This is a genomic window from Plantactinospora sp. A48 (genome assembly GCF_055793945.1).
This window is the reverse complement of the sequence record NZ_JBTIXF010000039.1, coordinates 1-57,671: the sequence shown is the minus strand read 5'-3', so window position 1 is coordinate 57,671 and position 57,671 is coordinate 1. Positions and strand designations below refer to the sequence as shown.

General features: G+C 73.3%; 34 protein-coding genes and 2 pseudogenes (1 of these 36 running past the window's edge). 19 read left to right on the top strand and 17 right to left on the bottom strand.

From position 1 onward, the window contains the following. The 4 genes from ACXN5W_RS19850 to ACXN5W_RS19835 form a co-directional block, all read right to left on the bottom strand. Positions 1-242, bottom strand: partial view of a pyruvate, phosphate dikinase gene (locus ACXN5W_RS19850; RefSeq protein ID WP_473159828.1) — the beginning only. It extends 1,249 nt beyond the left edge of the window; only the first 242 of its 1,491 coding nucleotides appear in the window; its start codon is at positions 240-242; its stop codon lies beyond the left edge, outside the window. 11 nt (positions 243-253) lie between these two features. Next, entirely contained in the window at positions 254-865 is a 612-nt protein-coding gene (locus tag ACXN5W_RS19845; RefSeq protein WP_473159827.1) for a transcriptional regulator, read from the bottom strand. Continuing rightward, the gene (locus ACXN5W_RS19840) at positions 862-2,034 is read right to left on the bottom strand and encodes a TetR/AcrR family transcriptional regulator (protein WP_473159826.1); all 1,173 of its coding nucleotides are present in this window, start codon (positions 2,032-2,034) and stop codon (positions 862-864) included. Before ACXN5W_RS19840 ends, ACXN5W_RS19845 begins: the two co-directional genes overlap by 4 nt. A gap of 97 nt (positions 2,035-2,131) precedes the next feature. Then, the gene (locus ACXN5W_RS19835; RefSeq protein ID WP_473159825.1) at positions 2,132-2,503 is read right to left on the bottom strand and encodes a YciI family protein; all 372 of its coding nucleotides are present in this window, start codon (positions 2,501-2,503) and stop codon (positions 2,132-2,134) included. Positions 2,504-2,925: 422 nt separating this feature from the next. Between ACXN5W_RS19835 and katG the strand changes: the two genes are divergently transcribed. Beyond that, positions 2,926-5,109, top strand: coding sequence for a catalase/peroxidase HPI (gene katG, locus ACXN5W_RS19830; RefSeq protein WP_473159824.1), 2,184 nt, complete (start codon positions 2,926-2,928; stop codon positions 5,107-5,109). A gap of 80 nt (positions 5,110-5,189) precedes the next feature. Here katG and ACXN5W_RS19825 read toward each other — a convergent pair whose 3' ends face one another. Beyond that, positions 5,190-6,191: an anti-sigma-D factor RsdA gene (locus ACXN5W_RS19825; RefSeq protein ID WP_473159823.1), complete on the bottom strand. Its 1,002-nt coding sequence runs from the start codon at positions 6,189-6,191 to the stop codon at positions 5,190-5,192. Next, entirely contained in the window at positions 6,188-6,766 is a 579-nt protein-coding gene (shbA, locus tag ACXN5W_RS19820) for an RNA polymerase sigma factor ShbA (protein ID WP_473159822.1), read from the bottom strand. Before shbA ends, ACXN5W_RS19825 begins: the two co-directional genes overlap by 4 nt. Before the next feature lie 171 nt (positions 6,767-6,937). On the opposite strand from shbA, the gene ACXN5W_RS19815 reads away from it, so the two are divergent. The 11 genes from ACXN5W_RS19815 (at position 6,938) to ACXN5W_RS19765 (ending at position 18,532) form a co-directional block, all read left to right on the top strand. Further along, positions 6,938-7,936 (top strand): ABC transporter ATP-binding protein, encoded by a 999-nt coding sequence (locus ACXN5W_RS19815; protein ID WP_473159821.1) that lies wholly within the window; start codon positions 6,938-6,940, stop codon positions 7,934-7,936. Beyond that, positions 7,933-8,706, top strand: a complete 774-nt coding sequence (locus tag ACXN5W_RS19810) for an MlaE family ABC transporter permease (protein WP_473159820.1) — start codon at positions 7,933-7,935, stop codon at positions 8,704-8,706. Before ACXN5W_RS19815 ends, ACXN5W_RS19810 begins: the two co-directional genes overlap by 4 nt. A gap of 1 nt (position 8,707) precedes the next feature. Further along, positions 8,708-9,511, top strand: a complete 804-nt coding sequence (locus ACXN5W_RS19805) for an MlaE family ABC transporter permease (protein ID WP_473159819.1) — start codon at positions 8,708-8,710, stop codon at positions 9,509-9,511. Between the two features lie 2 nt (positions 9,512-9,513). Beyond that, positions 9,514-10,869: an MCE family protein gene (locus ACXN5W_RS19800; protein WP_473159830.1), complete on the top strand. Its 1,356-nt coding sequence runs from the start codon at positions 9,514-9,516 to the stop codon at positions 10,867-10,869. Further along, the gene (locus ACXN5W_RS19795) at positions 10,866-11,897 is read left to right on the top strand and encodes an MCE family protein (protein WP_473159818.1); all 1,032 of its coding nucleotides are present in this window, start codon (positions 10,866-10,868) and stop codon (positions 11,895-11,897) included. Before ACXN5W_RS19800 ends, ACXN5W_RS19795 begins: the two co-directional genes overlap by 4 nt. Before the next feature lie 65 nt (positions 11,898-11,962). Then, the gene (locus ACXN5W_RS19790) at positions 11,963-12,946 is read left to right on the top strand and encodes an MCE family protein (RefSeq protein WP_473159817.1); all 984 of its coding nucleotides are present in this window, start codon (positions 11,963-11,965) and stop codon (positions 12,944-12,946) included. 23 nt (positions 12,947-12,969) lie between these two features. Continuing rightward, positions 12,970-14,235 (top strand): MCE family protein, encoded by a 1,266-nt coding sequence (locus tag ACXN5W_RS19785; RefSeq protein ID WP_473159816.1) that lies wholly within the window; start codon positions 12,970-12,972, stop codon positions 14,233-14,235. Then, positions 14,232-15,647, top strand: coding sequence for an MCE family protein (locus ACXN5W_RS19780; protein ID WP_473159815.1), 1,416 nt, complete (start codon positions 14,232-14,234; stop codon positions 15,645-15,647). Before ACXN5W_RS19785 ends, ACXN5W_RS19780 begins: the two co-directional genes overlap by 4 nt. Beyond that, a complete protein-coding gene (locus ACXN5W_RS19775) occupies positions 15,644-16,891 on the top strand; it encodes an MCE family protein (RefSeq protein WP_473159814.1) in 1,248 nt (415 codons plus the stop codon). Before ACXN5W_RS19780 ends, ACXN5W_RS19775 begins: the two co-directional genes overlap by 4 nt. A gap of 23 nt (positions 16,892-16,914) precedes the next feature. Further along, positions 16,915-17,991: a hypothetical protein gene (locus ACXN5W_RS19770; protein ID WP_473159813.1), complete on the top strand. Its 1,077-nt coding sequence runs from the start codon at positions 16,915-16,917 to the stop codon at positions 17,989-17,991. Positions 17,992-18,010: 19 nt separating this feature from the next. Further along, positions 18,011-18,532 (top strand): hypothetical protein, encoded by a 522-nt coding sequence (locus ACXN5W_RS19765; RefSeq protein ID WP_473159812.1) that lies wholly within the window; start codon positions 18,011-18,013, stop codon positions 18,530-18,532. A gap of 56 nt (positions 18,533-18,588) precedes the next feature. On the opposite strand, the gene ACXN5W_RS19760 is transcribed toward ACXN5W_RS19765, so the two are convergent. From ACXN5W_RS19760 to ACXN5W_RS19730, 7 genes and pseudogenes are all read right to left on the bottom strand, one after another. Continuing rightward, the gene (locus ACXN5W_RS19760) at positions 18,589-19,530 is read right to left on the bottom strand and encodes an NADP-dependent oxidoreductase (RefSeq protein WP_473159811.1); all 942 of its coding nucleotides are present in this window, start codon (positions 19,528-19,530) and stop codon (positions 18,589-18,591) included. Positions 19,531-19,748: 218 nt separating this feature from the next. Beyond that, on the bottom strand, positions 19,749-20,255 hold the full coding sequence (locus ACXN5W_RS19755; RefSeq protein WP_473159810.1) for a MarR family winged helix-turn-helix transcriptional regulator: 507 nt from the start codon (positions 20,253-20,255) through the stop codon (positions 19,749-19,751). Between the two features lie 34 nt (positions 20,256-20,289). Then, positions 20,290-22,947, bottom strand: coding sequence for a helix-turn-helix transcriptional regulator (locus tag ACXN5W_RS19750; RefSeq protein WP_473159809.1), 2,658 nt, complete (start codon positions 22,945-22,947; stop codon positions 20,290-20,292). 32 nt (positions 22,948-22,979) lie between these two features. Further along, positions 22,980-24,494, bottom strand: a complete 1,515-nt coding sequence (locus ACXN5W_RS19745) for an FAD-dependent oxidoreductase (RefSeq protein ID WP_473159808.1) — start codon at positions 24,492-24,494, stop codon at positions 22,980-22,982. A gap of 35 nt (positions 24,495-24,529) precedes the next feature. Next, a pseudogene (locus tag ACXN5W_RS19740) lies at positions 24,530-28,663 on the bottom strand (type I polyketide synthase); the annotation flags it as partial. A 349-nt stretch (positions 28,664-29,012) separates the two neighbouring features. Further along, positions 29,013-37,556: pseudogene (locus ACXN5W_RS19735) on the bottom strand (type I polyketide synthase); the annotation flags it as partial. Between the two features lie 128 nt (positions 37,557-37,684). Then, on the bottom strand, positions 37,685-45,616 hold the full coding sequence (locus tag ACXN5W_RS19730; protein WP_473159807.1) for a type I polyketide synthase: 7,932 nt from the start codon (positions 45,614-45,616) through the stop codon (positions 37,685-37,687). Between the two features lie 323 nt (positions 45,617-45,939). Between ACXN5W_RS19730 and ccrA the strand changes: the two genes are divergently transcribed. From ccrA to ACXN5W_RS19705, 5 genes are read left to right on the top strand one after another with little or no spacing between them, the layout of a single operon-like run. Then, the gene (gene ccrA, locus ACXN5W_RS19725; protein WP_473159806.1) at positions 45,940-47,307 is read left to right on the top strand and encodes a crotonyl-CoA carboxylase/reductase; all 1,368 of its coding nucleotides are present in this window, start codon (positions 45,940-45,942) and stop codon (positions 47,305-47,307) included. A 39-nt stretch (positions 47,308-47,346) separates the two neighbouring features. Then, entirely contained in the window at positions 47,347-48,345 is a 999-nt protein-coding gene (locus ACXN5W_RS19720; protein ID WP_473159805.1) for a 3-oxoacyl-ACP synthase III family protein, read from the top strand. After that, positions 48,342-49,286 (top strand): 3-hydroxybutyryl-CoA dehydrogenase, encoded by a 945-nt coding sequence (locus ACXN5W_RS19715; protein WP_473159804.1) that lies wholly within the window; start codon positions 48,342-48,344, stop codon positions 49,284-49,286. Before ACXN5W_RS19720 ends, ACXN5W_RS19715 begins: the two co-directional genes overlap by 4 nt. Then, positions 49,283-50,971 (top strand): acyl-CoA dehydrogenase family protein, encoded by a 1,689-nt coding sequence (locus tag ACXN5W_RS19710; RefSeq protein WP_473159803.1) that lies wholly within the window; start codon positions 49,283-49,285, stop codon positions 50,969-50,971. Before ACXN5W_RS19715 ends, ACXN5W_RS19710 begins: the two co-directional genes overlap by 4 nt. Further along, positions 50,968-52,242, top strand: a complete 1,275-nt coding sequence (locus tag ACXN5W_RS19705) for a cytochrome P450 (protein WP_473159802.1) — start codon at positions 50,968-50,970, stop codon at positions 52,240-52,242. Before ACXN5W_RS19710 ends, ACXN5W_RS19705 begins: the two co-directional genes overlap by 4 nt. A gap of 70 nt (positions 52,243-52,312) precedes the next feature. On the opposite strand, the gene tsaA is transcribed toward ACXN5W_RS19705, so the two are convergent. After that, on the bottom strand, positions 52,313-52,750 hold the full coding sequence (gene tsaA / locus ACXN5W_RS19700; protein ID WP_473159801.1) for a tRNA (N6-threonylcarbamoyladenosine(37)-N6)-methyltransferase TrmO: 438 nt from the start codon (positions 52,748-52,750) through the stop codon (positions 52,313-52,315). Between the two features lie 177 nt (positions 52,751-52,927). Here tsaA and ACXN5W_RS19695 point away from each other — a divergent pair, with 177 nt between their 5' ends. Next, positions 52,928-54,001 (top strand): Gfo/Idh/MocA family protein, encoded by a 1,074-nt coding sequence (locus ACXN5W_RS19695; RefSeq protein ID WP_473159800.1) that lies wholly within the window; start codon positions 52,928-52,930, stop codon positions 53,999-54,001. 81 nt (positions 54,002-54,082) lie between these two features. On the opposite strand, the gene ACXN5W_RS19690 is transcribed toward ACXN5W_RS19695, so the two are convergent. The 3 genes from ACXN5W_RS19690 to ACXN5W_RS19680 all read right to left on the bottom strand — a co-directional run bounded on the left by ACXN5W_RS19690 (position 54,083) and on the right by ACXN5W_RS19680 (position 56,053). Next, positions 54,083-54,841, bottom strand: a complete 759-nt coding sequence (locus ACXN5W_RS19690) for an SRPBCC family protein (protein ID WP_473159799.1) — start codon at positions 54,839-54,841, stop codon at positions 54,083-54,085. A 110-nt stretch (positions 54,842-54,951) separates the two neighbouring features. Continuing rightward, positions 54,952-55,407: a DUF6069 family protein gene (locus tag ACXN5W_RS19685; protein ID WP_473159798.1), complete on the bottom strand. Its 456-nt coding sequence runs from the start codon at positions 55,405-55,407 to the stop codon at positions 54,952-54,954. A 1-nt stretch (position 55,408) separates the two neighbouring features. Beyond that, positions 55,409-56,053, bottom strand: a complete 645-nt coding sequence (locus tag ACXN5W_RS19680) for an ArsR/SmtB family transcription factor (RefSeq protein ID WP_473159797.1) — start codon at positions 56,051-56,053, stop codon at positions 55,409-55,411. Positions 56,054-56,217: 164 nt separating this feature from the next. On the opposite strand from ACXN5W_RS19680, the gene ACXN5W_RS19675 reads away from it, so the two are divergent. Continuing rightward, a complete protein-coding gene (locus ACXN5W_RS19675; protein ID WP_473159796.1) occupies positions 56,218-57,492 on the top strand; it encodes an ABC transporter substrate-binding protein in 1,275 nt (424 codons plus the stop codon). The last annotated feature ends 179 nt before the right edge of the window (positions 57,493-57,671 follow it).

Genomic DNA, 57,671 nt, shown 5'->3' with positions numbered 1-57,671 from the left:
GGCCGTTCGCGGCCGCCGAACCGTCGTCCGGTGACCGCTTCGAGACTCCGGACGGCGGCGGCCAGTTCGGCGTCGAACCCCGCCGGGAACCGCCCGCCCGGGAGAAGGGCGCGGGTGTCGATGACGAATCCCGGAGGTACCGGCAGGCCCAGACGACACAGTACGAGCAGGCCGTACGCCTTCGCGCCGATCAGCTCCGGGGATCCGTCGACACCGACCGCGATGGGATGGATGTGGGTCATCGCGGTCGACCTCACTGGCGGGGGATGCCGAGGGTGGTGAGCAGGTCTTCGTGCAGTTGGAACCACACCGTGTGGTACGAGGTCATGCTGTCCGTCAGATGCTCGAGCGCCCCGGACCGGGCACGATCGAGCGCCGCGGTGAGTCGGACCCGATAACGCCGGAACCGGGGTAACGCCGCCGACAGGTCCGCGCAGACAAGGTCGGCACGCCGGTCGAGGTCGACGAATCGGTCCAGGACCCGGGCGTCGTACGCGCTGTCGGAGTGGTCGTTCGGCGCCACGATCCCGTTCACGGTACGCAGATGCCACGCGGAACAGAGATCCAGCAGCTCCGGGTTCAGCACCATGAACGCCTGGTACGCCCCGGACACCGCGTACCGGGCGTCGGCGGCGGCGAGTTCCTCGGCGGTCAACCGGGCGTCTTCGACGCGGCCGGCCTCGGTGAGCCCCCACGCGCCGAACTCTCCGCTGGTCCGGGTCACCAGCCCGGACACGGCAAGATCGATCAGGTGGGATTCCGTGTCCGCCTCGGGAAGTCCGGCCGTGTCGGCCACCCGGGACAGTTCCGCGAAGCCGATGCAGCGGAGCGCGTGCAGCACGAGCGTTCCGGTGGGGTCCGTCATCGGCTCTCCGTCCCGGACCGCCGGGCCGGGGCAGGGACGGTCGCCGCCGCGTAGCCAGCCCCCCGGCCGTGGGCCCGGGCCACGATGTGCCCGGCGCCCAGGCGTACCGCGGCTTCGGTGTCCTCGGCGGCCTGGACGCCGAGGACGGCCGCGAGTGTGGCCCGGTCGTCGAGGACGAGGCGCAGGGCCGGGACGAACGCCGGCCCGAACGCCCGTCGCAGGCAGGCGACGAGATCGACGATCCGCAGCCGGACGAGTGCTCCGCTCTCGGCCGGGTCCGTCGTCACCACCGCCACGGTCACGACCTCGCCGGGGCGGGCGGCCCGAACCGCTTCCTCGGCCGCGCTGAGCCGGCCGGTGCCGAGGGCCACGACCAGACCGTCACGGTCCAGCTCCGCCGGCCGGCCGGTGATCTCGTCGATCAGGCCGACGGGCGGCGTCCAGGCTTCGCGGCACGGTTGGGCGGCGGCGACATGGGGCAGGTGCGGTGGATCCCAGGTGTCGTCCGCGTCGAGGCTGGCCAGCTGCCGGCAGGCGCGGGCCACGTCGAACGGATCACCGAAGCCGGGCGCCGTCTGGGCGAGGTGGCTGGCGCCGTTCAGCAGCGTCAGGATCAGCTCGGCCAGGCGTACCCGTCGACGGGCGCCCCTGACCCGGCAGGACTCCAGCGCGAGGGCCAGCAGCAGACCCTCCAGCCTCGTGACCTCAGCCAGGGCGGTACGCCCGGGCTCGTCGTCGAACACTCCGGTCAGGGACCGGGATCTCAGTCTGCCGGCGGACGGCGCGTCGACGGACAGCGGCAGCCGTTCGAGCCAGACCCTCGCGAACGCCTCCGCGCCGCCAGCCACGTCGACCGGCTCGGTCGCGGCGGCGTCGGGCGCCGGGTCGACGGGCTCGGTCGCGACGGCGCCGCCAGCCGGGTCGGCGGGCTCGGTCGCTGCGGCGTCGGGCGCCGCCGGCCCGGGCAGCGAGTCGAGCAGGACAGCCAGGAAGAGCGCTCGCTTGCCCGGGAAGTTCGAGTAAACGGCGCCCCGGGTGAGTTCGGCGCGGGCGGCGATGCGGTCGATCTTCGCATCGGCGTAGCCGTGCCGGGTGAACTCCTCGACCGCCGCCGCGAGCACCGACGCGCGGGTGCGTTCCTGCTGTTGCGCACGGGTCAGCCGAACCATCGGGCCTTCTCAACCGGAAGCATCGCAACAACATACACTCATCATCCGGATGTTGTGAACATCTGGAATCCGATGCCGGCCATACCCGGGAAGATCGTCATCCCCTGCCAGCGCGACGAAGCAGCTCCGCTGTCTCGGGATCGGGCCCGAGCTCCCGGACCTCCTGCGCACAGCGGCAGGCGGCGGCGACCTTGGCAGCCCACCGCAGCGCCTCCTCGCGGGAGGCCACGTCGAGGACCACGAACCCGCCGATGACCTCCCTGGTCTCCGGGAAAGGGCCGTCGGTCACCGTTCCGTCAGTGGCCACGACACTCGCCTGCTGACGTTCGACACCAATGCCGAACACGAACACCCCGGCGTCCACCGCCGCCTTAACCACCGCGTGCGCGGCCCTACCCACCTCGGGCAGGTCCTCGCCCGGGATGTGGTCCATCGCGCCGTCATTGAACGAGATCAGATACCGCGCCATTCCAACGACTCCCTCGCCCCGGCAGCCTCGACCAGCCGCCTCTCGACAGTGCTACGAACGACCCACCCCCGATCCGACACGCCGCCAGGCCCGGAACCGTCACGCCGGGTCCACGGCCCGCGGCGGTGGCCCGCTGCTCTCGGCCGTGTGCGGTGGCCCGCCGCTCTCGGCCGTGTGCGGTGGGCCGCTGCTCTCGGGCCGCTCTGGTGGCGGGGTGGGCCGCCGAGATCGGTAAGTGCGGTGCAGAACCTTGGCAAGCACGGTCGCGTCGTGACCGGATGCCCGCACCCGTACACCCGGCCGTGCGAACGTGGTCGCGCGATGCCGGCCGGTACGGGGATCCCGGTCGACGGATGGCGGCCCGGTAGGCGGCGCGAGCACGGCGAGCACGCGAAGGGTTCGCCAGACAGGAGAAGGACCAGGTGTCCGAGAGCGAGAACCCAGCGATACCCTCCCCCACGCCGGAAACCGCCCGGCCCAGGACCAACAGGGACTGGTGGCCGAACCAACTGGATCTGCGGGTTCTGCGCCAGCACTGCGTCCGGTCCAATCCGCTGGGCGAGGACTTCGACTACCCGGTGGAATTCAAGGGCCTCGACCTGGACGCCCTGAAGCGGGACATCTTCGAGGTCATGACCGCCTCCCAGGACTGGTGGCCGGCCGACCACGGTCACTACGGGCCACTGTTCATCCGGCTGAGCTGGCACTCGGCGGGCACGTACCGGATCACCGACGGCCGGGGTGGCGGCGGCTCCGGCGCCCAGCGTTTCGCCCCGCTCAACAGTTGGCCGGACAACGCGAACCTGGACAAGGCCCGCCGGCTGCTCTGGCCGGTCAAGCGGAAGTACGGTCGCAGCATCTCCTGGGCCGACCTGCTGGTCTTCGCCGGCAACTGCGCCATGGAGTCGATGGGATTCAAGACCTTCGGCTTCGGGTTCGGCCGCGAGGACATCTGGGAGCCGGAGGAGATCTTCTGGGGACCGGAGGACACCTGGCTCGGCGACGAGCGGTACAGCGGAGACCGGGAACTGGCCGGCCCGCTCGGGGCCGTACAGATGGGTCTCATCTACGTGAACCCGGAGGGGCCGAACGGCGAACCGGACCCCTTGATGGCGGCGCGGGACATCCGCGAGACCTTCAGCCGGATGGCGATGAACGACGAGGAGACGGTGGCGCTCATCGCCGGCGGCCACACGTTCGGCAAGACCCACGGCGCCGCCTCCGCCAGCCACGTCGGGCCGGAACCGGAGGCCGCGTCGCTGACGGAGCAGGGCCTCGGCTGGCGGAACAGCTACGGTACGGGCAGCGGCGCCGACACCATCACCAGCGGTCTCGAGGTCACCTGGACGGCCACCCCCACCTGGTGGTCGAACATGTTCTTCGAGAACCTGTTCGGCTACGAGTGGGAACTGACCCGGAGTCCCGCCGGGGCGTGGCAGTGGCACCCGAAGGACGGTGCCGGGGCCGGCACCATCCCCGGTCCCCGGGACGCGTCGGACACCCGGCCGCCGCGGATGCTGACCACCGATCTCGCGCTCCGGTTCGACCCGGGCTACGGACCGATCTCGCGGCGCTTCCTGGACGACCCGGCGGCGTTCGCGGCGGCGTTCGCCCGGGCCTGGTACAAGCTGCTGCACCGGGACATGGGTCCGGTCTCGCGCTACCTCGGCCCCTGGGTGCCGGAGCCGCAGTTGTGGCAGGACCCGGTGCCGGCGGTCGAGCACGAGCTGATCGGCGCGGCGGACATCGCCGTCCTGAAGGCCAGGATCCTCGACTCGGGGCTGTCCGGCGCACGGCTGGTCGCCACCGCCTGGGCGGCGGCGGCGAGCTTCCGGGGTACCGACAAGCGGGGCGGGGCCAACGGCGCGCGGATCCGCCTCGACCCGCAGCGGAACTGGGCGGCGAACGAGCCGGCCGAACTGGCCACCGCGCTGGAGCGGCTTGAGCTGGTCCGGCGGGACTTCAACGACGCCCGGTCCGACAACGTGCGGGTGTCACTCGCCGACCTCATCGTCCTCGGCGGTTGCGCCGCCGTCGAGCAGGCGGCGCGGAACGCCGGATTCGAGCTGACCGTGCCGTTCGCGCCGGGTCGTACCGACGCCGCGCAGGACCAGACCGACGTGGCGGCGTTCGCGCCACTCGAACCCGTCGCGGACGGGTTCCGCAACTACCTGCGCGCCGGCGACAAGCTGCCACCGGAGGTACGGCTGGTGGACCGGGCGTACCTGCTGAATCTGACCGCTCCCGAGATGGCCGTGCTGGTCGCCGGCATGCGGGCCCTGGACGCCAACGTCGGCCAGTCCCGGCACGGCGTCCTCACCGACCGTCCCGGCACCCTGACCAACGACTTCTTCGTCAACCTGCTCGGCATGGACACCACGTGGGCGGCGTCCGCCGCCATGGAGAACGTGTTCGAGGGACGTGATCGGGCGACCGGGGAGGTGCGGTGGACCGCCACCGCCGTCGACCTGGTGTTCGGGTCGAACTCCCAGCTCCGGGCCATCGCCGAGGTCTACGCGACCGACGACGCGACGGAAATGTTCGTCCGGCACTTCGTGGCCGCCTGGAACAGGGTCATGAACCTCGACCGCTTCGACCTGACCTGACCTGGCCTGATCCCCGGCCGGATGAAAGGGGTTAACAAGGGGCCCCTGCTATACAAAAAGCGATAACAAGGTGCCCTTCCTTACGAGCGGAGCGGCAGGCCGGGCAGCTGGGTCGGCAGCAGCGACGGGAGTGGCAGCGACGGGAGTGGCAGCGACGGCAGGCTGGGCAGCGGCAGCAGGGGGCCCCGGGACGGGGCACCGGCGCCGCCGGGTCCAGCGGGTCCGGGCGTCGGCGTGGCCGGCGCCGACGGGCCGGCCGAGGCTGGTGGGGCACCGCCGGGCGACGCCCCCGGAGACGGGCGGCCGGACGGCGCCAGCGACGGCGCCGGGGGCAGCGGTGCCACCGGCAGTTGCCCGCGCAGTTCGTCGAGTTCGGCGGCCAACCGGGTGGCGGCGTCGGTGTCGGTGACCCGGGGCAGCCGGGCGCTCGCGTCGTCGATCAGCGTCCTGGCCTCGTCGAACCGTCCGGCCGCCAGGGCCGCGCGGGCACTGTCGATCGCCTGCTCGATGTCGCGGATCTCGGCCTGCTCCGGGTAGAGCACCTTGGTCAGCGACCACAGCGGGTTCGTCGGCCCCGCGTGCTGACTGCCGATCGCCAGGCCGAACCCGGCCACCAGGATGACGGCCGCCGCCACCGCCGGGGTCCAGCGCCGGGTCCACCACGACCGTCGGGCCCGGTCCGCGCCGGCCCGCCGGCGCCGGGCGGCCGGGCCGGGCTCGGGAGCGCCGCCGGACGTACCGGATCCGATCGCCACCGTCGCGGCGACGGGCGCGCCGGCCAAGCCACTCGCGGTAGCCAAGCCGGTCGGGGTAGCCAAGCCGGTCGGGGTAGCCAAGCCGGTCGGGGTCGCCACGCCGGTCGGGGTCGCCACGCCGGTCGGGGTCGCCGCCGTCGTGGCGACGGTCGGGGCGGACAGGTCGACCGGGTCCAGATCCGCGCGCCAGGCGCTCAACATCGCGGCGAGCCCGTCACCGGCCGGTGGCTCGGTGCCGCTGGCGAGCGCGTCGAGGAGCAGGTCGTCGTCGGCGATCGTCCCGAGGTCCACCGCCGGATCACCGCCGTCGGGCAGGCGCTCGTTCATGCCGCCACCTCGCCTAGTACGTCGCCGGCCAGCGTACGGAGCCGGGCCAGGGCGCGGGACTGGGCCACCCGGACCGCCGGCGCGGACATCCCGACGATGGTCGCCACCTCGTCGGCGGAGAGCCCGACCGCGACCCGGAGCAGGATGATCTCCCGCTGCACGTCGGTGAGGTGCCCGAGTAGCTCGGCGAGCCGCCGGGCCAGGTCGGCCGCGACGGCCTGCTGCTCGGGACCGGGTGCGGCGTCCGCCCGGTCCAGCGGGATGTCGGTGGGGGTCACGGTGGCGCCGCGTACCGCGGCGCGCTGCGCGTCGGCCACCTTGTTGGCCGCGATCCGGTAGACGAACGCGGCGAACGGCAACCCCCGCTCCTGGTACGTGGGAAGGGCGCGCAGCACCGCGAGGCAGACCTCCTGGGCCACGTCGTCGGCGGTCGTGTACGCGCCGCCGATCCGGCCGAGCCGTCCCCGGCAGTAGCGGACCAGCCCCGGGCGCAGGTCGGTGAGCACGGACTCGGTCGCCACCGGGTCACCCTCGGCGGCCCGCCGCACCACGTCTGGCTCGATCACTGCGGTCATGACAGGGGAAGTACACCTTCGTTGCCGGCCGGTCGACCCCGCACGCTATCGGCGCGGCGCCGATTTGCCTAGCTCACCCAGCGTCAACCGACGCATCGCCGAAAGTAGCCTGTTTCATTCCCACGTACCCCAGCGATGTGAGGACAACAACATCGGCGACGGGAGCAGCGGGTGGGTGTCGAGGTGGCCGTGCAGGGGCTGACCAAGTCCTTCGGGGGCCAGCCCGTGTGGTCGGACATCACCCTGACGTTGCCGGCGGGCGAGATATCCGTCCTGCTCGGACCGTCCGGCACCGGAAAGTCGGTGTTCCTCAAGACCCTGGTGGGGCTGCTCCGACCCGACCGGGGGGCCATCTGGATCCAGGGCCAGGATCTGCCCCGGCTGTCCGAACGCGCCCTCTACGAGATACGCAAGCTGTTCGGGGTGCTGTTCCAGGACGGCGCCCTGTTCGGGTCCATGAACATCTACGACAACGTGGCGTTCCCGCTGCGCGAGCACACCCGTAAGTCCGAGTCCCAGATCCGCGCCATCGTCGCCGAGAAGCTGGACATGGTGGGGCTGGGCGGCGCCGAGCGGAAGCTGCCCGGTGAGATCTCCGGCGGCATGCGCAAGCGGGCCGGCCTGGCCCGGGCGCTGGTCCTGGACCCGCAGATCATCCTGTTCGACGAGCCCGACTCGGGGCTGGACCCGGTGCGTACCGCCTATCTCAACCAGCTCATCATCGACCTCAACCAGCAGACCGACGCGACGTTCCTGATCGTCACGCACGACATCAACACCGCCCGCACGGTGCCGGACAACATCGGCCTGATCTACCACGGCCGGCTGGCCATGTTCGGCCCCCGGGAGATGCTGCTGTCCAGCACCGAGGCGGTGGTGCGGCAGTTCCTGAACGCGCAGCGGATCGGTCCGATCGGGATGGCCGAGGAGAAGGACGCCGAGGAACTTCAGGCCGAGGCCGAGGCCGGCGTCGAGCTGCCGCCCCTGCCGCCGATCCCGCCGCAGCTCCGGCCGTCCAACGGCCTGACCCGGCGCGCCGAACGGCCACCGGGCCAGTGGTGCGAGCAGAACGGGGTCAGCCCGCCACCCGGGTCGTTCGGGGAGCCGAACCGGGAACTGCGCCTCGAACCGATGCGGACGGCCTGGTACCGGCGGGGGGTGGTCGAATGAGCGTCCCCGGCGCCGCCGCCGTACGGGAGTCCGGCCGGTTCTTCGCGTTCTGCCTGGACGCGCTGCGCGGCCTGGCCCGCCGCCCCTTCCAGGTCCGCGAGTTCGTCCAGCAGGCGTGGTTCATCAGCTCCGTGTCGATCCTGCCGGCCGCGCTCGTGTCGATCCCGTTCGGCGCGGTCATCGCCCTCCAGCTCGGTTCCCTGGTCCGCCAGCTCGGCGCGCAGTCGTTCACCGGCGCGGCGTCGGTGCTCGCGGTCGTCCGGGAGGCCGGGCCGATCGTCACCGCGCTGATCATCGCCGGTGCCGGCGGCTCGGCGATCTGCGCCGACCTCGGTTCCCGGAAGATCCGCGAGGAGCTGGACGCCATGGAGGTGCTCGGCATCGACCCGATCCAGCGCCTCGTCGCGCCCCGGGTGGTGGCCTCGATGCTGGTCGCCGTCCTGCTCAACGGGCTGGTCAGCGTCGTCGGCGTCACCGGCGGCTACCTGTTCAACGTGGTCCTCCAGGGCGGCACGCCGGGGGCGTACCTGGCCAGCTTCCAGGCGCTGGGACAGCTGCCGGATCTGGTGGTGGGCGAGGTCAAGGCGCTGCTGTTCGGTGCGGCGGCGGCGCTGGTGGCCTCGTACAAGGGGATGACCGCGCGCGGCGGGCCGAAGGGGGTGGGCGACGCGGTCAACCAGAGCGTCGTCATCACCTTCATGCTGCTGTTCGCGCTGAACTTCGTGGTCACGGCCGTGTACTTCCAGGTCGTACCGCAGAAGGGGACCTGACGTGGCGGCGCTGCGGTTCCTCGACGACCTGGGCGGGCAGCTCGCCTTCTACCTGCGGGCCTTCGCCTGGTCCCCGCGCACCCTGCGCCGGTACAAGCGCGAGGTGGTGCGGCTGCTGGCCGAGGTCAGCTTCGGCTCCGGCGCCCTGGCCGTGACCGGCGGCACGGTCGGGGTGATCACCTTCCTGACCTTCTTCACCGGCACCGAGGTCGGGTTGCAGGGCTACCAGGCGCTCAACCAGATCGGCAGCAGCGCGTTCACCGGCTTCATCTCGGCGTACTTCAACACCCGGGAGATCTCCCCGCTGGTGGCGGCGCTCGCGCTGTCGGCCACCGTCGGCTGCGGCTTCACCGCCCAGCTCGGCGCCATGCGCATCGCCGAGGAGGTCGACGCGCTGGAGGTGATGGGCATCCCGTCACTGCCGTTCCTGGTCACCACCCGCATGATCGCCGGCTTCCTCGCGGTCATCCCGCTGTACGTGGTGGGACTGCTCGCCAGCTACCTGGCCACCAGGGGCATGGCGGTCTTCTACTTCGGACAGTCGGCCGGTACGTACGACTACTACTTCCACCTGTTCCTGCCGCCCGGTGACGTGCTGTGGTCGTTCGGCAAGGTGCTGGTGTTCAGCGTGATCGTCGTGCTGGTGCACTGCTACTACGGCTACACCGTGCGGGGTGGGCCGGCCGCCGTCGGCGTGGCGGTCGGCCGGGCCGTCCGGCTGGCGATCGTGGCGGTGAACGTCGTCGACTTCTTCCTGTCGCTGGCCATCTGGGGCGCCACCACCACCGTACGGATCGCGGGGTGACCATGCGGAACCGGATTCTGGGCATCGTCTTCATCGTCCTGCTGACCTCGGCGCTGACCGGCGCCGTGCTCCAGTACCGCAAGGCGTTCACCCCGGTCACCTGGGTGACCCTGCACGCCGACCGTGCCGGCCTGCAACTGGGCGTAGGCGCCGAGGTGAAGGTCGCCGGGGTCGCCGTCGGCGAGGTGCACTCGGTACGCGCCGACGGCTCCGGCGCGACGCTGCGGCTGGCCCTCGACCCCGCGCTGACCGACCGGATCCCGGCCGACGTCACCGCCCGGCTGCTCCCGAAGACCCTCTTCGGCGAGCGCTACGTCGAACTCGTCCGGCCGGCGGACGGCACCGCGAGCGGGGCGGTTGGCGGCACCGCGAGCGGAGCGGTTGGCGGCACCGCCGGGCCGATCCGGGACGGCGCCGTCATCGGCCAGGACCGCAGCCGCACGGCGATCGAGCTGGAACGGGTCCTCGACGACGCCCTGCCGCTGCTCCGGTCGATCCGGCCGGACCGGCTCGCGGCCACCCTGGGCGCCGTCGCCACCGCGCTGGAGGGACGTGGCGACCAGCTCGGCGACAACCTCGAACGGCTCGACGACTACCTGCGCGAGTTGAACCGGGAGATGCCGACGATCGCCGCCGACGTCCGGAAGCTGGCGACGGTGCTGGACGGCTACCACAGCGCGCTGCCGGACCTGCTGTCGCTGCTGCGGAACGTCACGGTCACCGCCCGCACGGTCACCGACCAGCGGACCCAGCTCGCGACGTTCCTCGCCGAGACCACCGACACGGCCGACGTGACCCGGGACTTCCTCGACCGGCACGGCGACCAGCTCATCCGGCTCGGCTCGGTGAGCCGGCCGGTGCTGGAACTGCTCGCCACGTACGCCCCGGAGTATCCGTGCCTGGCGGCCGGGCTGGTGGCCCTGCAACCCCGGGTCGAACAGGTCTTCTCGGGCGGCCGGATGCACATCACCCTGGAGGTCACCCGGGATGGCGGCAGGTACCAGCGCGGTCTCGACGAGCCGGCGTACGGCGCGCACGACGGCCCCCGGTGCCACGGCCTGCCCCGGCCCGCGGTCCCGGCGCCGGAACTGCGGACCGCCAACGGCTACGACTACGGCGCCGACCGCCCGGTGACGCGGCTGCCGGTCGGCACGGCGGCGACCACCGGCAGCGGCACGGCGGCGACCGGCACCGGCACGTCGGCCGCGGACATGGGCACCGCCGGCACCGCCGAGGAGAGCAGGCTGGTCAAGCCCCTGATCGGCGCCGTCACCGGGACACCGCCGGCCGAGGTGCCCGACATCGCGGTCCTGCTGTGGGGGCCGCTGCTGCGCGGCGGGGTGGTGAACGCGCGATGACCGGCAGGACGGCCCCCGCACTGGTCAAGCTGGTGGTCTTCGCGGCGGTGACGCTGCTGCTGACCGCGCTGCTCGCCCAGACCCTCGGCGCCTTTCCGACCGGCGGGGTCAGCTACCGCGCCCGGTTCACCGACGTCACCGGGCTGCTGCCCGGGGACGACGTCCGGGTCGCCGGGGTCCGGGTCGGTCGGGTCCGGAACATCCGGGTGGTGGACAACACCGTCGCCGAGGTCAGCTTCACGGTGACCTCGGACGTGCCCCTGGCGACCGGTGTGCGTGCCGCGATCCGCTACCGCAACCTGGTGGGCCAGCGGTACGTGGCACTCAGCGAGGGACCCGGTGACCGCACGCCGCTGCCCGCGCACGGGCTCATCCCGCTGGCCCGGACCACGCCCGCGCTGGACCTGACCGTGCTGTTCAACGGCTTCCGCCCGCTGTTCACCGCGCTCAGCCCGGACGACGTCAACAAGCTCGCGTACGAGATCATCCAGGTGTTGCAGGGCGAGGGCGGTACCGTCGCGAGCCTGCTGCGCCGGACCGCCTCGCTGACCACCACCCTCGCCGACCGGGACGCCGTGATCGGCCGGGTGATCAGCAACCTGAACAGCGTGCTCGGGACGCTGGCCACCCGGGACCAGAACCTCGACCAGACGATCAGCCAACTCCAGCAGTTCGTCTCGGGGCTGGCCGCCGACCGGACCGCCCTGGGCAACGCCCTGACCAATCTCGGCGACCTGACCGGGGCCACCGCGTCACTGCTGAAGGACGCCCGGCCGCCGCTCGCCGCCGACGTCAAGGAGCTGGGTGAACTGGCCGGCACGCTGAACCAGAACGCGGCGGTCATCGACGGCACGCTGGGCCGGCTGCCGGACCGGTACGAGTCGCTGACCCGGGTCGCCTCCACCGGCTCCTGGTTCAACTTCTACCTGTGCGACTTCGACGGCCGGGTGGCGGTCGACGGCCACGCCCCGCTGACCATCGCCGACTTCAGCGCCCCGACCGCCCGCTGCTCCGGAGGTGCCCGGTGAAAGCCCACACCGGTGAGGCCCTTCGCGGGAGGCGGGCGATGAGCCCCCCGCACCGGAGGTGCCCGATGAGACCGTTCCGGGACCGCAATCCGGTCGTCGTCGGCGCCGTCGGGTTGACCGTGCTCGCCGCCGTACTGCTGGGTGCCTTCCGGCTCGACTGGTTCGCCTCGCTCACCGGCCGGACGTACCAGGCCGCCTTCCGGGACGCCAGCGGCCTGGCCCCGGGCAACGAGGTCCGGGTCGCCGGGGTCCGGGTCGGCAAGGTGACCGCCGTGGAACTCGCCCACGACCACCAGGCGTACGTCCGGGTGCGGTTCCGGCTCGACGACGACGGCGTACGGCTGGGCACCGAAACCGGCGCCACGATCCGGATCAAGACGGTGCTCGGGCAGAAGTACCTGGCGTTGGCCCCGGCCGGGCCGGGCCGGCTGCCCGAGGGTGGGCGGATCCCGCTGGAGCGCACCGCCTCGCCGTTCGACGTGGTGCAGGCGGTCAGCGGCCTGGCCGGCACCCTCGACCAGGTCGACACCCAGCAGCTCGCCACCGCCTTCGCCACGCTCACCCAGACCTTCGCCGACACCCCGGCCGACGTCCACTCCTCGCTGACCGGGTTGTCCCGGCTGTCCCGCAGCATCGCCGGACGCGACGCGGAGCTGCGCCAACTGCTCACCCGGGCCCGGAGCGTCACCGCCGTGCTGGCCGACCGGGACGAGGAGTTCCGCCGGCTGGTGGCCGACGGGAACGCGCTGCTGGCCGAGGTTTCCCGGCGCCGGGACGCCATCCACGACCTGCTGGTCGGCACCAACGAGCTCGCCGAGCAACTGTCCGGGTTGGTCGCTGACAACCGTGACCAGCTCCAACCGGCGCTGCGCCAGCTCCGCGACGTGGTCGCCATCCTGCAACGCAACCGGGACAACCTGGAGAAGACCGTTCAGCGGATGGCACCGTTCGTCACCGCCTTCGCCAACGTCGTCGGCAACGGCCGCTGGTTCGACTCCTACGTGAACGGGCTGGTGCAGCCGTTCGTGCCGACGACGGGAGGTCGCTGATGTCCCCCGATGGGAGGTCGTCGATGTCCGGGCCTCGACGGCGGTGGCAGCGCCGGACCGCCGCGCTCACCGTCCTGGCGCTCGCCGCGGTCGGCGGCGTGCTGGTCTGGCGGCACGGGACACCGCAGCGGCGGCTCGTCGCGTACTTCGACCGGGCGGTGGGGGTGTTCCCGGGCTCCGACGTGCGGATCCTCGGCGTGCGGGTCGGGACGGTGGCCTCGGTGACGCCGCAGGGCCGCACCGTGCGGGTGGCGATGCGCTACGACGCCTCGCTGCGCGTCCCCGCCGACGCGCAGGCGGTGATCATCCCGCCCAGCGTGGTGAGCGACCGGTACATCCAGCTCACCCCCGCCTGGTCCGGTGGCGCCGCCCTGCCGGACCGGGCGGAGCTGTCGACCGACCGCACCGTCGCCCCGATGGAGATCGACGACATCTACCGGTCGCTCGACGAGTTCAACCGGATGCTCGGGCCGGACGGCGCGAACGCCGACGGCGCGCTGTCCCGGCTGGTCGCCACCGGCCGGGCGAACCTGGACGGCAACGGCGAGAGCCTGCACGACGCCCTGGCCGGGTTGTCGACGGCGCTGACCACGCTGTCCGACGGCCGGCAGGACCTGTTCGGCTCGGTGGCCAACCTGCAACGGTTCACGACCGCACTGGCCCGCAGCGACCAGCAGGTGCGCGAGTTCAACCAGCAGTTGGCCGGCGTGGCCGAGCAGTTGGCCGGCGAGCGCGACGAACTGGCCGCGGCGCTGCGCAACCTCGCCACCGCGCTCGCGGACGTCACCTCGTTCATCCGGCAGAACCGCGCCCAGTTGCGCTCCAACGTGGCGGCCCTGGCGGACATCACCAGGGTGCTCGTCCGCCAGCAGCAGGCGGTGATCGACATCCTGGACGTGGCCCCGCTCGCGCTGTCCAACCTCAATCTCGGCTACAACCCCCGGTCGGGCACCCTGGACACCCGGGACAACCCGTTGGGCCCGTACGGCCCGGCGAGCTTCGTCTGCTCGCTGATGGTCGACCAGCTGCCGGCCGCGCAGGTGCCGGCCAGGTGTCTCCAACTCGCGCAGACCCTGAAGGCCCGTTCGCTGCCGCTGACCGACCAACTGCGCAAGCTGCTCAAGCTGCCGCCCGGCCCGTCGACGCCCGGCCCGACCGCACCGTCCGGACCGGCGGCACCGACCGCGCCGGCACCGTCCGGGGCGGGCAGCACCGGGACGACGGCACCGGACGGTGCCGCCGACACCATCGACCGCACCCTCGGCGGGATCCTGCGGGGTACGCCATGAGCCGGCGGATCACCCGCGCGTTGGCCGCTGCCATCGTCGTGGCGCTGTTGCCCGCCGGATGCGGTCTGCCGGACCTGGCCGAGCTTCCGCTGCCGGGGGGTGCGCCCACCGGCGACGGCTACTCGGTGACGGCCGAGTTCGGCGACGTGCTGGACCTGGTGCCACGGGCCGCCGTGAAGGTCGACGACGTCACGGTGGGCAGCGTCGAGAAGATCTCGCTGGCCGGCTGGACCGCCCGGGTCCGGCTGCGGGTCGACCGCACCGTGCGGCTGCCCGCCAACGCCACGGCCTCGGTCCGGCAGAGCAGCCTGCTGGGTGAGAAGTACGTCGCCCTGGCCGCCCCGCTGACCGAGTCGCCCCGGGGTGAGCTGTCCGACGGCGCCGTCATCCCGCTGTCCCGCACCACCCGGGGGGCCGAGGTGGAGGAGGTGCTCGCCGCCCTGGGGCTGCTGCTCAACGGCGGCGGGCTGGCCCAGCTCCGGACCATCAACCAGGAACTCGGCAAGGCCCTCGACGGCCGGGAACCGGCGGTCCGCGACGCCCTGCACCAGCTCGACGACTTCATCGGCGGCCTGGACCGGCAGAAGGCGGAGCTGGTCCGGGCGCTGGACGCGATGGACCGGCTGACCGGGCGGCTGGCGGCGCAGCGGCAGGTGCTCGGGGACGCCACCGACGCGCTCGCCCCGGGCCTGACCGTGCTGGCGCAGCAGCGCGCCCAGTTGACCGCCGCGCTGAAGGCGCTCGGTGAGCTGGGCCGGGTCGGCACCCGGGTGGTCGACCGCAGCCGCGACGACACGCTGGCCAGCGTCCGAGCCCTGCGGCCGATCCTGGACCAGTTGGTCCGGGCCGGTGACGACCTGCCGAAGTCGCTGGACTTCATGCTGACGTACCCGTTCCCGCCGAACGCCGACGGTGCGGTGGTCGGCGACTTCGTCAACCTCTCCGCCACCGCGGACCTGGACGCCGCCGCCATCCTGAGCAACCTGCTGGCCACGGCACCCGGCGGCACCGGATCCGCCACCGGGTCCGGCGGCCGACCCGGTGCGCCGGACCGGCATCCGGCCACCGGGACCAGCCCCAAGCCCGGCACCGGCGGCCTGCCGGCGCCGCTGCCCAGCCTCCCCGGCCTCAACTGCCTGCCCGACCTGCGATCGTTCCCGGACATCTGGAAGCCGCCGCCGGGCTGCGGGCTGCCGGCCGGGTGCGTCCTGCTCAAACCCGGTTCGGTCGTACCCATCGGCGGGCTGCTCCCGCCCGGTGGGATCGTGCCGCCCGGGACCGCCTTCCCGGCGGGTACGAAGCTGCCGCCCGGCACCGTCCTGTCGCCGCAGTGCCTGCTGCCGGTGACCGGCGCCGTGACCGGGGCGGCCGGCGGGCTGCTGGACCTGCTCACCGGGGGGCTGCAACCATGATCGGTCGCAGAGCGCGGCTTCAGGTGATCGCGTTCCTGGTGGTCAGCCTGCTCGGCGTCAGCTACGTCGGGTTCCGCTACGTCGGGCTCGGCGAGCGGTTCTTCGGCGGCGGCTACGTGGTCCACGTGGACCTGGCGCGGGCCGGCGGGATCTTCCCGAACGCCCCGGTCAGCTACCGGGGGGTGCCGGTCGGCCGGGTGACCTCGGTGACCCTGCACGGTGACGGGGCCCGCGCCGACCTCCGGCTGCCCGGAAAGGTACGGGTACCCACCGACCTGCGGGCCGTCGTGTCCCAACGTTCCGCCGTCGGTGAGCAGTACCTGGACCTGCGGCCGGACCGGGACGGTGGCCCGTACCTGACCGACGGGGCGGTCATCCCGCGCGACCACACCGGGGTGCCGCTGGCGCCGGAGGCGCTGCTGACCAACCTGGACGCCCTGGTCCGCTCGGTGAACCCCGAGGACCTGACCGTGCTCATCGACGAACTCGGCACCGCCTTCGAGGGCAACGAACGCGCGTTGGGGCGGCTCCTCGACGCGGGTGACGCGCTGCTCACCGACGCGGACGCGAACCTGCCCGAGACGCTGGCCCTGCTGCGGGACGGGCGGACCGTGCTGACCACCCAGGCGGAGTCGGCCGACGCCCTGCGCCGCTGGGCGGCGGCGCTGGCCCGGCTGTCCGACACGGTCCGGGCGGCCGATCCCGACCTGCGCCGGCTGCTCGCCGCCGGTCCGCCCGCCGGCGCCCAGGTGGTGGCGTTGCTGCGCGACCTGGAGCCGTCGATCGGTGTCCTGCTCGGCAACCTGATCACCGTGAACGGCATCGTCGCCCGGCGCCTGCCCGGCCTCGAACAGGCGCTGGTGGAGTACCCGATCGCCGTTGCCGGTGGTTTCACGGTCACCCCCGGCGACGGCACCGCCCACCTGGGTCTGGTCGTCAACCTGGGCGATCCGCCGTCCTGCGTCTACCACGGTGGGAGCACCGGCTGCGATGCCGGCGACCGGGCCCGGGGCTCCGGGGTACGCGGCGCCGGCAACGCGCCCCGGCCGGGCGGCACCGACCCCGGCCCACCGGCGGACGGCGGTGCGGCCGACACCGGCACGGCCCCGACGTACGACCCGGCGACCAGCCTGGTCCTCGGCTCGGACGGCCGGCCGATGCAGTTCGGCGGGACCGGCGGCCAGTACCAGCTCGCCGGGGACCAGTCGTGGAAACAACTGCTGCTCGCCGGGGTGACCCCGTGACGGGCAGGTCGAAGGAGGAGCGCATGCCGGCCCCGGAGGAACGCCCACTGAAGCTGGTCAAGGGGTTGTCGCCACCGGCCCGGGAGGTGCGGCTGCGGGCGTTGTCCCGCGGGCCGGCTCAGCACCGCCAGGCCGCGGGACAACGGTGGCCGGCCGGGGGCGTCACCCCGGCCGACGCCGTGGCGGCAGTGCTGGCCCGGCTCGCCGAGGAGCCGGCCGGGGGCGCTGGTGGGAACGCCCGCGCCACCACCGGAACGGGCCCGGTCGCGGTCCCGGGGGACGGGCCGGCCGACGACGCTGGAACCGACCCGACCGCCGGGGAGAACGCCGGACCGGCCGACTCGGGGATGTCCGGGGACGATGCCGGACCGGCCGGCTCCGGGGCGTCCGGGGACGATGCCGGACCGGCCGACGACGCTGGACCGGTCGGAGAGGACCCCGGACGGGCTGGGGACGCGGGGGCGTCCGGAGCTGTCGGGACGTCTGGAGCAGTCGGGGCGTCCGAAGACGCCGGGATGTCCGAAGATGCCGGCGCGTCCGAAGACGCCGGGACGTCCGAAGATGCCGGGGCGTCCGGAGACGGGCCGACGGCGGCGGGCTCCGGTGGATCCCCGGGGAACCGCCGGCTGCTGGTCGGCCTGCTCGTGGCCGCGCTGGTCGCGGCGCTCGCCGCCGCCGGCTGGTACGGCCACCGGTGGTACGCGGCCCGGGCGTTGGAGGGGGCGCACCGGGCCGCGGCCGCCGCGGCGAGGCAGGAAACCGTCAACTTCGTCTCGGTGAGCGCCGCCAGCGTCGACCGGGACCTGCAACGGATCGTCGCCGGGGCGACCGGTGACTTCCGGGACGAGTTCACCCGGGGCCAGTCGAAGGTCCGGGCCGCCGTGGTCGAGAACAAGGTCGACTCGCGCGGCACGGTGCTGCGCGCCGCACTGGTGTCCGGGGATCGCAACACGGCGGTGGTGCTGGTGGCGGTCGACGCCACGGTGAAGAACGTGACGGCGACCGACGGTCGGCTGTCGCACTACCGCGTGCAGGTGGATCTGTCCCGCGACCGTGATTCCGGCGCCTGGCTGGTGAACCGGCTTCAGTTCGTCGGCTGAGTCGAACCCTGGAGGATCGATGCACTATCTCGGGCTTCTCCCGCGTACCCCGCGACCGCGCCGAGTCGGACGGGTCCGGATGGTTCCGGCGCTGGCCGTCGTGACGGTGCTGGCCGCCGTGGTCGCCGGCGCCGCGTGGTACGGCATCCACCGGGCCGACGGGCGGGACCGGGCCGTCCGCCAGGCGGTGGCCGTGGCGCCCGCGGCGGCCAAGGCCATCTTCTCGTACGACTACCGTTCGTTCGACAGCAGTGTCGCCAATGGACGGACCTTCATCACCGGCGAATTCGCCGACGAGTACGCGCAGACCACGTCGGCGCTGAAGGACACGGCGACCAAGCAGCAGGCCGTGGTGCTGGCCGAGGTCTCCTCGACCGGTGTGGTGACCGCGAGCGGGGACCGGGTGGAACTGCTGGTGTACCTGAACCAGTACCGGCGCAACGTCAGCACGGCCGGCGAGAAGGTCGACCAGAACCGGGTGGTGTTGACGATGGTGCCCGTCGGTGGCGAGTGGAAGGTCGCCAGGGCCACGGCGATCTGACCCTGGCGACCAACGCGATCGTCGGCGAGCGCGGGATGGGGTCCGAGTGTCTTGCGCTAGTCGAGGGCGGTGCCGGGGGCGACGAAGACGATCTTGCCGTTGATCGGGGCGGTGGCGACTTCGGTGTGTACCTGCGCCAGTCCGGCCAGCGGTACCCGCCGGGTCGCGCCGAGGTGCAGTTTGCCGGCGTCAAGCAGGGTCACCAGCTGGGCGAGCTGTTCGGCGTCGGGGCGGAAGAAGAGGTTGACTCCCCGTACGCCACGGGCCTCGTCGGACCCGGCGGGCATCCACACGGTGGTGTTGACCAGCACGCCGCCGTCCCGGATCACGTCGGCCAGGGCGGCCATCTGCTCCGGGGCGATCGGGGCGAAGTTGAGCACGACGTCGACCGGCTCGGACAGCTCCGGGATCCCGGGGCCGTGGATCTCGTCGGCGCCGGCCGCCCTGGCCTGCCCGGAGCTGCGCGGGCCGGTCGTGGCGATCACGTACGCGCCGGCGTTCTTGGCCAGTTGCACCGCGTAGCCGCCGACGACGCCGCCCGCGCCGTTGATCAGCACCCGCTGGCCGGCGGTCAGCTTCGCATGGTCGAACAGCGCCTGCCACGCGGTGAGCCCGACCACCGGTAGTCCGGCGACGTCCACCAGCGGGACACTGGTGGGGGCTGCCGCAAGGATCCGGGCCGGGGCGATGACGTACTCGGCGGCTGCGCCGGTGCTGGTCAGCGGCAGGGCGCCGATCACCCGGTCACCGATGTCGAAGCCGGTCACGTCCTCGCCGAGCGCGTCGACCGTGCCCGCGATGTCGATGCCGGGGGTGTGCGGCAGCCGGATCGGGATGGAGTCCTGCATGACACCGGCGCGGATGTTGCCCTCGACCGGGTTGAAGGACGTCGCCGCCACCCGGATCCGGACCTCGCCGACGCCGGGGACCGGCTGGTCCACGTCTTCGTAGCGCAGGACCTCGGGGGTGCCGTACTCGTGGAAACGCACTGCCTTCATGACGAGCCTCTTCTTTCCAGAGCCATGTGCTTCGAAATCGAAGCACTGTCGAACAACAAGCTAGCACGCTTCGAATTCGAAGCACATGTGGTTCGGTGGGTGACAGTCGTCTCAGCCGGGCTTACCGCCGGTCGGCAGGACTCTCCTCGTCGCTCCCGGCGGCCAGAGCACGCGGCTCCGGGTGGTTGACGGAGCCGGGAACAGCCGCCCGCCGTGCCTCAGCCGGCCTGGTTGCGCCGGGCACGAGACTTGGCGGAGCGGGGCGGAGCGGCGCGCATGTGGTCGCGGACCCGACCCAGGACGGCACTGAGGGCGGCGACGTCGTCACCGGTCAGGGGCTCGAACAACAGGTGCCGGACCCGGTCGACATGCCCCGGGAGCACCTGGGCGACCAGGTCGCGGCCGACGTCGGTGACCGCCACCATGACACTGCGCTCGTCATCCGGCGACGGCGACCGGGTGATCAGGCCGCGTTTCTCCAGCAGGCCCGCCTGATAGGTCAGCCCGCTGCGGCTGTACACCACACCGTCGGCCAGGTCGGTCATCCGCAGCCTGCCCGCGGGCGCGTCGACGAGCCGGGCGAGGAGCTGAAACTGCACATAGCTGAGGTCGCCGTCAACGCGCAGGTGCTCGTCCACCGCGTACTGAAGAAGGCTGCCGACCTCCACCAGGGCGAAGTACGCACCAAGTTGCTCCGCGCTCAGGCCTGGCGCCGCTTCGCTCATCCCGCGATCGTACCTGCTTCGAATTCGAAGTTATTCACTGATACGACAGCGGCAGGTCGGCCCGCCGGTTGACCTTGAGTTTCCGGTATACCCGGGTGAGATGCTGCTCGACGGTGCTGACCGTGATGAACAGCTGGTCGGCGATCTGCCGGTTGGTGTACCCGAGGGCGGCGAGCGCGGCGACCCGTCCCTCGGCATCGCTCATCGTCGGCCGACCGGCCGCGGCCCGACCAGCGGCGCCGCCCGGCAGCGGGGCGCCGCACCGCGCGGCCAGCTCACGGGCCCGGCGCAGCAACGGCCGGGCCGGACCGAGCCGCCCCACCTCCCGGTACGCCACGGCCAGCTCGGCGAGCGCGCCGGCCAGTTCGAGCCGGTCGGCGCCCCGCTCCGCGAGGTCGACCGCCCGTTCCAGCAGGCTCGGCCGTTCCGCCGGTTGCCCGTCGGCCGCGAGAATCCGCAGCGCCGCCACGTCGGAACGCGGATCGGCCGGATCGGAGCGGCCGAGCTGTTCGGTGGCGAGGTCCCGGGCCGCCCGGTGATGGCCGAGTTCGGCGAGGCTGCGCGCGGCGTCGGTTCGCCACGGGAACAGCACCGGCCGGTCCATCCCCCACCGGGAGACGCACCGCCCGACCGACCGGAACTCGTCCAGCGCCGCGTGGTACCGCCCGGTGGCATGCTGATGCCGGCCCCGGGCCTGCTGGTAGAGCGGTCCGATCGGGGTGCGGAACATCGCCTCGGGCACCGGAATGCGCAGTCGCTCGGCGGACCGGTCGGTCCGGCCCCGGGCGACGTCGGCCCGGATCTGCACGCTCAGCGGCAGGCCGACCAGCACCCCCCAGCTACGCAGCGGGATGGCCTCCAGCGCGGAGCCCGCGTGCTCGTCCGCGCCGCGCAGGTCACCGTGCCGCAGCGCGATCTCGGCGCGCAGCGCGGTCAACAGTCCCCACCAGGCCGGCGCCCCCAGCTCGGCCGCCTCGGTGGCGAGCGCCGCGCAGCGCGCCGCGGCCAGCGTGAGTCGCCCGGCGCAGACACAGCCGACGATCGCGGCCAGCGTACGGGCGATGGTTCCGCCGTCCACCCGGGACTCCCGGAGGATCTGCTCGGCGGCGTCGAGGTCGGTCCCGGTCAGCGCGGCCCACAACATGGCCACGGCCTGGGCCGAGGGCTGCTCGGGGCCCGCGTCCGGCGCGACCCGCCCCGAGCGGGCCGTCCCGCCACCATGGTCCGGATAACCACAGGTCAGCCAGGGCGCCGCCAGCCGCACCCGGTGACCCGACGGCTGGCGCAGCGCTTCGGCCACCGCGTCGGCCCGGCCGAACCAGAGCAGCGAGTAGAGCGGCAGTTCGGCGGACGGCGCGGGTGGTGACGAGGGCAGCTCGGCGGCTCGGGCCGCCGCCTCGGCGGGGTCGATCCGCCACTGCGTCCGGACCAGCCGAGCCAGGGTGTCGACCCGCCGGACCGGATCGTCATCGTCGCGTACGGCGACTCGCAGGCAGCTCGCGGCCAGCGCCGTATCTCCCTGGGAGAGAGCCTGATCCGCCGCCGTCCGCAGCTCGACGATGGCCCATTCCCGCTCGTCCGGCTCGGTCGCGGTCCGCAGCAGGTGCTCGGCGACCGTACCGGCGGGAGCCCCGCAGCGGTGCAGCAGCCGGGCGGCGTGGGCGTGCAGCGCGGTCAGCGCCCCCGGCGGCATGGCCCGGCGGACGACCTCGGCCGCGGCCGGCGTGCGGAACCGCCCGTCCGTCAGCAGGCCACCCGCGACCAGCGCGGCGCGGGCCCCGGCGACCGCCTCGACCGGTTTGTCGATCAGCTCCGCGAGCAACGGATCGGTGGCGGCGTCACCGAGCACGGCCGAGGCGCGGGCCACCGCGAGCATCAGCGGGTCACAGCGGTACAGGCAGGATCGGAGGGCGTCCGCGAAGCCGGTCCCGATCACCACGTCCGGGCCCGTGCCCTGGTCGTCGATCAGGCCCCGGACCAGCAGCGGGTTGCCCCCCGAGGCGGAGTGGCAACCGGCGCCGAGGCGTTGGGCCCGGTGTGGGCCGAGCCGCGCGGCGAGCATCGCGCGTACCCCCGGAAGCGACAGCAACGGCAGGTGGATCCGGTGGCACCACGGCGGACCCGGCAGTTCGGCGTGAAAGAGCGGGGAGGCCACCTGCGGCTCGACCGACTCGGTGAGGGCCAGCAGCACCCGGGCCGTACGCAGCCGCCGGATCAGGAACAGCAGGCAGTGCAGCGAGGCCGGGTCGGCGTGCTGGATGTCGTCCACGACGATGACCAGCACCCCCGGGTCGGGCGGGATCAGGTCGAGCAGCGCCAGGCAGAGCTGGCGCAGCACCCGGGCGGATTCCGGGTCCACCTCGTGCGGGTCGAGGCAGGTCAGCCGCGTTTCGCCGAGCGGGCCGGTGACCCGGGTGGCCTGCTCGGCGGTCGGCGCGGCGCCCCCGAGAAGCTGTTCGAGCACCCCGAACCGCACCGCGCGTTCGGCTCGGGCGGCCGTCGCGGCCAGCACCCGGGCGCCCCGGGCGCCGGCCCTGGCGGCGAACGTGTGGACCAGCTCCGTCTTCCCGCTCGCTATCGGACCGGTCACCAGGGCCATCCGGCCGGCGCCCCCGGTCGCCTCGGCGAGCAGCCGATCGAGGTCGGCCAGCGCGGTGGCGCGCTCGAACATCACTTTCCGCTGTTCGACCATCCGCTCAGCGTGCTGGCCGGGCGGGCGGCGACTCAAGGGCCGTCGATGCCTCCGACGGCACTTCGTGACGTAGCGTCGCGTGATTGGCGGGAATCGGAGCCGGTCCTCGCGAGGTTCGCGAGCAGCCCCCCGACCGTGGCCAGGCCGGCCGGGCGTCGACCGCCGCCGGCCACGTACCCGTCGGGGCGCAGCAGCAGGAACCCGCTGCCGGCCTGGGCCGTGTGCTGGTGGGTGACCAGGTCCGGCCAGCGCGCGGCCAGGGCGGCGGCCGGGGCGTTCCAGGTGCCGGCCGAACCCCAGGTGAGCAGCCGCAGCCGGGTGCCGGTGTCCGGTCCGGGCGGCGGCACCCACCGGGGGGTACGCGCACCGACCGGCGTCCGCCGGTCGGTGGTGGGCGCCAGCAGACCCTCCGGGTAGCGGCTGCGCGAACCGGCGAGCATCGGCGCGAACACCCGGCGCAGCAGACCCGTCGCCTGGCATACCCGCCAGACCGCGTTGCGGACCACCGCCCGCGCCGGGCCGCCCATCGCCAGCCGGGCCAGCAGGCCGGTGGCCCGCACGGTCTCCCCTGCGGCGTGCCGCCGTTCGACGTGGTACGTGTCCAGCACCGAGGGTGCCAGCCGCCCGTTGATCACTCCGGCGAGTTTCCAGGCCAGGTTCCGGGCGTCCTCCAGGCCGAGGTTGAGGCCCTGCCCGCCGACCGCCGCGTGGGTGTGCGCGGCGTCGCCGACCAGGAAGCATCGTCCGGACCGGAAGGTCGCCGCGATCCGCTCCGAACTGCTGAACATCGACATCGCGGCCACGTCGACCAGGCGCAGCCCGCCCGGCCCGCGTTCGTCCATCAACCGCTGGGTGACCGCCAGGGTCGGCTCGGTGTCCGCCGGCACGGCACCACCCACCCGGACCAGGCCGTCCGGCAGCGGCGCCACGACGAGCGTGCCGGTACGCCCCAGGAAGTAGTGCACCTCGTCGCGGGCGAACCGGCCCTCGACCCGGCCCTCGGCGAGCAGGTACGTCGCCGGGATGCGCTCGCCGGAGTAGGCGATGCCGAGCCGCTCCCGGACCGCGCTGCGGACCCCGTCGGCCCCGATCAGCCAGTCGGCCTCGATCAACTCGACCCCGTCCGGTCCCTCGGCCCGCACCGTGACCCCGTCGTCGCCGGGCAGCACGTCGACCACCCGCACGCCGCGCTCGATCCGGCCGCCCCGGTCGGCGAGCGCGCCGGCGAGCAGCAACTCCGTCTCCACCTGCGGCAGGATCAGCGGCTGGTCGGCCGTTCCCAGCGGCGCGCGCAGGATCGCACCGCCGGGCATCTGGAAGTTCATCGCCCGCGCCCGGTAGCCGCGCCGTTCGGCCTCCGCCCCGATCCCGGCTTCCGCCAGCACCGCCATCGCGGGCGGCCAGAGCGCCACGGCCCGGGAGCCGGGCGCGGCCACGGGGGTGGCCTCCAGCACCCGGACCTCGACGCCGAGCTGGCGCAACAGGCACGCCGCGGCGAGGCCGGTCGGCCCCGCCCCCACGACCACCACCGACGTCCGTTCCGTCATGGTCTGCTCCCCTCTACTGTGGACAACCAACGCCGGATCGTCCGCGCCGTGGTGGTCGCGTGTTCCTCGATGAGCGTGAAGTGGTCACCCTCGGTTTCCAGGACGGCATGTGTCAGGTCCCAGGAGGACCGCCAGCCGTCGTCGCCATCCGGCCAGCCGGGCACCGGCCGGTTCGCCCGGACCAGCAGCGTCGGCGCGGCCACCGGCACCGGCCGCCACCCGTCGAGCAGAGCCAGATAGCCGCCCATCGCCGTCAACCGGGTGTCGTCGAGCGCGCCGAGTTCGTCGAGCCGGTCGACCATGCCCGACAGCAGCACGGCGCGCAGCGCTGCCGGCAGCCCGTCGGGGCGGTACACGTCCACCAGCACGAGCGCCTCGGGCGGGACGCCGGCCGCCGTCAACCCGCCCGCGACCGCCTGCGCCAGCAGGCCACCCGAGGAGTAGCCGGCCAACGCGTACGGCCGGCCGGCGGCACCGTCGCACACCGCCCGGACCAGGGTCGCCACCAGCGCGTCGAGGTTCTCCGCGAGCGGTTCGCCGGGCAGGTACCCGGGAATCGGCACGGCGGCCACCTCGCGATCGCCCGCGAAGCCGGTGGCGAACCGCGCGTACTGGTGTGGACCGGCGGTGGCGAGCACCGTGGGCAGGCAGAACAGTGCGGGCGCCGGGCCGGGACCGGTCAGCCGGACCGGCTCGGCCAGGCCGGCGGGCCCGGGGGCCGAGAAGGTCGGCCGGAACCGGGCCATCCGGGCGAGCAGCTCGGTGAACTCGTCACTCGCCCCCCGGTCGCGGGCGGTCCGGCACAGCTCGGCCAGCAGCCCCGCCGGCGACTCGACCGGCGCGGTGAGGGTGTCGGCCAGATGTTCGGCGAGGGCGTACGGGGTCGGCCGGTCCAGGATGATCCGGGTCGGCAACCGCGTACCGGTGGCCGCGCCGAGCCGGTGCCGCAACTGCACCGCCGTGACCGAGTCCATGCCGAGTTCGAGGAACCGCCGGTGCCCGTCGACGGTCTCGGGGCCCGGATGCCCGAGCACCGCGGCGACCTCGGCCCGGACCAGTTCGAGCAGCCCGGCCCGGTCCGGCCGGGACAGCCGGACGGCACCGACGGCCACCGGCCCGATCGAGGCCGGGACCCGCTCCGCCGGATCGGCCGGGACCGGGACACCGTCCGCCGCACCGACCGGGGCCGCAACGTCGTCCCGCTGGCCGGCCGGGGCCGGGGTGGTCGGCCGGGTCGCCGGGCCGCCGGCCCGGAGCCAGTAACGGCGACGCTGGAACGGGTACGTCGGCAGCTCGACCCGCCGCCCGTCGAGCACCTCGGACCAGCGCACCGGGACTCCCCGTACCCAGGCTTCGGCGAGGGAGGCGTGGAACCGGGCCAGATTCCCGGCCCCCCGGCGGAGGCTGCCCACGGTCAGCACCTCCACCCCGGCGGCCTCGGCGGTCTCCTCGATCGGCGCGACCAGCACGGGATGGGCGCTGACCTCGACGAAGGTGTGGAAACCGGCGTCGAGCAGGCCCCGCACCGCCGGTTCGAAGGCGACCGGCTGCCGGACGTTGCGGAACCAGTAGTCGGCCGTCAGCTCCGCGCCGGTCAACCGACCACCGGTCACGGTCGAGTAGATCGGTATCCGGCCCGCCTTCGGGCGGACGAAGGACAGCAGATCCAGCATCCGCTCCCGCAACGGCTCGACCAGCGGGCTGTGCGAGGCGACGCCAGCGGAGATGACCCGGGCCCGGACACCGTCGGCGACCAGCGCGGCGACCAGTTCCGTCACCGCATCCGGCTCCCCGACCACGGTCACCGCGGCCGGCCCGTTGACCCCCGCGATGCTCACCGCACCGTGCGGATTTCCGGCGCCACCCGCCGCACCGTCCGGGGTTCCGATGTTCGCCGCGTTGTCCGGGGTTCCGGCGAGCCGCCGGGCCAGTTCGGCGGCCGGCAGCGCCACCGAGGCCAGGGCCGCCCGGCCGGTCAACTCCCGGACGATGAACCGCGAGCGCAGCACCACCAGCCGGGCCGCGTCGGTCAGCGTGAGGGCGCCCGCGACACAGGCCGCCGCGACCTCGCCCTGGCTGTGCCCGACCACCGCGTCCGGCTCGATCCCGGACGCCCGCCACAGCTCGGCCAGCGCCACCATCACGGCGAAGAGCACCGGCTGCATCACGTCGACCCGGTCCAGCGACGGCGCACCCGCCGCGCCGCGCAGCACGTCGACGACGGACCAGTCCACGTACGGCTCGATCGCGGCGGCGCACTCCCGGAACCGGGCCGCGAACACGGGCGACTCGGCGAGCAGGTCGAGGGCCATCCCGGTCCACTGTGAACCGTGGCCGGGGAGGACGAAGACCGTGCCACCCGGGTCACGAGCCACGCCCAGCAGTACCGAGGCGGCGGCCTCGCCCCGGCTGAGCGCGTCGAGCCCGCGTCGGGAACCGTCCTCCAGCACCACCGCCCGGTGCCCGAAAGCCGTCCGGGTGGTGGCCAGGGACCACCCGACATCGACGTCGGACAGCTCCGGATGAGCGTCCAGGTGCGCCCGCAACCGGGCCGCCTGGTCGGCCACGGCCGGCGCGGTCACCGCCGAGAGCGGCAGCGGTACGGGACCGGTCGACCCGGCCCGTACCGCCGCCACCAACCCGCCGTCGGACCGGCCGGCATCGCCGGACACGGTGGAACCCTCGGGCGCGGCGGTGCCGTCGGGTCCGCTGGCGCCGCCGGACGTGGTGGCTGGTTCGGTGGCGTTCCCGGGCCCGGCAGCCGAGCCGGGCGTGCTGGCCGGCCCGGTGGCCTCCTCCAGGATGACGTGGGCGTTCGCACCGCTGATACCGAAGGCGGAGACACCGGCCCGGCGGGGCCGCCCGGTCTCCGGCCACGGCCGGGCCTCGGTCAGCAGCCGGACCGTGCCGGCCGTCCAGTCGACCTGCGGGGTCGGCGCGTCGATGTGCAACGTCCTCGGGAGCACCCCCGCGCGCATCGCCAGGACCATCTTGAGCACCCCGGCCAGCCCGGCGGCGGCCAGGGCATGACCGATGTTGGACTTGGCCGATCCCAGCCACAGCGGCCGGTCCGATGGGCGCCGCTGGCCGTACGCGCTGATCAGGGCCTGCGCCTCGATGGGATCGCCGAGCCTGGTCCCGGTGCCGTGCGCCTCCACCGCGTCCACCTCGGTGGGGTCGAGCCGGGCATCGGCGAGCGCTCGGGCGATGACGCGCTGCTGGGCGGGTCCGCTGGGTGCCGCGAGACCGTTGCTGGCCCCGTCGGAGTTCACCGCCGAGCCCCGGACCACGGCCAGCACCGGGTGCCCCTGACGCCGGGCGTCCGACAGGCGCTCGACCAGCAACACGGCGGCACCCTCCGACCAACCCGTCCCGTCCGCGGCGGCGGCGAAGGACCGGCAGCGACCATCCGCCGCGAACCCCCGGTGCCGGCTGAAATCCGCGTACGAGTCGGGCGTCGCCAGCACGGTCACCGCGCCCACCAGGGCCAGCGAGCACTCGTCCCGGCGCAACGCCTGGGTGGCCACGTGCAGCGCGGTGAGCGAGGAGGAGCACGCGGTGTCGAGGGTGACCGCCGGGCCGTCGAGGTCGAGGAAGTAGGCCAGCCGACCGGACAGCACGCTGCCGGCGGTCGCCGTCAGCCGGTGCGCGGCCATCTCGTCGCCCGCGCTGGCGGCCAGCGTGGCGTAGTCGTTCGTGGCGGATCCCGCATACACCCCGGTACGGCTGCCCCGCAGGCTGGTCGGATCGATACCGGCGCGCTCGATCGCCTCCCACGCGACCTCCAGCAACAACCGCTGCTGCGGATCCATCACCAGGGCCTCCCGGGGGGACACCCCGAAGAAGTCGGCGTCGAAGTCAGCCGCGTCGGCCAGGAAGCCGCCCTCCCGGACGTACGAGGTGCCGGGGTGGTCGGGATCGGGGTGGTAGATGGCCGCCAGGTCCCAACCCCGGTCGGTGGGGAACGGGCCGATCGCGTCCATGCCCGACTCGATGAGGCGCCAGAACTCCTCCGGTGATCTCACCCCGCCCGGGAACCGGCAGGCCATCCCGACGATGGCGATCGGCTCGTGCTGGCGTTCGTCGAGGTCCCGGGCCCGGCGGAGGCTGTCGTGCAATTCGACCGTCACCCGCTTCAGATACTCGCGTAGCTTCGCCTCGTCAGACATCCCTGTCCTCGTTCCTGCCGGCCGTGCCCAGCTCCGCGTCGATGAACGCGAAGATGTCCTGGTCGCTGGCGCCGTCAAGGCGTGCGGACAGGTCCGGTGCTGTCGTGCCGTTCCCCGGCGTCGTGCCGTTCCCGGACGCCGTGCCGTTCCGCGACGCTGTGCCGTTCCCGGACGCCGTGCTCTCCCGATCCGGGCCGGTCGGGTCGTCCGGTACGGCCAGCTCGGCGAGGAACGCCCGGAGCTGGGCGGCGACCCGGTCCCGCACGCCGGGGTCGTCGGCCCCGTCGGGCAGGGCGGCGCGCAACCGGTCCAGCTCCGCCGCCAGCACCGTCTCGGGCTCCGGGGTCAGCAACGCCAGCAGGTGGGCCGCCACCGCCGCCGCGGTCGGGTGGTCGAAGACCAGGGTCGCCGGCAGGGTGAGCCCGGTGACGGTACTCAGTCGGGTGGCCAGGGAGACCGCCGCGAGCGAGTCGAACCCCAGCTCCGTCAGGGACCGCTTGGGCGGTATGGCCGCCCCGCTGGCGTGCGCCAGCACGACGGCGATCTCGGTGCGTACCAGGTCGAGCAGGACCCGCTCCCGCTCGGCCGGTGTCCCGGTGAGACGGTCGAGCAGTTCGTTCCCGGCCGCCGACTCCGCCGGTTGGGGTTCCGGCGTGTCCACCGGCGACGCGGGGTCGAGCCGGCTTTCCGGACCGGACCCGATGGCCGGACCGGACCCGATGGCCGGACCGGACTGGATGGCCGCTGGGGGATCCGGCCAGTAGCGGACGTGCTGGAACGGATACCCCGGCAGCTCAACCCACGCGCCTCCCCGATGCCCATTCACCCGCGACCAGTCCACCCGGCCACCCGCCACGAACACCCCCGCCAGCCCTTCCAGGAAAACCCGGAACTCCTCCCGCCCCCGCCGACCCAGCCCCACCGCCACCACCTCGTCGGCCATCCCCAGACCCGCCGCCACCTCCCGCACCATCGGCGTCAGCACCGCATCCCCGCCCAACTCCACGAACACCCGACCACCACCCGCCACCGCCACACCCACCGCATCGGCGAACCGCACCGGTCCCCGCGCCTGCCGCACCCAGTAACCCGGGTCCGTCACCTCCCCACCACCCGTCGCCACCATCCGCAACCCCGGCACCCCCACCTCAACTCCCGCCACCACCTCAGCGAACTCCCCCAACATCGGCTCCACCCAAGCCGAATGGAACGCCCGCCCATCCGCCAACCGCCGCACCCGCACCCCCGCATCCGCCAGCCGCCCCACCAACCCCGACACCGCCTGCTCATCCCCCGACACCACCGTCGACCCCGGCCCATTCACCGCCGCCACCTCCACCCCGGCCACACCCGCCAACCACCCGGCCACCGCCTCCTCACCCGCGCCCACCGCCGCCATCGCCCCGCTCGGGTCCAGTCCCTGCATCAACCTGCCCCGCGCACACACCAACCGCGCCGCATCCCCCAACGACAACACCCCCGCCACATACGCCGCCGCCACCTCACCCACCGAATGCCCCACCACCACATCCGGAACAACCCCCAACCACCCCAACAACCGAAACAACGCCACCTGCACCGCAAACAAACCCGGCTGCGTAAACACCGTCTCACCCAACAAACCCGACCCCGAACCCGAACCCTGATCCGGATCCGCGAACAACACCGTCGACAACGGCCGATCCAACCACCGATCCAACTCCCCACACACCAACCCCAACACCTCCCCAAACACCGGAAACACCCCCGCCAAAACCCGACCCCACCCCACCAACTGCGACCCCTGACCCGAAAACACAAACACCACACCACCCGAACCCGACGACACCACCCGCCCACCCGACACCACCAACGACGACACCCCACCCGAACCCACCACCCCCAGTCCCTCCGTCAACTCCCCCACACCGCCCGCAACCACCACCGCCCGCCGCTCCAAAACACCCCGACAGCCCAACGAAAACGCCACATCACCCAGCGACACGCCGCCACCGCCCACCACCTCAGCCAACCCATCCGCCAACCGCCGCAACCCACCAACCGACCGACCCGACAACACCACCGCAACCGGCAAACCCGAAGAACCAGAACCGTCAGAAGCCGGAACAACAGAACCAGCAGGCACCACAGCAGAACCAGAACCATCAGAATCCGAAACAGAACCCGACAACGAAGAACCGAAAACCGGACCACGACCCAACCCCGCAGCCGCCTGCTCCACAATCACATGCGCATTCGTCCCCGAAATCCCAAACGACGACACACCCGCCCGCCGCACCCGACCCACCACCGGCCACCCCACCAACCCCCGCACCACCGACACACCCACCCAATCCACCAACCCCGACGGAACCCCCACACCCAACGACCCCGGCACCAACCCAAACCGCATCGACAACAACACCTTCACCACACCCACCAAACCCGCCGCCGCCTGCGTATGACCCACATTCGACTTCACCGAACCCAACAACAAATCCCCACCCACACCCCGACCCACCCCATACACATCCACCAACGCCCCCACCTCAACCGGATCCCCCAACCGCGTCCCCGTCCCATGCCCCTCCACCACATCCACATCCCCCGCCACCAACCCACCCGACACCAACGCACCCCGCAACACACCCCGCTGCGCCACCCCCGACGGCGCCGACAAACCATTCGACGCACCATCCTGATTCACCGCAGAACCCCGAACCACCCCCCACACCCCACCACCAAAACCACGACCAACCACCACCGACAACCGCTCCACCAACAACACCACCACACCCTCGGAGACACCCGTTCCGTCCGCCGAGTCCATGTACGCCTTCACCCGACCGTCCGGGGCGAGCGCGCCCTGCCGACTGAATTCGACATGGGTGAACGGCGTCGCGGAGACGGTGACGGCACCGACCAGGGCGCGATCACATTCACCCGCCCGGATCGCCTGCACCGCCAGATGCAACGCCACCAACGACGACGAACACGCCGTATCCACCGTCACCGCCGGCCCCTCAAGACCAAACACATAGGACAGGCGACCCGAGTTGACGCTGCCGGCGTTTCCGGTGCCTCGGTAGCCCTCCAGATCGCCGTAATCCCGTAGCAGGTCGAGGTAGTTGTCGTTCATCGCGCCGACGTAGACGCCGGTGTTGGTCCCTCGCAACGAACCGGGATCAACGCCCGCGTCCTCCAACGCCTCCCACGCCACCTCCAACAACAACCGCTGCTGCGGATCCATCGCCAACGCCTCCCGCGGCGAAATACCGAAGAACTCCGCATCGAAACCCGCCACGTCATCCAGGAACCCGCCCACCCCAACACCCACGCCGGACAATCCGGGGTCCCAACCCCGATCGGTCGGGAAACCCGACACCACCTCCCCACCCGACACCAACAGATCCCACAATTCAGCCGGCGAACCCACCCCACCCGGCAACCGACACCCCACCCCCACAATCACCACCGGATCCGGCTCCGCCGAAGACCCAGAACCCGCCGAAAACCCGGACCCAGCAACCGAACCATCGACCGAACCCGAACCCGAACCCGAACCCGAACCAACACCAGACCCAGACCCAGACCCAACAGCCGCACCCGTCAAGAACCCAGCCACCGCGGCCGGGGACGGATAGTCGAAAACCAGTGTCGCCGGGAGCCGGCGCCCGGTTGCGGCGGCGAGCCGGTTACGCAGTTCGAGCGCGGTCAGCGAATCCAGTCCGAGATCCTTGAAGTTACGGTCCGGTTCGAGGGCGTCCGACCCGTCGTAGCCGAGCACCACCCGCAGCTCGGCCAGCACCAGTTCGGTGGTCGCCGCGAACGACCCGTCGCTGGTCGCCGCGAACGACCCGTCGCCGGTCGCCGGCCGTGACCCGTCGCCGGCACGCCGGTCCGGACCCGCCGGGGCGATGCCGCGCAGCAGCGCCGGGACCTGCCCGGGGGTGAGCCGGCGCAGCGCGCCGAGGTCCAACGCCACCGGCACCACGTTCACCGACCCCGCGCCGACGGCCGCGTCGAAGAGGGCGAGTCCGTCCTCTGGCGAGAGCGGGACGATCCCGGTACGGGCCAGCCGGGCCCGATCGGCACCGGCGAGCGCGACGACCTTGTCGCTGCCCGCCCAGGTGCCCCAGGCGAGCGAGGTCGCCGGCAGCCCTTCGGAACGTCGCCGTTCGGCCAGCGCGTCGAGGAAGGCGTTGCCCGCGGCATAGCCGGCCTGCCCGGCGTTGCCGAGTACTCCGGAGATGGACGAGAACAGCACGAACGCGGCAAGGTCCAGGTGCCGGGTCAGCTCGTGCAGGTGCCAGGCCGCGTCGACCTTGGGGCGCAGCACGGTCGCCAGCCGGTCCGGTGACTGGGCGGCCAGCACTCCGTCGTCCAGCACCGCCGCCGCGTGGACCACCCCGGTGAGCGGATGCGCGGCGGGTATCTCCGCGAGCAGCCCGGCCAGCGCCGCCCGGTCGGCCACATCACACGCCGCCACGGTGACCTGGGCGCCCAGCTCGGTCAGCTCGGCTGTCAGCTCGTCGAGCGAGGCGGTCGAACCCTGTCGGCTGGCGAGCACGAGGTGCCGGACGCCGTGCTCGGTCACCAGATGACGAGCCACCAGCCGGCCCAGCGCACCGGTACCCCCGGTGATCAGTACGGTGCCCTCCGGGCCCCACGGGACGGCGCCGGTCGCGGCCGGCGCCGCCGTGACCGGCGCCGTCCCTCCGACCGCCGGCGGTACCCGGACCAGGCGCGGTGCCTGGACCACACCGGCCCGGATCACCAGTTGCGGTTCGTCGAGCCCGAGGGCGGCAGGCGGTACCGGGCCGTCGGCGTCGACCAGGACCAGCCGGCCCGGATGCTCAAGCTGAGCGACGCGCGCCAGACCCCGGGCCGCCGCCTCCGCCAGACCGGCGCCACGTGACACCAGCACCAGCCGGGCCGCACCGAAGCGCTCGTCGGTGAGCCACCGTCGCAGCAGGCCGAGTGTTTCCGTCGTCACCGCGCGCACGGTTCCGGGGGTGTCGGGGTCGGGGGCGTCGGGGTCGGGCCCGTCGACCACCGGTACCGGAGTCAGCACCGTGGCCGGCACCGCTCCGGCGCGGGACAGCGCGTCGAGATCCGGGTACGCAACCGCCTCGATGCCCGCCGAGGCGAGGTCCGCGAGCAGGGACGGCTCCCCGCCGAGCACCGCCCATCCCCCGCCGGGCAGCCGGGCCGGTACGTCAACCGGCGTCAGCTCCACCCGGAACAGCGCGGCGTTGGGGTCGCGGGTGGACCGCCGCACGGTTGTCGGGCGGAACGCGATGGACCCGATCGCCCCGACCGGGTTGCCCGCCCCGTCGGTGAGCTGGACGGAGACGGCGTCGGTGCCCACCCGGACGAGGTGGGCGCGCAGCTCGGAGACGCCCGTCGCGGACAGCCGGACATCGGTGAACGCGAACGGCAGCAGCGTACGGTCGTCGGGGGCGTCGAGGCCGAAGGCGTGCAGGATCGCGTCGAGCAGGGCCGGATGCAGCAGGAACCGGTCGAGGTCGTCGGCCGCGTCGGCCGGAAGCACCGCCTCGGCGTAGACCCCGGTGGGGTCCAGCCAGGCGGCGCGGAGACCCTGGAAGGCCGGCCCGTACCGGTAGCCCCGGGCCGCCAGGCTCGGATAACGGTCGGTGAGGTCCACCTCGGCACTCCCCGCCGGCGGCCACCCGGCGGCCGGCGGGACCGAGGAAACCGGCGGGACCGAGGAAACCGGCGGGACCGAGGAAACCGGCGGGACCGAGGAAACCGGCGAGGTCGACGAAACCGGCAAAACCGGTGCGGCCGGGTCGTCGGCGGGCGCGAGGGTTCCCACCGCGTGCCGGGTCCACGGCACCTCCGGACCGGCGGCCTCGGGCAACGAGTAGACGGCCAGCCGGCGCCGACCGGTGCCATCCGCGCCATCGACCACCGCCTGGAGCCGTACGACGGTGCCGGCCGGCAGCGGCAGCGGCGCCTCCAGGGTCAGCTCGTCGACGCGCGCACAGCCGAGTTCGGCCCCGGCCCGCAGCGCCAGGTCCAGGAACGCGGTGCCGGGCAGCAGTGGGGTCTCGCCGAGGGCGTGGTCGGCGAGCCACGGGTGGGTACGGACCGACACCTGCCCGGTGAGCACGTGCCCGTCGGCGTCGGGTCGGGGGAGCGCCGGGCCCAGCAGGTCGCGCGGGGTGTCGTCCGGGGCGCCGGTGAGGGACTCCAACCAGTACCGGCGCCGCTGGAACGGGTACGTCGGCAGGTCCACCGGGCGGGCGGCGGTGCCGGCGAAGGTCGCCGCCCAGTCCACCCGTACCCCCGTGACGTGGGCCTCGGCGAGCGCCGTGACGAACCGGCGCAGCCCGCCGTCGTCGCGGCGCAGGGTGTTCACCACCACCGCGTCGACCCCGGCGAGTTCGGCGGTCTCCTCGATGCCGGCGGTCACCACCGGGTGCGTGCCCACCTCGATGAAGGTGTGGTGGCCCCGGTCGAGCAGCGTGCGGACCGCCCCGGCGAACCGCACCGGTTGGCGCAGGTTGGCGTACCAGTAGTCCGGGGTGAGCCCGGTGGTGTCCAGCGGATCGCCGGTGACGCTCGAATAGAACGGCACCGTGGCGGCCCGAGGGGTGATCGGGGCCAGCGCGGCGAGCAGGTCGGCGCGCAACGGTTCCACCCGGGCCGAGTGCCCGGCCTGGGCGGCCGGGATCAGCTTGGCCCGTACCCCCTCGTCGTCGCACCCGGCGACCAGCTCCCGGCAGGCGTCGGCGTCCCCGGACACCACCACCGAGGACGGGCCGTTGACGGCGGCCACGGAGAGCCGCCCGGCCCAGCGGGCGAGCCGGGCGGTGACCTCCGCCTCCGGCAGCGCCACCGAGGCCATCGCGCCACCGGGCGGCAGTTGCGCCAGCGCCCGGCTGCGCGCCACGACCACCCGGGCGCCGTCGTCCAGGGACAGCGCGCCGGCGACGCAGGCGGCGGCCACCTCGCCCTGGCTGTGCCCGATGACCGCGTCGGGGCCGACCCCGTGTGCCTGCCACAGCCGGGCCAACGACACCATGACCGCCCACAGCAGCGGCTGGGTGACCTCCACCCGCTCCAGCGCGACCGGGTCGGCCAGCGCCCGCCGGGGCGACCAGTCCAGGTGGGGCGCGAGGGCCCGCTCGCACTCCGCGAACCGGTCGTGGAACACCGGCGAGGTCTCCAGCAGCTCCCGGCCCATCCCCACCCACTGGGCGCCCTGGCCGGGGAAGACGAAGACCGTCCGGCCGCCCGGCCGGACCGTACCCCGGACCACCTGCGCCGCCGGAGCGCCGCCGGCCAGCGCGGCGAGCCCGGCGTCGAGTTCCGCCGGCCCGGCCGCGACCACCACCGCGCGGTGTTCCATCGCGGCGCGGGTGGCCGCCAGCGACAGCGCCAGGTCGGGCCCGGCCGGCAGGCCGCGCAGCGCGGCCGCCCGGTCCCGCAGCGCCGGATCGTTACGGGCCGAGACCGGATAGGGCAGGACCTGCGGGGGTACGGCGACAGCCGCCGGCCCGGGCGGCGGCTCGGGGGCCTGTTCCAGGATGACGTGCGCGTTGGTGCCGCTGACCCCGAACGCCGACACGGCCGCGCGTCGTGGTTCGCCGGTCTCCGGCCAGGTCACCGGCTCGGTGAGCAGTCGCACCGCCCCGGTGGACCAGTCCACCTCCGGCGACGGTCGGTCGGCGTGCAACGTACGGGGTAGCCGCCCGTGGCGCAGCGCCAGCACCATCTTGACCACGCCGGCCATCCCGGCCGCCGCGAGGGTGTGGCCGAGGTTGGACTTGACCGAGCCCAGCCACAGTGGACGGTCGGCCGGTCGACCCTGCCCGTAGGTCGCCAACAGCGCCTGCGCCTCGATCGGGTCGCCGAGCGGGGTACCGGTGCCGTGCGCCTCCACCGCGTCCACCTGCCCCGGCGAGAGCTGCGCGGCGGCCAGCGCCTGCCGGATCACCCGCTGCTGCGACGCGCCGTTGGGCGCGGTCAGCCCGTTGCTGGCGCCGTCGGAGTTCACCGCCGAGCCGCGTACCACGGCCAGCACACGGTGGCCGTGCCGGTGGGCGTCGGTCAGCCGCTCCAGTACCAGCACCCCCACGCCCTCGGCCACCCCCATCCCGTCGGCGTCGGCGGAGAACGGCTTGCACCGGCCGTCGGGGGCGAGCACGCGCTGCCGGCTGAACTCCACGAGCATCCCCGGGGTGGCCAGCATGGTGACCGCGCCGGCCAGCGCGAGGGAGCACTCCCCGTTCCGGATCGCCTGGGCGGCCAGGTGCAGCGCCGACAGCGAGGTGGAACAGGCCGAGTCGACGGTCACGACCGGCCCCTCCAACCCGAGTGCGTACGCGATCCGCCCGGACAGCACGCTGCCCAGGCCGCCGGTGAGCAGGTGCCCGGCCACCGCCTCCGGGGCGCGCTGCATCGGCGTGCCGTACTCCTGGTCGTTGCGCCCGACGTAGACGCCGGTCTGGCTGCCCCGCAAACCGGTCGGGTCGATGCCGGCCCGTTCCAGCGCCTCCCAGGCGACCTCCAGGATCAGCCGCTGCTGCGGGTCCATGGCCAGTGCCTCGCGGGGCGAGATGCCGAAGAACTGCGCGTCGAACTCGGTCGCCCCGGCCAAGAAGCCGCCACGGCGCGCGTACGAGGTGCCGGGGCGCCCCGGGTCGGCGTCGTAGAGCGCGTCGAGGTCCCAGCCACGGTCACCGGGCAGGTCTCCGGTGGCGTCGGTACCCGCGACGACCAGCTCCCACAGTTCCTCCGGTGAGGTCACCCCGCCCGGGAACCGGCAGGCCATCCCCACGATGGCGACGGGTTCGCGCTCCCGTTCCTCGATCTCCTGCAACCGCCGGCGGGTCCGGCGCAGGTCGAGGGTCACCCGCTTGAGGTATTCGCGGAGCTTCCCGTCGTCCATCGGTGCGGTCCCCTCCGGGCCGCGACCCGACGGCGTCCCGTCCAGGGCACGACCTGGGGCCGTCTCCTTCGGGGCGTGGCCCGATGGCGTCCCACCCGGGCCGTGGCCCGCCGTCGACTCGGTCATTCCGGTCCGACCTCTCGATCGATGAGCGCGAACATCTCCTCGTCGCTGATCAGGTCCAGGTCGACGTCGCCGCCGGCGTCGGCCGGCTCGTCGTCGAGCCGGACCAGCAGCGCCCGCAGCCGGCCGGCGAGTTCCCGCCGCGCCCGCCCGTCGGTGGCCGCCGACGGCAGCACGACCTCCAAGCCGTCGAGGTGGGCATGGGCCACGGCCGCCGGCGGCGCCGCCTCCGGCACCAGTTCGGTACGCAGGAACTCCGCAGCCGCCCCCGGGCTGGGGTGGTCGAAGATCAGGGTGGCCGGTACGCGCAGCCCGGTCACGGCGCTCAACCGATCGACCAGGCCCAACGCCGCGAGCGAGTCGAAGCCCAGGTCCCGGAACGCGGCATCGGTCGGCACTTTGGCCGACTGGGTGTGCCCGAGTTGCGCGGCGGCGTGCCGCACGACCAGGTCCGTCAGCAGCGCCAGTTGGTCCGGCTCGGAGAGTCCGGCGAGGCGGTCGGCGAGCGGCGGTCCGTCGGCCGCGTCCCCGTCGGCCGTGGCCGCCGGTTTTCCATCGGCCCTGGCGGGCGCGACCGGCGGGGGCGCGGCGGCGACCTCGGCCAACAGTGGCCGGCGCCGGGCCACGGCGAAGACCGGACCGAACAGCGTCCAGTCGACATCGGCGACGGTGAGCGTGGTCTCGCGCCGGTCGAGCGCCTGCCGCAGAGCGCGGAACGCCAGCTCCGGGTCGAGCAGGTGCAGCCCGCGCCGGTCCAGCTCGACCGGGTCCTCGCCCTCGGGCAGCCGCGCACCACCCCAGGCGCCCCAGGCGACCGCGGTGGCCGGGCGGCCACGCTGCGCGCGCTGCTCGGCCAGCGCGTCCAGGTAGGCGTTGCCCGCGCCGTACGCGCCGTGTTCGGCGCTGCCCCACACCCCGGCGACCGAGGAGAACAGCACGAACGCGTCCAGTGGTTCGGCGTCGAGCAGTTCGTCGAGGATCGCCGCCCCGCCGACCTTCGCGGCGGTGATCTCGGCCAACTCGTCGACGGTGGTGGCGGCCAGCGGCCCGAGCCGGATGTGGGCGGCGGCGTGGACCACCGACCGGACCGGCTCACCGCGTTCCGCGAGCTGGCCGAGCAGGGCCGCCACCGCGCTCCGATCGGTGATGTCGCAGGCCACCGCCGTGACCCGGACCTCGGGTCGGGGCGGCTCGGGCACCGCCACGGCCCGCCGTCCGGCGAGTACGACGCGTTCCGCCCCGGCCTCGGCCAGCCAGCGGACGATCAGCGGGGCGAGCGCGCCGGTCCCGCCGGTGACCAGCACCGTGCCGCCCGGCCGCCACGGTGTCGCCGCCGTCGGTTCGGCCGGGGCCCGGACCAGCCGACGGGCGAAGACACCGGCGGGCCGGATCGCCACCTGGTCCTCGCCGCCGCCGCCGGTGAGTACGCCTCGGAGCCGGTCCACAATCCCGGAACCGTCGGCGGCGTCCACCCTGACGCCGTCGGCGGCGTCCGGTCCGGGACCGTCGGCGGCGCCTGGTCCGGGACCGTCGGCGGCGTCCGGGCAGGACGGCAGGTCGACCAGGCCGCCCCAGATCGCCGGGTGTTCCAGCGCTACCGCCCGGCCGAGACCCCAGGTCTGGGCCTGGGCCGGACTGGTCAGCCGGTCGTCACCGCCGACGCTGACCGCCCCACTCGTGACGAGCCACAACGGTGCCGCCAGGTCGAGATCGACAATGGCCTGGACGAGCAGCAGCGTGGCCGCGAGTCCACCGGACAGCCCGGGATGCCCGGGATGCGGTGCCTCGTCGAGCGCCAGCACCGACGCGACCCCGGCGACCGGTCGCCCGGCCGCCGCCGCGCGCAGCTTCGCCGCCAGCCCAGCACGGTCGTCCCTGCCGAGGTCCGCGGTCACCGTGACCGCTGCCGGGCCGAGCGCCTCGGCCACCGCATCCGATGGTCGGGGCCATCCGGCTTTGTCGCCGAGGAAGGCGGTAGATCGGGCGGGCTCGATCCGGTCGACGGGTTCGGCCGGGGGCGTTACCTGGAACACCTGGCGCCCCGGCCCGTACTCGGCCGGCGTCACCAGCAGCCAGACCCCCACAGCCGGCCCGACCGGCCGTCGGTCGGTCGGGACCGCCAGCCCGGCCGGCACCTCGGCCGGCTCGGCCTGCGCCGCCAACCCGACCGGTGCCGCCAACCCGGCCTGCGCCGCCAACCCGGTCTGCGCCGGCAGCCCGGCCGGGTCGGGCTTCCCGAGGGGTAGCGACCGCCACACGACGCGGTACCGCAACCGGTCCACCGCCGCCGCGCTGCCACGGTCCGGCCGCTCGATCCCAGCCGGCGAGTACCAGTAGCGGGTGTGCTGGAAGGGATACCTCGGCAGCTCAACCCACCGACCCTGCCGATGGGCGTTCACCCGTGACCAGTCGACCCCCACCCCGGCCACGAACACCCGCGCCAAACCCTCGACAAAAGCCCGGAACTCATCCCGATCCCGACCCACCAACCCCACCGCCACCGCACCCGAATCGACACTCACCGCCTGCCGCAGCATCGGCGTCGACACCGCGTCTCCACCCAACTCCACGAACACCCGGCCACCACCCGCCACCGCCGCGTCCACCGCATCGGCAAGCCGCACCGGTTCCCGCACCTGCCGCACCCAGTAGCCCGGGTCCGTCACCTCCCCACCACCCGCCGCCACCACCCGCAACTTCGGCGCCCCCACCTCGATCCCCGCCGCAACCTCCGCGAACTCCGCCGCGCCGCTCGGATCCGGTCCCTGCATCAACCTGCCCCGCGCACACACCAACCGCGCCGCATCCCCCAACGACAACACCCCCGCCACATACGCCGCCGCCACCTCACCCACCGAATGCCCCACCACCACATCCGGAACAACCCCCAACCACCCCAACAACCGAAACAACGCCACCTGCACCGCAAACAAACCCGGCTGCGTAAACACCGTCTCACCCAACAAACCCGACCCCGAACCCGAAGCCGAACCTGACCCCCGATCCGAATCCGGATCCGGATCCGCGAACAACACCGTCGACAACGGCCGATCCAACCACCGATCCAACTCCCCACACACCAACCCCAACGCCTCCCCAAACACCGGAAACACCCCCGCCAAAACCCGACCCCACCCCACCCGCTGCGACCCCTGACCCGAAAACACAAACACCACACCACCCGAACCCGACGACACCACCCGCCCACCCGACACCACCAACGACGACACCCCACCCGAACCCACCACCCCCAGTCCCTCCGTCAACTCCCCCACACCGCCCGCAACCACCACCGCCCGCCGCTCCAAAACACCCCGACACCCCAACGAAAACGCCACATCACCCACCAACAAACCCTCGCTACTCACCAACGCACTCAACCCACCCGCCAACCCCCGCACCGCCGCCACCGACCGACCCGACAACACCACCCCAACCGGCAACTCACCAGCAACAGAAGGAGAAGAAGAAACCAAAGAATCAGAACCACGACCCAACCCCGCAGCCGCCTGCTCCACAATCACATGCGCATTCGTCCCCGAAATCCCAAACGACGACACACCCGCCCGCCGCACCCGACCCACCACCGGCCACCCCACCAACCCCCGCACCACCGACACACCCACCCAATCCACCAACCCCGACGGAACCCCCACACCCAACGACCCCGGCACCAACCCAAACCGCATCGACAACAACACCTTCACCACACCCACCAACCCCGCCGCCGCCTGCGTATGACCCACATTCGACTTCACCGAACCCAACAACAAATCCCCACCCACACCCCGACCCACCCCATACACATCCACCAACGCCCCCACCTCAACCGGATCCCCCAACCGCGTCCCCGTCCCATGCCCCTCCACCACATCCACATCCCCCGCCACCAACCCACCCGACACCAACGCACCCCGCAACACACCCCGCTGCGCCACCCCCGACGGCGCCGACAAACCATTCGACGCACCATCCTGATTCACCGCAGAACCCCGAACCACCCCCCACACCCCACCACCAAAACCACGACCAACCACCACCGACAACCGCTCCACCAACAACACCACCACACCCTCGGCCCAGGCGGTTCCGTCGGCATCCTGGCTGAATGCCTTGACCCGGCCATCCGGTGCCAGTCCCCGTTGTTGGCTGAATTCCACGAACATTCCCGGTGAAGCCATTACCGCCACGCCGGCGACCAGGGCGCGATCACACTCACCCGCCCGGATCGCCTGCACCGCCAGATGCAACGCCACCAACGACGACGAACACGCCGTATCCACCGTCACCGCCGGCCCCTCAAGACCAAACACATAGGACAACCGACCGGACGCCACACCACCGGTCGTGCCGGTCAGCACATAGCCGGCGACGTCCTCGCCGGCCCGGTCGAGCCGCGGTCCGTACTCCGATGACGTCGCGCCGACGTAGACGCCGGTGTTGGTCCCCCGCAACGAACCCGGGTCAACGCCCGCGTCCTCCAACGCCTCCCACGCCACCTCCAACAACAACCGCTGCTGCGGATCCATCGCCAACGCCTCCCGCGGCGAAATGCCGAAGAACTCCGCATCGAATCCCGCCACGTCATCCAGGAAGCCGCCCACGCCGACCACCGACGAACCCACGCCGCCAGCGCCCACCAGCCCCGGATCCCAGCCCCGATCGGTCGGGAAATCCGACATCACCTCCCCACCCGACACCAACAGATCCCACAACTCAGCCGGCGAGCCCACCCCACCCGGCAACCGACACCCCACCCCCACAATCACCACCGGATCCGACCCATCCACCGGTCCCGCAGCCGCAGAAGACCCAGCGCCCACCCTCGAACCAGAACCGTCCGGGGACCCGGATCCGACAGCCGAGCCGGCCAGGAACCCAGCCACCGCCACCGGCGACGGATGGTCGAAGACCAACGTCGCCGGCAGGGTCGTTCCGAACTCGTCGGCGATGGCCGTCGAGAGTTCGACCGCGGTCAGCGAGGTGGCGCCGAGGTCCCGGAAGGTCGCCTCAGGCTCGACCTCCGCCGGATCGGCGTAACCGAGCACGCGGGCGGTCACCCGCCGTACCGCGTCGAGCAGGCGGCGTGGATCCCGTGGCTTCGCCGTCCCCGGCCCGGCGCTACGGACGTCCGCGCCGCCGACCACCGTGGCCCCGACCGCCGTGCCGCCAGCCTCGGTGCCCCGGACCGCCGTGGCACCGGGTTCGGCCGCGCCGGCCGCACTGTCGCGATCCGATGCGCTTCCGGTGGCGGTGCCGCCGCTCCGCACATCGGGCAACCAGGTGCGGCGACGCTGGAACGGGTACGTCGGCAGATCCACCGGCCGACCGGACCAGCCAGCGAAGACGCGGTCCCACCGCACGTCCACCCCCTGGACATGCAGTTCGGCGGCGGCGGCGAGCACGGTCGCGGTTTCCGACCGGTCCGCCCGGGTCACCCCGGTCGCCAGCGCCGCGCCGCCGGATTCCGCGAGGCAGTCCCGGACCATCGGGGTCAGCACGGTGTCGGGGCCGAGTTCGAGGTACGAGGTGATCCCGTCGGCCGCCATCGCGCGTACGGCGTCGAGGAACCGCACCGGCCGGCGGGCATGGCTTACCCAGTGGTCCGGCGCGGTGAGTTCGGCGGCCGTGGCGGTCCGCCCGGTGACCGCCGAGACCAGCGGGATCGTCGGGGCCTCCGGAGCGAGCCGTTGGACGACCTGCGCCAGGTCGTCGAGCGCCGGATCCATCAGCGGTGAGTGGAAGGCGTGGCTGACCTGGAGCCATCGGCTCCGCAGGCCGGCTGAGTCGAGCCGTTCGGCGATGGCGCGCAGCGCGTCGGCCGCGCCGGAGAGCACCGTGGATCGCGGTCCGTTCACCGCGGCCACGTCCACCACGGACGAGTGGTCACGAAACAGTGGCCGCAGCTCCGCCTCGGTCGCCCGGACCGCGAGCATCCCGCCGCCAGCCGGCAACGCCTGCATCAGCCGTCCTCGCGCGCAGACCAGCTCGGCCGCAGCGCTGAGCGGGAAGACCCCGGCGACGTGCGCGGCGACCAGTTCACCGACCGAGTGCCCGGCCACAACCTCGGGCTGGATTCCCCAGTCGGTCACCAGGTGGTGCAGCGCGGTGCCGATGACGAACAGGGCCGGCTGGGTGTAGGCGGTCTGGCCGAGCAGTTCGGCCTCCGCCGAGCCCGGATCGGCCCAGAGCAGCGACCGGATCGGTCGGTCGAGGTACCGGTCGACGGCGCGGCAGACGTCGTCCAGCGCGTCGGCGAAGACCGGGAACGTCTCGGCCAGTTCCCGGCCCACGCCCACGCGCTGGCTGCCCTGACCGGTGAAGAGGACGGCCAGCCGTGGCCGGTCCCGGGCCGTTCCCCGCACCGTACCGGCGCTCTGGCCGGCGGCGGCCACCTCGGTGAGTCTGCCTGCCAGCTCGACCCGGTCGGCGGCGAGCAGGACCGCCCGGTGCGGAAACCGGGTACGGGTGGTGGCCAGCGAGTACGCCACGTCGAGCGGTTCCGGTGCCGGCTCCTCGGCCACCCGCGCCGCCAACCCGGCGGCCTGGTCCCGCACCGCCTGCTCGGTCCGGCCGGACAGCAGGTACGGCAGCACCGCCGGTGGTCGCCGGCCCGGCGTGGCAGTCGGATGGGGTTGGGTCGGCGAGGCAGTCGGATGGGGTTGGGTCGGCGCGGCGGCCAGCACCAGGTGCACGTTCGTGCCGCCCATCCCGACGGAGCTGACCCCGGCCACCAGCTCGGCATCCGGCCGTGGCCACGGGGTGGACTCGGTCACCACCCGCAACCGCAGCACCGTCAGGTCGATCGCCGGGTTCGGGGTGACGAAGTTCAGGCTCGCCGGCAGCATCCGGTGATGGAGGGCCAGGACCGTCTTGATCAGGCCGGCTACTCCGGCGGCGGCCTCCAGATGGCCGATGTTGGTCTTCACGGACCCGATCGGCAGCCGCCGGCCCGGGGGTTGGGCGGCACCGATCACGGCGCCGAGCGCGGCGGCCTCGGCCGGGTCGCCGAGCGCGGTTCCACTGCCGTGCGCCTCGACGTACTGCACGTCGACCGGGTCGGTGCGGGCCGCCCGGTACGCCTGGCGGAGCACGTCGCGCTGGCCGGCCGGGTCGGGGGCGGTGAGGCTGTCGCCGCCCCCGTCGTTGTTGGCCGCTCCACCGCGGATGACGCAGTAGATCCGGTCGCCGTCGGCGATGGCCCGGTCCAGCGGCTTGAGCAGGACGACCCCGCCGCCCTCACCCCGCACGTACCCGTTGGCGCGGGCGTCGAAGGCGTGGCAGCGGTTGTCCGGGGAGAGCGCGCCGAACCGTTCGACCATCAGGAAGCCCTCGGCGAGCAGGTTGAGGTGGACGCCGCCGGCCAGCGCCAGCGTCGCGTCCCCCGCCCGTAACGTGTTGACCGCGAGGTGGACGGCGGACAGCGCCGACGACTGTCCGGTGTCGACGGTGAGGCTCGGTCCGCGCAGGCCGAGCAGGTACGACACCCGGTTGGCCACCAGGCCACGGCTCAGCCCCGACACGGTGTGCTCGGTCACCGCCGCCGGGCCACTGTCGTGGGTCAGCCGGGCGTAGTCGTCGTCGTTGGCGCCCATGACGACCCCGACCCGCTCACCGGCGAGGTTCGCGGGCACGATCCGGGCGTCCTCCAGCGCCTCCCAGCACAGCTCCAGCACCAGGCGCTGCTGCGGGTCCATCGCGGTGGCCTCGCGCGGGGAGATGCCGAAGAAGCGGCAGTCGAACCCGTCCACCGAGTCGAGGTAGCCGCCGGGCGGGAGACCGGGTCGGGGGGCCGCCGTGACGCAGTCCCGGCCGTCCCGCAGCAACCGCCAGAACTCGGCAGGGTTGGTCGCGCCCGGAAACCGGCAGGCCATCCCGATCACGGCCACCGGACCGGGGGCCGAGCCGTCCACGCCGACGCTGGTGATCATCGAGGCCCTCCCGAGGTGTCCGCACCCGCAATCTCCCCCGGAACACGGCGGGTCGAGAACCCCAGAAGCGCGGTTGACCACCCCTATCGATCAGCCGGCCCGGTCCTCGGCGGCGGCGTCCCGACCTGACGAAATCCGGCCGTCGACCCGGGTGGGTCCCCGGCCGGTCCCCCGGCGCGGCGCGGCTGAGCAGCGGTGTCGACCCGGCCGGCCGGTTAGGGGTGCGTAGGGGGTGGGCCGGGCCCGGTGGGCGTCCATAGCGTTTCCCCAGAGGGTGTTTGAGAAGGCTCACCCGTGGTGGGCCGACATCGGGAGGACCGCTCGTGGACGCTCTGGCCGAGGCCGTACTCGACGACGCGGCGCCCGAACACCTGGCCCGGCTGCCGGTGCCGGCGGACTACCTCGCGGCCCATCTACGGGCGGCCGACGCCGACATGTTCGGGGATTCCGCCGACCGGGACGTACGCCGCTCGCTGCGGGTCGGTCGGGTGCCGATGCCGGTGCTCGCCCCGGATGAGGTGCTGGTCGCGGTCATGGCCAGCTCGATCAACTACAACACGGTGTGGTCGGCGATGTTCCAGCCGGTCTCCACGTTCCGGTCGCTGGCCCGGTACGGCCGGCAGGGCGGCTTCGCGGCCCGGCACGACCAGCCGTACCAGGTGGTGGGGTCCGACGCGGCCGGGGTGATCGTGCGGGTCGGCGAGGGTGTGCGGCGCTGGCGGATCGGTGACCGGGTGCTGGTGAGCCCGGCGTACGTGGACGACCAGGAACCGGCCACGCACGCCGACGGCATGCTCGGGGTCGAGCAGCGGGCCTGGGGGTACGAGACGAACTTCGGCGGCCTGGCCCACTACACCGTGGTACGCGCCAGCCAACTGGTGCCCAAGCCGGCGCACCTGACCTGGGAGGAGGCGGCCAGCACGACGCTGTGCGCGGGTACCGCGTACCGGATGCTGGTCAGTGACCGGGGGGCCCGGATCAAGCAGGGCGACGTGGTGTTGATCTGGGGCGCCACCGGTGGGCTCGGCGCCTTCGCGGTCCAGCTGGTCAAGGCGGGTGGCGGCATCGCGGTAGGCGTGGTGGGCTCGCCCGGCAAGGTACGTCCGGCCCGTGACCTCGGCTGTGACGTGGTGATCGACCGTGGGCAGCTCGGGATGGGCGGGGACGCCGCGCCCACGCCGGAGCAGACCACCGAGCTCGGCCGGCGGTTGCGCACGGCGATCCGCGCCGAGATCGGCGAGGACCCGCACGTGGCCTTCGACTACATCGGCCGGGCCACCTTCGGGGTCTCGGTCTACGTGGTCCGCAAGGGCGGCACCGTGGTCACCTGCGGTTCCAGCACCGGCTACCAGCACCAGTTCGACAACCGCTACCTGTGGATGAACCTCAAGCGGGTGATCGGCAGCCACGTGGCCAACCTCCAGGAGCAGTGGGAGTGCAACCGGCTGTTCCAGCTCGGCCGGCTCGCACCGGCGCTGTCCACCGTCTATCCGCTGGCCGACGTCGGCGGGGCGGCCCGGCTGGTGCAGACGAACGGGCACCTCGGCAAGGTCGGGGTGCTCTGCCTGGCCCCGGATCGCGGCCTGGGGGTCAGCGACCCCGAGTTCCGGGCGCGCCTGGGCGAACGACGGCTCAACCCGTTGCGCGGGGCCGATCCCGCGCCCCGGCCAGTTCCGGCAGCGGTCGGCTGAGCGCCGCGGCCGTCGTACCGAGGAAGGGCGAACGCGATCGTGGCCAACTACGCGGCGGGGATTCTGGGCACCGGCTCATACCTCCCCAAGGACGAAGTGACGAACGACCGGGTGGCGGAGCAGACCGGCGTGACGGCGGAGTGGATCGAACGGAAGACCCGGATCGTCACCCGCCGCTGGGCCGCGCCGACCGAGGCCACCTCGGATCTGGCGGTCCACGCCGCCACGGCGGCGCTCGACCAGGCGGGTGTGCCGGCCGACCGGGTCGACTACCTGATCGTCTCCACCTCGACCGGCGACCATCCACAGCCACCGACCAGCTATCTGGTCCAGCACGCGCTGTCCGCCACCCGGGCGGCCTGCTTCGACCTCAACGTCGTGTGCAGCGGGTTCGTCTACGGGCTGGCTCTGGCGCACAGCCTGGTGGCGCTGCGCCCGGACGCCGTCGCCCTGGTGATCGGCGCCGACGTCTACTCACGGATCCTCGACTTCTCGGACCACCGCACCGCCGTGCTGCTCGGGGACGGCGCGGGCGCGGCGGTGGTGGGCGCGGTTCCCGCCCCGTACGGGGTGCTGGACTTCGACCTGTCCAGCCACGGACACGCGCACGACCTGATCCGGGTGGAGGCCGGGGGCAGCCGCCAGCCGACCTCGCCCGACACGGTCGCGGCCGGCGGGCACTACTTCCGGATGAACGGTCGCGGGGTCCGGGACTTCGTGATGGCGAACGTGCCGCCCGCGCTGGCCGCCCTGGTCGAGCGGGCCGGCGCCGGGCTCGACGAGGTCGACCACGTGGTGCCGCACCAACCCAACGGGGTGCTGCTGACCGAGTTGGTCGAGCGGTGCGGTCTGGCCGGCGCCCGGACCCACCGGACCCTCGACCGGTACGGCAACACTGGCAGCGCCTCGATCCCGGTGACACTGGACGACGCAAACCGCGCGGGCGCGCTGCGCGACGGCGACCTGGTGCTGCTGGCCGGCTTCGGCGGTGGCATGTCGATGGGTGCCTGCCTGCTGCGCTGGAAGGCGAACCGGTGAGCGCGCCCGGCCACGACCGCCTGGCCGCACCGGCGGCGGGCGCCGCGAGCGACCGGGTTCCGGCGGCGGGCGCCGCGATCAGCCGGGTGGGTGTGGTCGGCTGCGGCGTGATGGGTTCGGGCATCGCCGAGGTCTGCGCGGCGGCGGGCCTCGACGTGCGGGTGGTGGTCTCCGGTCCGGCGGCGCTGCCGGCGGCCCGGACCCGGGTCACCCGCTCGCTGGACCACGCCGTCGGGCGGGCCCGGCTGACCGCCGAGGCGCGGGACGCGGCCCTGGGCCGGATCGCCTTCACCGCCGACCTTGACGGGTTGGCCGACCGGCAGCTCGTGGTGGAGGCGGTCCGCGAGGACGAGGCCGACAAGGTCGCGATCTTCACCGCCCTGGACCGGCTGGTCGCCGCGCCGGACGCGATCCTCGCCTCCAACACCTCGGCGATCCCGATCCAGCGGCTGGCCAGCGCCACCGGCCGGCCCGGACAGGTGCTCGGCACGCACTTCTTCAGCCCGGTGCCGGCGCTGCCCCTGGTCGAGCTGGTCCCGTCGGCCCTGACCACCGACACCACCTACGCGACGGCCGAGGCGTTCGTCACCGCCGTCCTGGGCAAGCAGGCGATCCGCTCCCCCGACCGGGCCGGGTTCGTGGTCAACGCGCTGCTGATCCCGTACCTGTTGAACGCCGTGCGGATGGTGGAGTCGGGCTTCGCCTCGGCGGCCGATGTCGACAAGGGAATGACGCTGGGTTGCGGGCATCCGGTCGGGCCGCTGCGGCTGGCCGACCTCATCGGGCTGGACATCGTCGCCTCCGTCGCGGCGAGCCTGTACACCGAGTACCGCGAGCCGCAGTACGCCCCACCGGCCCTGCTGCGCCAGCTGGTCCAGGCTGGACGGTTGGGCCGCAAGACCGGGCAGGGCTTCCACGAGCACCCTCGGGGGCGCCGGTGAGCGCGCCGAGTTTCGCCGAGAGCCTGTGGTCGGGTCGGTTGCGGTGGGACGAGCTGCGGCCGTTCCCCCGGCAGGATCCGGCTGACCGGGCCGCCGGTGCCGCCGCCGTCGCCGGGATCACCCGGCTGATCCGGGACCACGTGGACCCGGAGGCGCTGGACCGGACCGGCCGGCTGCCCGACGGCTTCGTCGCCGCGCTGCGCGCCGGAGGCTACCTCGGGCTGTCCGTACCCGGCCGGTTGGGCGGGCTGGGGTTGTCGGCCTACAACGTGTTCCGGGTGGTCGAGACCGCGGCCGGGTGGAGCCCGACCGTCGGGCTCTTCCTCGGCGTGCAGAACACCGCGGGGGTGGCCGGGCTGCTGCCGGCGCTGCCGGACGGCCCGCCCGGCGACTTCGTCCGGGACCGGATCGCCGCCGGGCCCCTGTCCGGGTGGGCCGACACCGAACCGGCCGGTCACAACAACGCCCGGCCGGCCGCCACGGCGGTCCCGGTCGGTGACGGTTCGGCGTACCTGCTGACCGGGGAGAAGCTCTTCATCGGCAACGGGCCCGTGGCGGACCTGCTGACCGTCACGGCGACCATCCCGGGGCCGGACGGTCCCCGGGTGGCGCTCTGTTTCGTCGACACCGCCAGCATCGGTTTCGCCGTCCGGTCACCGATCGAGTTCACCGGCATGCGCGGGCTGCCCAACGGGGCGCTGTCCTTCGACCGGGTACGGGTACCGGCCGACCGGGTGCTCCAGGTGCCGACCGGCGACGTACGGGCCGTGCCGGCCGTCGGGGCGGCGGCCGTGCTCGGCCGGCACACCATGGTGGCCGCGCCGGCGTTGGCGCTGGCCCGACGGTGCCTGGCCGAGTCGCGCGACTTCGTGCGCCGCCGGGCCATCGACGGGCGCGGTCTCGGTGAGTACGACCAGATCCAGCGGATCATCGCGGCCGGGCTGGCCGAGGTCTACGCCATCGAGGCCGTGGTGAGCTGGAACCTGCTCGGCTGCGAGCCGGACGGCCGGCTGGTGGAGCGCTACCTGACCAAGAACATCGCCAGCCTGGGCTGCTGGCGGACGGTCGACTCGACGGTCTCGCTGTTCGCCGGGGAGGGCGTGGAGACGGTTTCCAGCAAGCGCCGCCGGGGCGTGCCCGCCGTGCCGGTGGAGCGGCTGTTCCGGGACGCCCGGATGCTGCGGGTGGCCGGCAACGTGGACTTCCAGGCCGACATCCAGGCCGCCCGGCTGTTGCTGTCCCGGTGGACACCGGACCCGGACGACCACCTGGCCGGGCCGCTTCCGGACCCGTCCGAGACGGGCCGGCTGTCCACGGCCAACCGTGGCCACCTGCGGGCCACGTCGATCCAGTTACGCCGGTTCCGGCGGGCCTGCGGTACCGCCGTCGCCGCCCAGCCGGAGCCCGGGTCGGCGTACGCCGACGAACACACCCTGACCCACCTCGGCGCCATCGCCCGGGAACTGCTCGCCGTCGGCGTCACCCTGGCCCGCGCCGCCGACGACGAGGAACCGGACGGGCAACTCCTCGCCGACGTCTACTGCACCGAGGCCCGGCACCGGCTGGCGGACCGGTGGCGGCGGTTGACCGAGCCGGCCGGCCCGGCCCACTCGACACTGGCCCGCAACTGGCTCTCCCGATCCGTCAGCGCGGAGACCGACACCGAGATCGGGAGGTTCGCGTGACCCTGTCCACCACCTCGGCCCAGCTACCGTCCGCACTGGGCGGTTTCGACCTGACCGACCAGGCCCGGTACGCCGACGGCGTGCCCTACGAGGTCTTCGCCCGACTGCGCGAGCGGGCGCCGATCCTGCGGCACCCGCCGGGGCAGACCGCCGACGGCGAGGCGTTCTGGGTGCTCAGCCGGCATGCCGACATCGTCGCTGCCGCCGCCGACCCGGCCTTCTCGGCGGAGGGCGGCGGGGGGCGTACCGGCGGCGGCACCCATCTCGACGATCTTGAGACGGGTGTCCACGCGGGGGTGTTGCTCGGCATGATGGACGACCCCCGGCACGACCTGATCAAGCGCGTCGCGCGCCCGGCGGTGAACCGGGGCGCGATGGCGGCCCTGGCGCCGACGCTGCGCTCGCTCGCGGCCGACCTGCTGGACGCCGCACTGCGGCGCGGCGACTGCGAGTTCGCCGCCGAGGTCAGCGGCCCGTACGGCACCCGCGCGGTCGGGACCGTGCTGGGCGTGCCGGCCGAGGACCTGCCCCGGCTGGTCGCCTGGACCGACGTGAACTCGAACGTCACCGACCGCGGCACCGGCACGGTGACCGAACGGTCGCACGCCACCGGTGCGGCCGCGCTCGACTACTGCCGCCACCTGGTGGCCGCCAAGCAGGCCGCGCCGGGTGACGACCTGGGTACCGCGTTGGCGGTGGGCGACCTGCCGGCGGACGCGCCGGGCGGACCGATGACCGGGTACGAGCGCGCCCTGAACACCTGGCTGATGCTGCTGACCGGCAGCGAGCAGCCCCGCAACACGGTCGCCGGGGCGGTGCTGGCGCTGGCCGAGCATCCGGAGCAGTGGCGGCTGCTGCGGGACGACCGGTCGCTGCTGCCCTCGGCCGTGGAGGAGTTGCTGCGCTGGGCCCCGCCCAACCCGTACAACCGGCGCACCGTCACGCACGACCTGGAGTTCCGGGGCGTACCGATGGTGGCCGGCGACAAGGTCACCTTCTGGTGGCCGTCGGCCAACCGCGACCCGGCGGTGTTCCGCGACGCCGACACGCTCGACCTGCGGCGTACCCCCAACCCGCACCTGTCCTTCGGGGCCGGCCGGCATCTGTGCCTCGGCGACCACCTGGCCCGGGAGGAGCTGCGGGCCTTCCTGACCGAACTGCTGGACCGGGTGGCCGAGATCCGGCTGACCGGTCCGGTGCGCTACCTGCCGAGCAACAAGCACACCGTCGTCAGCTCGATGCCGGTGACCCTGGTGGCCACCGGACGCTGACCGTCGGACCGCGTTGACCGCGCGTCGGCGGCTGGACCGCCCGGTCCGCTGGCCGGGCCGCCGCGACCGTTCAGCGTTCCTCGACGGAGGCGAGCACCGGCTTGAGGTCCAGCACCGGCGTGCCGTCGATCGCCTCCAGATCGGTCACGGTCAGGGTGTCGCCCTCGACGGCCAGGATCGTGACCTGGTGCAGGCCGATCGGGTTGGGCCGGTCCGGTGACCTGGTCGCGAAGACCCCCTGCCGGGGTCGGCTGGTGTCACCGCGCGGATGCACCCGCAGCACGTCCCGCCGGCCCTGGTGCAACCAGGTCAACACCAGGATCCGGTCACCGGCGGCGAGCCCGGTCGCGGCGTCCCGCAGCTCGGGTTCGAGCACGATCCGGGCCGGCGGCGAGCCCTCGTCGCCCTGCCGTGGCGCGTCCGCCCGGTCGGTCAGCGGTGACACCACCCGGCCCACGGGCCGCACCTGGTAGTCGTCCGTGCCGTCCACCGCACCCACCTCGCTCACGCCGTATCCCACGGTCGAGGTCGACCGGCCCAGGTAGGTTACCGGGCCCGGATCGAGCGCCGGGACCCGTTACGCCCGGCCAGAGCCCTCGAAACGGGCTGGTCGCTCCCTCGCTCCCGGGGCGGCCTACCCGGCCGGGTAGGTTCGGTGAGGTACCGCGAGGCAACGGGAGAAAAGATGACAACTCAGGCATCCCTTCGGGTCGGGTTACTCGGGTACGGGGTCGCCGGACGGGTCTTCCACGCCCCGTTGATCGCGACGACTCCCGGGCTCCGGCTGAGCACCGTCGTCACGGGCAACCCGGAGCGGCAGGAGCAGGTCCGGCGGGAGCACCCGGAGGCGCGGATCGTCGAGGACGCCGACCAGTTGTGGCACGCCCCGGGCGAACTGGACCTGGTCGTGGTGGCCACACCGAACCGGCAGCACGTACCGCAGGCCCGAGCGGCCATCGCGGCCGGGCTGCCGGTCGTGGTGGACAAGCCGCTCGCCTCCACCGCCGCCGAGTCCCGAGCGCTGGTCGACGAGGCGAAGCGGCGGGGCGTACCGCTCACCGTGTTCCAGAACCGCCGCTGGGACGGCGACTTCCGCACCGCCCGCCGGCTCGTCGAGGCCGGCGAGCTGGGCCGGGTGTCCCGGTTCGAGTCGCGGTTCGAGCGGTGGCGTCCGGCGATCAAGCCCGGTTGGCGGGAGAGCGGCACCCCGGACGAGGCCGGTGGCGCCCTGTACGACCTGGGCGCCCACCTCATCGACCAGGCGGTGCTGCTGTTCGGCCCGCCGGTGAGCGTCTACGCCGAGGTGAACCGGCGTCGACCGGGCGCGCTCGTCGACGACGACTCGTTCGTGGCGCTCACCCACGCCGGCGGTGTCCGGTCCCAGCTGTGGATGAGCGCGGTCGCCGCCCAGTTCGGGCCGCGGCTGCGGATCCTGGGCGACCGGGCCGGCTACACCACCTGGGGGCTCGATCCGCAGGAGGCCGCGCTGCGCGACGGCGGCCGTCCGGGGGCGCCCGACTGGGGTTCGGTCCCACCCGAGCGGTACGGCCAGCTCGGCGTACCCGGGGACCTGCGGCCCGTACCCACCGATCCCGGCCGGTACCAGGACTTCTACGCCCAGTTGGTCGGGGCGCTGCGGGACGGCGACCCCCTGCCGGTGGACCCGGCCGACGCCGTGGCCACCGTCGCGCTGATCGAGCTGGCGCACCGCTCCGCCGCCGAGGGCGCGGTACTGCCGGTCGTATCGGAACCGACGTGACCGGGCGGCCGGGAGCACCGTGACGATGCTCCCGGCCACCCGGCCACCCGGCCAGCCGGCCAGCCACCCGGCCAGCCGCGGTCAGCCGACCGGCAGGGCGGCCAGCCAGTCCTGCCAGGCCCGCTCGGTCCGCTCGGGGTCCTGGTCGGCGGCGAAGATGTGGTGCCCGAGCACCAGCGCGTCGCCACGGTCGGCGCCGGAGTACAGGAACCGGTAGAGGGCGTCCCCGGTGCGGACCCCGAGGTACGTGGGCAGGCTGACCAGGTCGACGACGCCCTCGATCGGCGACAGGCCATCGGCGGTGAGCCGGACCGGCTGCCCGACGGTGACCGGGCCGGACACCCCGAACGCCTCGGTCACCGCCGCCCACACCTGCTCGGGGCCGCCGGTGCCGGGGCGGAACGCCGTGACCGGGCTGGCCGTCCGGCCGGGGAAGTGTTCGAGGTAGGCCGCCAGGGTGCCGAGGTAACGGCCCCAGCCGGCCTTCATCGCCGCGTACTCGCCCTCCCAGTTGTCGCCGAGGACTCCGTTCTGCACCAGCCGCAGCGTCGTGCTGCCCTGGTCACGTCCCTCGATCAGGTATTCCATCGCCAGGAAGGTGCCGTCCGGCCGGGGATCGGAGCTGTACGCGAACCGCTTGCCGGGCTCCCACCCGGTGACGGTGGCCTCCTCGACGTGACCGGCCATGTGCAGCCGGGTCCGCCCGCCCTCCCCCGGTTCGACCTCGCTACGACCCATGAACCAGGAGTCGATGCCCGGCCCGGTGGCGATGGCCTCCCAGACCTGTTCCGGGGTGGCGGCCAGCTCGATGTCCTGGCTCAGTTCGAAGCGGTGTCCCATGGTGGTGCCTTTCTCGGCTGTGGTTGGTTGTCGGCTGTGTCTGGTGGTCAGGGGGCGGCGGCCAGCGGTCAGGCGGCGGCCCGGAGCCGGGCGGCAGCGCCGGCCGGTGGTCAGCGGGCGCCGGCCCGGTGGCGGAGCATCGGCACGAGTGCGGCGGCCACCACGGCGTGGAGCACGAACAGCATGACCCGGGTGTCCGGCGTGGCCTGCTCGATGAGAATCGGGGCGAAGGAGGCCAGCAGCACCGCGCCGGCCAGGGTCGCCCAGATGACCCGGGCGCGCCGGGTGAACCGCTCGAACAGGGCGAGGGTCCCCCACCCGAGCAGCGCGAAGACCAGGCTGAAGACGGCGATCTCGGGCAGGATCAGCGGGTGCGGCTCGGTCGAGCCCGGGTCGGTCAGGGTGAAGTCCGTGCCGGCCGCGCGGGCGACCAGGTAGAGCAGGCTGTTGGCGACCACCGCGACGCCGACGCCCAGGGCGCGCTGCCGGCGCCGGATGCCGGCGCTCGTCGGGGTGGACTCGGTCGGGTTGATCCGTACGGTGGTCGGGCTGGTCATGGTGGTCATCTCAGGACTCCTCGGCTGCGTCGCCCGTGTGGGGGCTGGGATCGGTGTCGGGGTTGGTGCTGGTGTCGGGGGCGGCGCTGGGGTGCAGGGCGAACACCACCCGGTGCTCGCGTCCGCCGGGGCTCTTCTCGTCGTGGTACCGGCTGACCAGGGCGGCGATGGTGCTCGCCAGTTCCTCGGCGAACGCGGCCCGGTCGCTGGCGGAGCCGAACCGGACGGTGGCGTCGACCGTGAAGGTCGCCACCCGCTGCCGGGCGCGCTCCGCTCCGGTGATGAGCGCACCGACGTCCTGCACGAGCCGGGCGGCGACGGCGAGCAGCCACCGCGCCGACAGCCGGTCGGGCGCCTGGGTGGGGTCGGGGCGCACGGCGGACAGGGCCGCCGGTGAGATCACGTACGTCGCCGCGGTGGCCCGCATGACCCGTTCGGTGACGTTGCCCTTGCGGCGCTCCTCCACCAGCTCGATCAGGCCGTGCTGTTCGAGCGCTCGAAGGTGGTAGTTGACCTTCTGCCGGGGCAGACCGACCCGGGCGGCGAGCATGGTCGCCGACGCCGGTTCGGCGAGCGCGGCCAGCAGCCGGGCCCGGGTCGGATCCAGCGACGCCTCGGCCGCCGCCGGGTCCTCGATCACTGCGATGTCGAACATGGGTAAACCCTGTCACCGACAACTTTTTTTGTCAAGACAGATTCTGTTGTCGGTCGAACCCGCTGTCGGCCTGGATGTGTCGATGGTGCCGGCGACCGCATCGGTCGCCACGCTCCCCCGTTGGGTCTGTCGACATCGATCGCCAGGAGGAAACAGGGGGAGAAATGCGAATACTTCGGGTGAGCCTCGCGCTCGTCACCGCCGCCACCATGCTGGGCACGGGGGGCGCGCTCGCCGCGTGCAGCGGGGACGGCTCGACCAGACGAACCCAGCCGACCCCGGAACAGGTCAGCGGCAAGGTCACCATGTGGATGGCGCCGGTGGGCGGGAAACTGGAATCGGCCTACTGGACCGACCGGATCAAACAGTTCACCGCCCTGCACCCCGGGGTCAGCGTCGCGGTCGAGGTGGTGCCCTGGCAGGACCGCGCCAAGCGGCTGGCCAAGGCCGTCGCCGGGCACACCACGCCGGACGTCGCGTACCTCATTCCGGACGAGGTGGCCGGCTACGCCGAACAGAAGTTGCTGCTGAACGTGTCCGACGTGATCGCCGACGATCGCGACGACTTCCTGCCCGCCGCGCTCGACGCGGTCAGTTTCGACGGCGCCCCGTACGGCGTACCGACCCTGATGTCGCCGGCCACCACCATCTTCAACCGCAAGGTCGTCGACCAGGTCGGGCTCACCCGGCTGCCGCAGACCTGGGACGAGGTACGGGCCGAGGCACCCAGACTGAAGCGGGCCGGCTTCTTCACCACCGAGTACGACGCGACACCGGCCGCGACCCTCAACAGCACGTTCTTCCCGTTGCTCTGGCAGGCCGGCGGCGAGGTCCTGAACGCGGATCGGACCAGGGCCACCTTCAACAGCCCCGAGGGCGTCCGGGCGCTGGACTTCGCGGCCTGGCTGGCCGACGGCGGATACCTCACCCGGGACAGCCTCGACGCCGCGCCGCCGAGCGGGACCAACCCGCTGGCGCAGGGCAAGGTGACGATGCTGTTCTCCCAGTCGCTCGGCGCCGTCCGGCAGGCCGGTCTCCGCGACACCGACCTGGTGCTGGCACCTCCGCTGCGGGACCGCAAATCGATCGGCTACACCGCCGTCGGCGGGTACTCGATCTTCAAAGCCTCCACCAACCAGGCTGCCGCGGCGGCCTGGGTCGACTGGCTGACCAGCCCGGACCAGCTCCGGCAGTTCCTGCCGCCGCGTCACCAGCTCTCGCCGCGCAAGTCGGTCACCGGGCTGTACCCGGCGGGCTCGCTGGACGCGCAGTCCGAGTCGTACCTGCCGCAGCTCACCGCCGGACTGACCCACCCGCAGGCCCGCAAGATCATGGATCTGATCCGGCCGCACCTGCGGGCGGCCCTGCTCGGCGAGGTCGGCTCCAAGCGTGCCCTGGACGACGCGGCCCGGGAGGTCGACGACCTGCTCGCGCACTGACCCGCCGAGGCGGCGCGGAAAACCACCTGGGCCCACCCGGCCGGGCGGGAAGACCGCGCACTGACCGCCATCGTGGGGGGGGGGGGGGGGGGGGGGGGAGGGGCCCCCCCCCGTTCTGCCCTCCCCCCCCCCCCCCCCCCTGCCCTCCTCCCCCCCCCCCCCCCCCCACCCCCCACCCC

What these genes read in the sequence shown, in the direction of transcription:
- ACXN5W_RS19695 (WP_473159800.1), top strand. Translation starts at nt 52,928, where the DNA reads ATGACAACTCAGGCATCCCTTCGGGTCGGGTTACTCGGGTACGGGGTC.
- ACXN5W_RS19800 (WP_473159830.1), top strand. Translation starts at nt 9,514, where the DNA reads ATGCGGAACCGGATTCTGGGCATCGTCTTCATCGTCCTGCTGACCTCG.
- ACXN5W_RS19840 (WP_473159826.1), bottom strand. Translation starts at nt 2,034, where the DNA reads ATGGTTCGGCTGACCCGTGCGCAACAGCAGGAACGCACCCGCGCGTCG.
- ACXN5W_RS19775 (WP_473159814.1), top strand. Translation starts at nt 15,644, where the DNA reads ATGATCGGTCGCAGAGCGCGGCTTCAGGTGATCGCGTTCCTGGTGGTC.
- ACXN5W_RS19755 (WP_473159810.1), bottom strand. Translation starts at nt 20,255, where the DNA reads ATGAGCGAAGCGGCGCCAGGCCTGAGCGCGGAGCAACTTGGTGCGTAC.
- ACXN5W_RS19760 (WP_473159811.1), bottom strand. Translation starts at nt 19,530, where the DNA reads ATGAAGGCAGTGCGTTTCCACGAGTACGGCACCCCCGAGGTCCTGCGC.
- ACXN5W_RS19785 (WP_473159816.1), top strand. Translation starts at nt 12,970, where the DNA reads ATGTCCGGGCCTCGACGGCGGTGGCAGCGCCGGACCGCCGCGCTCACC.
- ACXN5W_RS19675 (WP_473159796.1), top strand. Translation starts at nt 56,218, where the DNA reads ATGCGAATACTTCGGGTGAGCCTCGCGCTCGTCACCGCCGCCACCATG.
- ACXN5W_RS19780 (WP_473159815.1), top strand. Translation starts at nt 14,232, where the DNA reads ATGAGCCGGCGGATCACCCGCGCGTTGGCCGCTGCCATCGTCGTGGCG.
- ACXN5W_RS19790 (WP_473159817.1), top strand. Translation starts at nt 11,963, where the DNA reads ATGAGACCGTTCCGGGACCGCAATCCGGTCGTCGTCGGCGCCGTCGGG.
- ACXN5W_RS19825 (WP_473159823.1), bottom strand. Translation starts at nt 6,191, where the DNA reads ATGAACGAGCGCCTGCCCGACGGCGGTGATCCGGCGGTGGACCTCGGG.
- ACXN5W_RS19835 (WP_473159825.1), bottom strand. Translation starts at nt 2,503, where the DNA reads ATGGCGCGGTATCTGATCTCGTTCAATGACGGCGCGATGGACCACATC.
- ACXN5W_RS19795 (WP_473159818.1), top strand. Translation starts at nt 10,866, where the DNA reads ATGACCGGCAGGACGGCCCCCGCACTGGTCAAGCTGGTGGTCTTCGCG.
- ACXN5W_RS19745 (WP_473159808.1), bottom strand. Translation starts at nt 24,494, where the DNA reads ATGACGGAACGGACGTCGGTGGTGGTCGTGGGGGCGGGGCCGACCGGC.
- ACXN5W_RS19845 (WP_473159827.1), bottom strand. Translation starts at nt 865, where the DNA reads ATGACGGACCCCACCGGAACGCTCGTGCTGCACGCGCTCCGCTGCATC.
- ACXN5W_RS19685 (WP_473159798.1), bottom strand. Translation starts at nt 55,407, where the DNA reads ATGACCACCATGACCAGCCCGACCACCGTACGGATCAACCCGACCGAG.
- ACXN5W_RS19730 (WP_473159807.1), bottom strand. Translation starts at nt 45,616, where the DNA reads ATGATCACCAGCGTCGGCGTGGACGGCTCGGCCCCCGGTCCGGTGGCC.
- ACXN5W_RS19750 (WP_473159809.1), bottom strand. Translation starts at nt 22,947, where the DNA reads ATGGTCGAACAGCGGAAAGTGATGTTCGAGCGCGCCACCGCGCTGGCC.
- ACXN5W_RS19770 (WP_473159813.1), top strand. Translation starts at nt 16,915, where the DNA reads ATGCCGGCCCCGGAGGAACGCCCACTGAAGCTGGTCAAGGGGTTGTCG.
- shbA (WP_473159822.1), bottom strand. Translation starts at nt 6,766, where the DNA reads ATGACCGCAGTGATCGAGCCAGACGTGGTGCGGCGGGCCGCCGAGGGT.
- ACXN5W_RS19765 (WP_473159812.1), top strand. Translation starts at nt 18,011, where the DNA reads ATGCACTATCTCGGGCTTCTCCCGCGTACCCCGCGACCGCGCCGAGTC.
- ACXN5W_RS19680 (WP_473159797.1), bottom strand. Translation starts at nt 56,053, where the DNA reads ATGTTCGACATCGCAGTGATCGAGGACCCGGCGGCGGCCGAGGCGTCG.
- ACXN5W_RS19810 (WP_473159820.1), top strand. Translation starts at nt 7,933, where the DNA reads ATGAGCGTCCCCGGCGCCGCCGCCGTACGGGAGTCCGGCCGGTTCTTC.
- ACXN5W_RS19690 (WP_473159799.1), bottom strand. Translation starts at nt 54,841, where the DNA reads ATGGGACACCGCTTCGAACTGAGCCAGGACATCGAGCTGGCCGCCACC.